Source organism: Streptomyces sp. NPDC091287 (assembly GCF_044768525.1).
In the GTDB taxonomy this organism is placed as follows: domain Bacteria; phylum Actinomycetota; class Actinomycetes; order Streptomycetales; family Streptomycetaceae; genus Streptomyces.
On record NZ_JBIVUV010000024.1, the window covers coordinates 1 to 56,381 of the forward strand.

52 protein-coding genes and 1 pseudogene (1 of these 53 running past the window's edge) are annotated in these 56,381 nt (G+C 71.8%); 25 read left to right on the forward strand and 28 right to left on the reverse strand.

Features of this window, described 5'->3' with window-relative positions:
* Positions 1–91: 91 nt before the first annotated feature.
* From ACIQRW_RS32860 to ACIQRW_RS32885, 6 genes are all read right to left on the reverse strand, one after another.
* The gene (locus ACIQRW_RS32860) at positions 92–526 is read right to left on the reverse strand and encodes a protein-tyrosine phosphatase family protein (protein WP_403767439.1); all 435 of its coding nucleotides are present in this window, start codon (positions 524–526) and stop codon (positions 92–94) included.
* A 61-nt stretch (positions 527–587) separates the two neighbouring features.
* On the reverse strand, positions 588–857 hold the full coding sequence (locus ACIQRW_RS32865; RefSeq protein ID WP_403767442.1) for an HPr family phosphocarrier protein: 270 nt from the start codon (positions 855–857) through the stop codon (positions 588–590).
* A 49-nt stretch (positions 858–906) separates the two neighbouring features.
* On the reverse strand, positions 907–2,940 hold the full coding sequence (locus ACIQRW_RS32870; protein WP_403767445.1) for a fructose-specific PTS transporter subunit EIIC: 2,034 nt from the start codon (positions 2,938–2,940) through the stop codon (positions 907–909).
* Positions 2,941–3,081: 141 nt separating this feature from the next.
* On the reverse strand, positions 3,082–4,029 hold the full coding sequence (gene pfkB / locus ACIQRW_RS32875) for a 1-phosphofructokinase (RefSeq protein ID WP_403767448.1): 948 nt from the start codon (positions 4,027–4,029) through the stop codon (positions 3,082–3,084).
* Complete coding sequence (locus ACIQRW_RS32880) at positions 4,026–4,787, reverse strand: DeoR/GlpR family DNA-binding transcription regulator (RefSeq protein ID WP_403767715.1); 762 nt, start codon at positions 4,785–4,787, stop codon at positions 4,026–4,028. Before ACIQRW_RS32880 ends, pfkB begins: the two co-directional genes overlap by 4 nt.
* A 185-nt stretch (positions 4,788–4,972) precedes the next feature.
* On the reverse strand, positions 4,973–5,221 hold the full coding sequence (locus tag ACIQRW_RS32885; RefSeq protein ID WP_403767718.1) for a DUF6296 family protein: 249 nt from the start codon (positions 5,219–5,221) through the stop codon (positions 4,973–4,975).
* A 197-nt stretch (positions 5,222–5,418) separates the two neighbouring features.
* Here ACIQRW_RS32885 and ACIQRW_RS32890 point away from each other — a divergent pair, with 197 nt between their 5' ends.
* Positions 5,419–6,234: a PepSY domain-containing protein gene (locus ACIQRW_RS32890; RefSeq protein WP_403767450.1), complete on the forward strand. Its 816-nt coding sequence runs from the start codon at positions 5,419–5,421 to the stop codon at positions 6,232–6,234.
* Between the two features lie 278 nt (positions 6,235–6,512).
* Here the strand turns inward: ACIQRW_RS32890 and ACIQRW_RS32895 are convergent, their stop codons facing one another.
* The 3 genes from ACIQRW_RS32895 to ACIQRW_RS32905 form a co-directional block, all read right to left on the reverse strand.
* The gene (locus ACIQRW_RS32895) at positions 6,513–7,817 is read right to left on the reverse strand and encodes a serine hydrolase domain-containing protein (RefSeq protein ID WP_403767452.1); all 1,305 of its coding nucleotides are present in this window, start codon (positions 7,815–7,817) and stop codon (positions 6,513–6,515) included.
* A gap of 120 nt (positions 7,818–7,937) precedes the next feature.
* Positions 7,938–8,441 (reverse strand): GNAT family N-acetyltransferase, encoded by a 504-nt coding sequence (locus tag ACIQRW_RS32900; protein ID WP_361870193.1) that lies wholly within the window; start codon positions 8,439–8,441, stop codon positions 7,938–7,940.
* An 81-nt stretch (positions 8,442–8,522) separates the two neighbouring features.
* Positions 8,523–10,556, reverse strand: coding sequence for an ATP-binding protein (locus ACIQRW_RS32905; RefSeq protein WP_403767720.1), 2,034 nt, complete (start codon positions 10,554–10,556; stop codon positions 8,523–8,525).
* Between the two features lie 243 nt (positions 10,557–10,799).
* Between ACIQRW_RS32905 and ACIQRW_RS32910 the strand changes: the two genes are divergently transcribed.
* The 8 genes from ACIQRW_RS32910 (at position 10,800) to ACIQRW_RS32945 (ending at position 18,484) form a co-directional block, all read left to right on the forward strand.
* On the forward strand, positions 10,800–11,510 hold the full coding sequence (locus ACIQRW_RS32910; RefSeq protein WP_403767455.1) for an alpha/beta fold hydrolase: 711 nt from the start codon (positions 10,800–10,802) through the stop codon (positions 11,508–11,510).
* Positions 11,507–11,722, forward strand: a complete 216-nt coding sequence (locus tag ACIQRW_RS32915; RefSeq protein WP_403767458.1) for a hypothetical protein — start codon at positions 11,507–11,509, stop codon at positions 11,720–11,722. Before ACIQRW_RS32910 ends, ACIQRW_RS32915 begins: the two co-directional genes overlap by 4 nt.
* 103 nt (positions 11,723–11,825) lie before the next feature.
* Positions 11,826–12,365 carry a DUF6630 family protein gene (locus ACIQRW_RS32920; RefSeq protein WP_403767461.1) on the forward strand — a complete coding sequence of 180 codons (540 nt, stop codon included), beginning with the start codon at positions 11,826–11,828 and terminating at the stop codon, positions 12,363–12,365.
* Positions 12,366–12,538: 173 nt separating this feature from the next.
* Positions 12,539–12,694, forward strand: coding sequence for a hypothetical protein (locus ACIQRW_RS32925; protein WP_403767464.1), 156 nt, complete (start codon positions 12,539–12,541; stop codon positions 12,692–12,694).
* Positions 12,695–13,416: 722 nt separating this feature from the next.
* Positions 13,417–14,748: an ABC transporter substrate-binding protein gene (locus ACIQRW_RS32930; protein ID WP_403767467.1), complete on the forward strand. Its 1,332-nt coding sequence runs from the start codon at positions 13,417–13,419 to the stop codon at positions 14,746–14,748.
* Between the two features lie 83 nt (positions 14,749–14,831).
* Positions 14,832–15,767: a carbohydrate ABC transporter permease gene (locus ACIQRW_RS32935; protein ID WP_403767470.1), complete on the forward strand. Its 936-nt coding sequence runs from the start codon at positions 14,832–14,834 to the stop codon at positions 15,765–15,767.
* A 133-nt stretch (positions 15,768–15,900) separates the two neighbouring features.
* The gene (locus tag ACIQRW_RS32940) at positions 15,901–16,761 is read left to right on the forward strand and encodes a carbohydrate ABC transporter permease (RefSeq protein WP_403767722.1); all 861 of its coding nucleotides are present in this window, start codon (positions 15,901–15,903) and stop codon (positions 16,759–16,761) included.
* Between the two features lie 118 nt (positions 16,762–16,879).
* Entirely contained in the window at positions 16,880–18,484 is a 1,605-nt protein-coding gene (locus ACIQRW_RS32945; RefSeq protein WP_403767473.1) for an alpha-amylase family glycosyl hydrolase, read from the forward strand.
* A 374-nt stretch (positions 18,485–18,858) separates the two neighbouring features.
* Here the strand turns inward: ACIQRW_RS32945 and ACIQRW_RS32950 are convergent, their stop codons facing one another.
* The 4 genes from ACIQRW_RS32950 to ACIQRW_RS32965 are packed head-to-tail and all read right to left on the reverse strand — an operon-like array spanning position 18,859 to position 22,977.
* Positions 18,859–19,665 carry an ABC transporter permease gene (locus ACIQRW_RS32950; RefSeq protein ID WP_403767476.1) on the reverse strand — a complete coding sequence of 269 codons (807 nt, stop codon included), beginning with the start codon at positions 19,663–19,665 and terminating at the stop codon, positions 18,859–18,861.
* 43 nt (positions 19,666–19,708) lie between these two features.
* Positions 19,709–20,530 carry an ABC transporter permease gene (locus ACIQRW_RS32955; RefSeq protein ID WP_403767479.1) on the reverse strand — a complete coding sequence of 274 codons (822 nt, stop codon included), beginning with the start codon at positions 20,528–20,530 and terminating at the stop codon, positions 19,709–19,711.
* 52 nt (positions 20,531–20,582) lie between these two features.
* Positions 20,583–21,563 carry an ABC transporter ATP-binding protein gene (locus ACIQRW_RS32960; RefSeq protein WP_403767482.1) on the reverse strand — a complete coding sequence of 327 codons (981 nt, stop codon included), beginning with the start codon at positions 21,561–21,563 and terminating at the stop codon, positions 20,583–20,585.
* Positions 21,556–22,977, reverse strand: coding sequence for a condensation domain-containing protein (locus ACIQRW_RS32965; RefSeq protein WP_403767485.1), 1,422 nt, complete (start codon positions 22,975–22,977; stop codon positions 21,556–21,558). The genes ACIQRW_RS32960 and ACIQRW_RS32965 overlap by 8 nt, the downstream gene beginning before the upstream one ends.
* Positions 22,978–23,346: 369 nt before the next feature.
* On the opposite strand from ACIQRW_RS32965, the gene ACIQRW_RS32970 reads away from it, so the two are divergent.
* The 7 genes from ACIQRW_RS32970 to ACIQRW_RS33000 all read left to right on the forward strand — a co-directional run bounded on the left by ACIQRW_RS32970 (position 23,347) and on the right by ACIQRW_RS33000 (position 29,946).
* Positions 23,347–24,693 carry a nitroreductase family protein gene (locus ACIQRW_RS32970; RefSeq protein ID WP_403767487.1) on the forward strand — a complete coding sequence of 449 codons (1,347 nt, stop codon included), beginning with the start codon at positions 23,347–23,349 and terminating at the stop codon, positions 24,691–24,693.
* The gene (locus ACIQRW_RS32975; protein ID WP_403767490.1) at positions 24,690–26,108 is read left to right on the forward strand and encodes a class I adenylate-forming enzyme family protein; all 1,419 of its coding nucleotides are present in this window, start codon (positions 24,690–24,692) and stop codon (positions 26,106–26,108) included. The genes ACIQRW_RS32970 and ACIQRW_RS32975 overlap by 4 nt, the downstream gene beginning before the upstream one ends.
* Positions 26,109–26,221: 113 nt before the next feature.
* Entirely contained in the window at positions 26,222–26,491 is a 270-nt protein-coding gene (locus tag ACIQRW_RS32980; RefSeq protein WP_403767493.1) for a hypothetical protein, read from the forward strand.
* A 43-nt stretch (positions 26,492–26,534) separates the two neighbouring features.
* A complete protein-coding gene (locus ACIQRW_RS32985; protein ID WP_403767495.1) occupies positions 26,535–27,227 on the forward strand; it encodes a hypothetical protein in 693 nt (230 codons plus the stop codon).
* Positions 27,228–27,240: 13 nt separating this feature from the next.
* Positions 27,241–27,960, forward strand: a complete 720-nt coding sequence (locus ACIQRW_RS32990; RefSeq protein ID WP_403767497.1) for a class II aldolase/adducin family protein — start codon at positions 27,241–27,243, stop codon at positions 27,958–27,960.
* Positions 27,945–28,715: a 4'-phosphopantetheinyl transferase family protein gene (locus tag ACIQRW_RS32995; RefSeq protein ID WP_403767500.1), complete on the forward strand. Its 771-nt coding sequence runs from the start codon at positions 27,945–27,947 to the stop codon at positions 28,713–28,715. Before ACIQRW_RS32990 ends, ACIQRW_RS32995 begins: the two co-directional genes overlap by 16 nt.
* A 64-nt stretch (positions 28,716–28,779) precedes the next feature.
* Positions 28,780–29,946 carry an acyl-CoA dehydrogenase family protein gene (locus tag ACIQRW_RS33000; protein WP_403767503.1) on the forward strand — a complete coding sequence of 389 codons (1,167 nt, stop codon included), beginning with the start codon at positions 28,780–28,782 and terminating at the stop codon, positions 29,944–29,946.
* Here ACIQRW_RS33000 and ACIQRW_RS33005 read toward each other — a convergent pair.
* Positions 29,894–30,505, reverse strand: a pseudogene (locus ACIQRW_RS33005) (hypothetical protein); the annotation flags it as partial. The gene ACIQRW_RS33000 and the pseudogene ACIQRW_RS33005 overlap by 53 nt on opposite strands.
* Before the next feature lie 279 nt (positions 30,506–30,784).
* On the opposite strand from ACIQRW_RS33005, the gene ACIQRW_RS33010 reads away from it, so the two are divergent.
* Positions 30,785–31,450: a lysophospholipid acyltransferase family protein gene (locus tag ACIQRW_RS33010; protein ID WP_403767506.1), complete on the forward strand. Its 666-nt coding sequence runs from the start codon at positions 30,785–30,787 to the stop codon at positions 31,448–31,450.
* 25 nt (positions 31,451–31,475) lie between these two features.
* Here the strand turns inward: ACIQRW_RS33010 and ACIQRW_RS33015 are convergent, their stop codons facing one another.
* Positions 31,476–32,060: a DinB family protein gene (locus tag ACIQRW_RS33015; protein WP_403767509.1), complete on the reverse strand. Its 585-nt coding sequence runs from the start codon at positions 32,058–32,060 to the stop codon at positions 31,476–31,478.
* 257 nt (positions 32,061–32,317) lie between these two features.
* Between ACIQRW_RS33015 and ACIQRW_RS33020 the strand changes: the two genes are divergently transcribed.
* Entirely contained in the window at positions 32,318–33,115 is a 798-nt protein-coding gene (locus ACIQRW_RS33020) for a VOC family protein (RefSeq protein ID WP_403767511.1), read from the forward strand.
* Positions 33,116–33,140: 25 nt separating this feature from the next.
* Here the strand turns inward: ACIQRW_RS33020 and ACIQRW_RS33025 are convergent, their stop codons facing one another.
* The 4 genes from ACIQRW_RS33025 to ACIQRW_RS33040 all read right to left on the reverse strand — a co-directional run bounded on the left by ACIQRW_RS33025 (position 33,141) and on the right by ACIQRW_RS33040 (position 37,106).
* Positions 33,141–33,989, reverse strand: coding sequence for an endo alpha-1,4 polygalactosaminidase (locus tag ACIQRW_RS33025; RefSeq protein WP_403767513.1), 849 nt, complete (start codon positions 33,987–33,989; stop codon positions 33,141–33,143).
* Between the two features lie 54 nt (positions 33,990–34,043).
* Positions 34,044–35,366 carry a sensor histidine kinase gene (locus ACIQRW_RS33030; protein ID WP_403767516.1) on the reverse strand — a complete coding sequence of 441 codons (1,323 nt, stop codon included), beginning with the start codon at positions 35,364–35,366 and terminating at the stop codon, positions 34,044–34,046.
* Positions 35,366–36,040, reverse strand: coding sequence for a response regulator transcription factor (locus ACIQRW_RS33035; RefSeq protein WP_265603570.1), 675 nt, complete (start codon positions 36,038–36,040; stop codon positions 35,366–35,368). Before ACIQRW_RS33035 ends, ACIQRW_RS33030 begins: the two co-directional genes overlap by 1 nt.
* A gap of 145 nt (positions 36,041–36,185) precedes the next feature.
* Positions 36,186–37,106, reverse strand: coding sequence for a LysR family transcriptional regulator ArgP (locus ACIQRW_RS33040; RefSeq protein WP_403767520.1), 921 nt, complete (start codon positions 37,104–37,106; stop codon positions 36,186–36,188).
* Positions 37,107–37,172: 66 nt separating this feature from the next.
* Here ACIQRW_RS33040 and ACIQRW_RS33045 point away from each other — a divergent pair, with 66 nt between their 5' ends.
* The 3 genes from ACIQRW_RS33045 (at position 37,173) to ACIQRW_RS33055 (ending at position 40,000) form a co-directional block, all read left to right on the forward strand.
* Positions 37,173–37,784, forward strand: coding sequence for a LysE/ArgO family amino acid transporter (locus ACIQRW_RS33045; RefSeq protein WP_403767523.1), 612 nt, complete (start codon positions 37,173–37,175; stop codon positions 37,782–37,784).
* A gap of 410 nt (positions 37,785–38,194) precedes the next feature.
* Positions 38,195–39,139: a ScbA/BarX family gamma-butyrolactone biosynthesis protein gene (locus ACIQRW_RS33050; RefSeq protein ID WP_403767526.1), complete on the forward strand. Its 945-nt coding sequence runs from the start codon at positions 38,195–38,197 to the stop codon at positions 39,137–39,139.
* A 12-nt stretch (positions 39,140–39,151) separates the two neighbouring features.
* Positions 39,152–40,000, forward strand: coding sequence for an NAD(P)H-binding protein (locus tag ACIQRW_RS33055; RefSeq protein ID WP_403767528.1), 849 nt, complete (start codon positions 39,152–39,154; stop codon positions 39,998–40,000).
* Positions 40,001–40,229: 229 nt separating this feature from the next.
* Here the strand turns inward: ACIQRW_RS33055 and ACIQRW_RS33060 are convergent, their stop codons facing one another.
* Complete coding sequence (locus tag ACIQRW_RS33060) at positions 40,230–41,159, reverse strand: helix-turn-helix domain-containing protein (protein ID WP_403767531.1); 930 nt, start codon at positions 41,157–41,159, stop codon at positions 40,230–40,232.
* Between the two features lie 162 nt (positions 41,160–41,321).
* On the opposite strand from ACIQRW_RS33060, the gene ACIQRW_RS33065 reads away from it, so the two are divergent.
* Positions 41,322–42,362 carry an NAD(P)-dependent alcohol dehydrogenase gene (locus tag ACIQRW_RS33065; protein WP_403767534.1) on the forward strand — a complete coding sequence of 347 codons (1,041 nt, stop codon included), beginning with the start codon at positions 41,322–41,324 and terminating at the stop codon, positions 42,360–42,362.
* A gap of 76 nt (positions 42,363–42,438) precedes the next feature.
* On the opposite strand, the gene ACIQRW_RS33070 is transcribed toward ACIQRW_RS33065, so the two are convergent.
* The gene (locus ACIQRW_RS33070) at positions 42,439–42,801 is read right to left on the reverse strand and encodes an ArsR/SmtB family transcription factor (RefSeq protein ID WP_403767537.1); all 363 of its coding nucleotides are present in this window, start codon (positions 42,799–42,801) and stop codon (positions 42,439–42,441) included.
* Positions 42,802–42,938: 137 nt separating this feature from the next.
* Between ACIQRW_RS33070 and ACIQRW_RS33075 the strand changes: the two genes are divergently transcribed.
* From ACIQRW_RS33075 to ACIQRW_RS33085, 3 genes are all read left to right on the forward strand, one after another.
* Entirely contained in the window at positions 42,939–44,054 is a 1,116-nt protein-coding gene (locus tag ACIQRW_RS33075; RefSeq protein ID WP_403767540.1) for an NADH:flavin oxidoreductase/NADH oxidase, read from the forward strand.
* Positions 44,055–44,180: 126 nt separating this feature from the next.
* Entirely contained in the window at positions 44,181–45,821 is a 1,641-nt protein-coding gene (locus ACIQRW_RS33080) for an alpha/beta hydrolase (protein ID WP_403767543.1), read from the forward strand.
* A 131-nt stretch (positions 45,822–45,952) separates the two neighbouring features.
* Entirely contained in the window at positions 45,953–46,969 is a 1,017-nt protein-coding gene (locus ACIQRW_RS33085) for an alpha/beta hydrolase (protein ID WP_403767546.1), read from the forward strand.
* A gap of 12 nt (positions 46,970–46,981) precedes the next feature.
* Here the strand turns inward: ACIQRW_RS33085 and ACIQRW_RS33090 are convergent, their stop codons facing one another.
* From ACIQRW_RS33090 to ACIQRW_RS33120, 7 genes are all read right to left on the reverse strand, one after another.
* Entirely contained in the window at positions 46,982–48,106 is a 1,125-nt protein-coding gene (locus tag ACIQRW_RS33090; RefSeq protein ID WP_403767549.1) for an AI-2E family transporter, read from the reverse strand.
* Between the two features lie 90 nt (positions 48,107–48,196).
* Positions 48,197–50,410, reverse strand: a complete 2,214-nt coding sequence (locus ACIQRW_RS33095; RefSeq protein ID WP_403767725.1) for a HelD family protein — start codon at positions 50,408–50,410, stop codon at positions 48,197–48,199.
* Between the two features lie 161 nt (positions 50,411–50,571).
* On the reverse strand, positions 50,572–51,831 hold the full coding sequence (locus ACIQRW_RS33100) for a phosphopentomutase (protein ID WP_403767552.1): 1,260 nt from the start codon (positions 51,829–51,831) through the stop codon (positions 50,572–50,574).
* Positions 51,832–51,842: 11 nt separating this feature from the next.
* Positions 51,843–53,006, reverse strand: a complete 1,164-nt coding sequence (locus tag ACIQRW_RS33105) for a YhfX family PLP-dependent enzyme (RefSeq protein ID WP_403767555.1) — start codon at positions 53,004–53,006, stop codon at positions 51,843–51,845.
* A 2-nt stretch (positions 53,007–53,008) separates the two neighbouring features.
* On the reverse strand, positions 53,009–54,136 hold the full coding sequence (locus tag ACIQRW_RS33110; RefSeq protein WP_403767558.1) for an aminotransferase class V-fold PLP-dependent enzyme: 1,128 nt from the start codon (positions 54,134–54,136) through the stop codon (positions 53,009–53,011).
* A 1-nt stretch (position 54,137) separates the two neighbouring features.
* A complete protein-coding gene (locus ACIQRW_RS33115) occupies positions 54,138–55,094 on the reverse strand; it encodes a phosphotriesterase (protein ID WP_403767561.1) in 957 nt (318 codons plus the stop codon).
* 48 nt (positions 55,095–55,142) lie between these two features.
* On the reverse strand, positions 55,143–56,381 hold the 3' portion of the coding sequence (locus tag ACIQRW_RS33120) for a YhfT family protein (protein ID WP_403767564.1). 96 nt of this gene lie beyond the right edge of the window; 1,239 of the gene's 1,335 nt are visible here — the last part of the coding sequence; its start codon lies off the right edge, out of view — the gene reads right to left on this strand; it ends in the stop codon at positions 55,143–55,145.

A 56,381-nucleotide genomic window follows, 5' to 3' on the forward strand; every position in this document is an offset into this window, starting at 1 on the left:
AGTACGAGGGCCTGGGGCCGGCACGCCGAGAGCGCGCACCTGACGCCGCGCGGCCGCCCTGCGGGCGACGACGGGAATTGTCAGACAGGCCCTAGCGCTGCGCGAAATTCCGTACGTAACGGCGCTGCCAGGGCGTCTCCACCGCCCGCGGGTGATAGCCGTCGCGCACGAACGCCACCGCCTCGTCGGCGGGGACCCCGTCCAGGACGGCCAGGCAGGCCAGCGCCGTGCCGGTGCGGCCCATCCCGCCGCCGCACGCCATCTCGACCCGCATCCCGGCGGACCGGTCCCACACCTCGTGGAGGAGTTCCCGTGCCGTCGCGCGGTCCGCCGGGAGCCGGAAGTCCGGCCACCGCAGCCACCGGGACTCCCAGGCGACCGGGGGCGGGGTACGCCCGAGGAGGTATACGGCGAAGTCCGGTTCGGGGCCTGCCGGCAAGGGCTTGCGCAGTCCCCGGCCGCGTACGAGCCGCCCCGAGGGAAGGGCCAGGACGGCCGGGTCGGCGGCGTTCCACGTCTCGATCACGTGTCCCAATCTAACGGCCCGGCCGTCGCCGGTGGTACGTATCGCACCGGTCGGCCGGAGGTCAGGTGGCGTCGAGATCCCGCGCGAGGAGTGCGGCCAGCTCCTCGACCGCCGCCCGCGCCCCGTCGCCCTCGGCGCTGAGCACCACGCTCTCCCCGTGCGGGGCGGCCAGGGCCAGCACCGCGAGCATGCTGCGGGCATCGACCGGGTCGCGGCCCTCACGGGCGATGGTCACCTTGACCGGCTGACGGGCGGCGGCCTTGACGAACAGCGACGCCGGACGGGCGTGGAGTCCACTGCGGGAGGCTATGGCGACCGTCTGCTGATGCATGGATCACTCCTCGGGAAGGGATGTATGGGAGGGGGCGTGTGCGCGGGGTTCAGGCGGCGACGGTGACCCGGGAGTCCTCGGGGCCCGCGTCCCCGGCCGCCTCCGGCGCCGTCCTGCGGGCGCCCTTGAGCAGGACGACGAGCGCGGTCGCCACCAGCGTCCCGGCGGCGATGGCGAGCAGGTAGAGGAACGGCTCGCCGATCAGGGGGACGACGAAGACGCCGCCGTGCGGAGCGCGCAGGGTCGCGCCGAAGGCCATCGACAGGGCGCCGGTGACCGCGCCGCCCGCCATCACCGACGGAATGACGCGCAGCGGATCGGCGGCGGCGAACGGGATCGCGCCCTCCGTAATGAACGAGGCGCCCAGCACCCAGGCCGCCCGGCCGTTCTCCCGCTCGGTCTTCGTGAACAGCCTCTTGCGCACGGTGGTGGCCAGTGCCATCGCCAGCGGCGGCACCATCCCGGCCGCCATGACCGCGGCCATCACCTTGAGGCTGCCCGGCGTCGGGTCGGCGAGACCGCCGACCGCGAAGGCGTACGCCACCTTGTTCAGCGGGCCACCCATGTCGAAGCACATCATCAGCCCGAGGACGACGCCGAGGATCACCGCGTTGGAGCCCGACAGTCCGTTCAGCCAGTCCGTGAGCGCGTTCTGCAGTGAGGCGATGGGCTTGCCGACCACGATGAACATCAGGAACCCCACGGTCGCCGACGCGATCAGGGGGATCACCAGGACCGGCATGATGCCGCGCAGGGTCGCGTGGACCGGGACCCGCTGGATGGCCATCACCACCGCACCGGCCAGCAGACCGGCGACCAGACCGCCGAGGAATCCGGCGTTCACCGTGAGCGCGATGGCCCCGCCGACGAACCCGGGCACCAGCGCCGGCCGGTCCGCCATCCCGTACGCGATGTACCCGGCCAGCACCGGGACCAGGAACCCGAAGGCCGCCGAGCCGATCTGGTTGAGCAGCGCGGCCCAGCTGTCCGCCTCGCCCCAGACGAAGTGGTCGGCGACCGACTTGGCGCTTGCTATCTCGTAGCCGCCGATGGCGAACGACAAAGCGATCAGAAGACCGCCCGCCGCGACGAACGGCACCATGTAGCTCACGCCGGACATCAGATACGTACGGAGCCGGACGCCGAAGTGCGCGTGATCCGCAGCGGACCCGGCCCCGTCCCCGTCCAGATCTCCGTTCCCGGAGCCGGCCGCCCTGCCGGGTTCGGGCGCGGCGGCGATCTCCCCGCGTTCCGCCTTGCGGCGGGCCTCGGCGATCAGCTCGGCGGGCCGGTTGATACCCGCCTTGACCCCGACGTCGACCAGCGGCTTGCCGCGGAAGCGGGACTTCTCCCGGACCTCCACGTCGTGCGCCCAGATCACGGCATCCGCCGCCGCGACGACGGCGGGGTCCAGCTTCTTGAAGCCGGCCGAACCCTGGGTCTCCACGGTCACCTCGACCCCCTCGGCGCGGCCCGCCGCGGCCAGGGACTCGGCCGCCATGTAGGTGTGGGCGATGCCGGTGGGGCAGGAGGTGACGGCGACGATCCGGAAGGGGGCGCTCCCGGCGGCTACTGCGGCTACTGCGGCTTCCGTCGCCGTCTCTGTCTTCGCCTGTTGCTGCTCCTGGCTCTCCTCCTGCGGCTCCTCGCCCCGGATCAGCGCGGCCACCGCCCGCGGATCCGTTCCGGCGCGCAGGGCGGCGGTGAACTCCGCGTCCATCAGCCTGCGGGCCAGGCCCGACAGGATGGTGAGGTGGTCGTCGTCGGCCCCGGCGGGGGCCGCGATGAGGAAGACCAGATCGGCTGGACCGTCGGCCGCCCCGAAGTCGATGCCCGCCCCGCTGCGCCCGAAGGCCAGCGTCGGGGCGCTCACATGTTCGCTGCGGCAGTGCGGGATGCCGATGCCGCCGTCGAGGCCGGTCGGCATCTGCGCCTCGCGGGCGGCGACGTCGGCCAGGAAGCCTTCGAGATCGGTGACGCGGTGCGCGGCCACCATGCGCTCGGCGAGCGACCTCGCGGCGGCGTCCTTCGTCGTGGCGGACAGATCGAGGTCGACCAGTTCCGCGGTGATCAGCTCACTCATCGCGGTGCTCCTTGCTCGGGGACCGCCGTGCGGCGGCTCGGGGGGACGGGGCGGCGGGCTCGTACGGGTGGGGTCCGTACGGGAGTTGCGGGAATCGCGGCGGCGATGGCGGTACGGGGGTAGGTGATGGCCGTGCGTGGGTCATGGGGCGGGCTCCGTCAGCGCGCGGTCCAGCGGCACGTCGGAGGTCGTCACGACCGACGGCAGATCGAGGTCGGCCGGGGTGGGCATGAGGCTTCCGGCCAACTGCACGGCCGCGGCACCGTGGGCGACGGCCGAGGTGAGAGCTTCCCGGCCCTGCCCGCCCGCTGCCAGGAAGCCGGCGAGAGAGGCGTCCCCGGCGCCGACATTGCTGCGCACGGCGGCGACCGGCGCGGTGGCGAAGTACGCGCCCGACGCCTCGGCCAGCAACTGTCCGTCGGCGCCCAGACTCGCCAGCACCGACCTGGCCCCGCGCTCCCGCAGTTCCTCGGCGGCCTTCAGCGCGTCGCCCACCGTGGCGAGCGGCCGGCCGACGGCCTCGGCGAGCTCCTGGGCATTGGGCTTGATCACGTCGGGCTCCCGGTCCAGGGCGGCGGTCAGCGCCGCTCCGGAGGTGTCCAGCGCGATCCGCGCGCCGGCCCGGTGGCTCCGCTCGACCAGCTCCGCGTACCACTGCGGCGGCAGTCCGCGCGGCAGGCTCCCGCAGCAGGCGACCCAGTCGGCGGCGGCAGAGTGGACCCGTACTGCTTCCAGGACGGCCTCCGCCTCGGCATGACTCAGCTCGGGGCCGGCCGCGTTGACCTTGGTGAGGGTGCCGTCGGGTTCGACGAGCGTGACGTTGATCCGGGTGTTCCCGGCGATGGGTACGCCGACCGCCTCGATGCCCAGGTCGCCGAGCAGCCGGTTGAGCAGGGCGCCCTCCGGGCCGCCCAGCGGGGCGACGGCGAGGGTGCGGTGTCCGGCCGCCGCGACCGCGCGGGAGACGTTGACTCCCTTCCCGCCCGGATCGACGCGGTCCGCCGTGGCACGCAGTACGGTGCCGCGGGTCAGCCCGGGCAGCTCGTAGGTGCGGTCCAGGCTGGGGTTGGGGGTGACGGTGAGGATCATGCGCGTACTACTTCCGTGCCCCGGCTCTCGATGGAGCGGGCGTCGTCGGGGCTGAGGCCCGTGTCGGTGATGAGCAGGTCCACATCGGTGAGATCGCCGAAGCGGGCGAAGTGCTCCTGCCCGAACTTGCCGGAGTCGGCGAGCAGGACGACCCGGCGGGCCGCCTTGATCACGGCCCGCTTCACCGCGGCCTCGGCGAGGTCGGGCGTGGTCAGGCCGCTGTCGGGGGAGAAGCCGTTGGTGGCGAGGAAGACCACGTCGGCGTTGATCTCGGCGTACGAACCCAGCGCCCAGGCGTCGACCGCCGCGCGGGTGCGGTGCCGGACCCGGCCGCCCACCAGATGCAGCGCGATGCCGGGGTGGTCGGCGAGACGGGCGGCCACCGGCAGGGCATGCGTCACCACGGTCAGCGTCGCGTCGACCGGTACGGCGGCGGCGAGCCGTGCGGTCGTCGTCCCGGCGTCCACGATCACATTGCCGTCGGCGGGCAGTTCGGCGAGGGCGGCCTGGGCGATGCGGTCCTTCTCGTCGGCGGCGACGACGTCGCGTTCGGCGAGGTCGGGCTCGAAGTCGAGCCGCCCGACGGGGATCGCCCCACCGTGCACCCGGCGCAGCAGCCCCGCCCGGTCCAGGGTCTTGAGGTCGCGCCGGACGGTCTCGGCAGTCACCTGGAACTCCTCGGCCAGGGACAGCACGTCGACCCGCCCGCTCTCCTGGGCGAGGCGGAGGATCTCCTGCTGACGCTCCGGTGCGTACATGTGGTTTCGTTTCCGTTTCATGCCCGAGTCTGTGGTTTCGCGCTCAGGTTACGTCCGAGGTGCGGGAATGTAAACACAATCGGGCGAAGGGCGGGCATGAACGGAAGGGCGAGCTCGCGTGCGGGCATGCGCGCACAGCAGGGCGGGGCGCACCGTGCGTGGTGCGCCCCGCCCCGCGGGTTCGGTCACGGCGTTCGGGGTGTGTCCTCGCTCAGGGGGCGGGCCAGCAGGGGAGTGCCGGGGACCTGGTGGCCGCCGCTGGCCAGCATGCGGACCTCGCCCCGGTCGCTGATCTCGGCGCGTACGATCCCCGTCTCGTCCTCGTACACCGGGAATCCGCCGGCCCCCAGCCGGTCGGTGAGCCGCACGCGGACCACGTCGTCCGCGGCTCCGGACAGCTGGAAGATGAGCTCGTAACGCTCGGTGTGCACCATGTGATCCATGACGGCCTCCGGGCCGGGCGCGGAGAATACGGCCCTGCCGCCATTGTTTCGCACCCCGGCGTCCACCGCCCGGGGAGCGACGGCCAACGGGCGGACCCGTCCGGTCGATCGGGTGACTCCCCGGTTGGACAACATGACCGATGGCCCGGAGGGCTAGGCATGCGTGCATGAGACTTGAGCCTCGACGAATGAACAGTGCCTCCTCCCGTTCCCGCACCCTCAAGACGGTCGGCGCCCTCGGCATGGCCGCCGCCACGGCCGTTCTGATGACCGGATGCGGTCAGAGCTCGGACAGCGCGACGAGCGCGGCCACCTCCGAAGCCGCGAAGGTCCTCCCGCAGAAGCAGACGACGTCGCCCTCGGCCAGTGCCCAGCTGACCGAGGACCAGCAGGAGCGCAAGAAGGTGCTCGACGCCACGAAGGTCACCTTCGACGACGCCGCCACCACCGCCGCCGGCGAGGTGGCCGGCGGCAAGCTGGTCGACCTGGACCTGGAGGGTGTGGACGACGACGACAACGACCAGAGCCCCAGCCCGACGGGATCCGGCAGCCCCACGGGTTCCGCCAGTCCGACCGGTTCGGCCAGCCCGACCGGCTCCGCGAGCCCGAGCGGAACCGGCACGTCCAGCCCGAGCGCGAGCCCGGGCTCCGAGGGCCCGGTCTGGGTCGCGGAGGTCGCGGAGAAGGACGGCACGGTCCACACCGTCCGGATCAACGCGGTCGACGGCAAGGTGATCGAGGCCCGTGTCGACGCTGATCAGGACGCGGACGACAAGAAGCAGACGGCCGACCGGCTCGCCCAGGCCACCCAGACCCCGCAGCAGGCCGCCAAGGTCGCCACCGACAAGAAGAAGGGGACGGTCACCTCCGTCGGCCTCGACGACAACGAGGGCAACAGTGTCGTCTGGCAGGTCGACGTGGTCGGCTCGGACTGGAAGAAGACGACCTTCGACGTGGACGCCAAGAACGACACCATCGTCCGCGAGGAGACCGACAACGACTGACCGCCGCCCCGCCCGACCCGCGAAGGGGTACGCCGGACGCCCGGCGTACCCCTTCCCGCCTTCTAGGGCGTGTTTCGAAAGTCCCGCCTGCTCGGCGACGCCTGGCACTTCCCCAAGCTCTCGGCTTCGCTCGAGCAGGGGAGACCCCATCCCTCGCCGCGTTGTCGGGATCACCCCGATACATCCAGTATCGGGGCGACCCTCCGCCTTGCGATCGCACGCACCAGACGCCGCCGAGCCCGCCCTCCGGGCGGACGGCGCTACTTTCGAAACACGCCCTAGTACGCTCCGCCAGGCTTCCGGCGGTCGAGCAGCCGGCAGACGAAGTCTTCCTGGAGCTCGCGTAGCCTGGCCAGCAGCCGGGGGTTCGTCGAGCTGTTCACCTGGGAGGTGAGGGAGACGGTCAGCGACCGCTTGCCGTCCTTGGTCCCCGCGGCGAACTGCGTGTAGCCGGGGAAGTTGCCGGTGTGGCCGTACACGGTGCCGCAGCGCGTCGTGTACGAGAACACCGCGAGACCGGCCCTGTTGCGCCCCGGGCCGGCCGGTTCGGAGCTGCCTTCCACGAAGGACAGCTGCTGCCGTCGGACCTCGGGGCCGAGGCCCAGCCCCCCGGCGTAGCCGCGGATGAAGGCTCCCAGATCCCGGGGTGTGGAGACGATGCCGCCCGACGCCCACACGCCCGACGCGCCGAGCACCGTGCTGACGTCCTCGGGTGCGTCCGGCGGGTCCACCGCGTAGCCGTGCAGATAGGGCTCGGGCAGCCGGTAGCCCTGCGGGAGGCTGGTGTCGCGCAGGCCGAGCGGCCGGTACACGAGCTCGGCGAGGAGCTTCTCGTACCGCTGTCCCGTAGCCGCCTCGGCCATCAGCGCCACGGCGATGTTGTCGGAGTTGGAGTAGTGGTACGCCGAGCCCGGCCGGAACCGCAGGGGGTCCCCGGCGACGTAGTCCAGCAGCCGACGGGAGTCGAAGCGCCGACGGGGGTCGGCCGTCAGCTCGGCGATGAAGGCCGGGGCCTCGGTGTAGTCGGGCAGCCCGCTGGTGTGGTTCAGGAGCTGGCGCAGCGTCACCCGGTGCCAGGCGGCGGGGAGCCGGGGCAACCGTCGACCGAGGGTGTCGTCCAGGCCGAGCGCGCCCCGCTCGGCCAGCTGCAGGGCGACCGAGCCGCTGAAGGCCTTCGCCGTGCTGGCGATCCGCATGTGGTCGGTGGTCCTGGGCGGACGCCCGGTGCCGAGCTGCGACGTACCCGCCCGGTACACCTCGCTCCGGCCGCCCGCCGTGAGGACGGCGATGGCGCCGGGCGGCCCTCCCGGAGTGTCCACGAGCGCCTGGAGCCCCCGCCGCAGCTCGGGGTCGACCGGCCCGTGCGGGCCGTCGCCCCCGTCCCCACCCGCATGGGCCGGGCCGGACATCAGCCCGGCGAGCGATGCGGCCGCCAGGGCCGCGACGACGGCTCTTCGCCGCCGGGACCGACTACGGGGGCGGGGGAGCGGGGCGTCAGGACGAGAACGTACGGGCACGGGGGCCTCCTGAAGGCGATGGGAGTCGGGCGGAGCGGTGGCGTCCGCTCCCGCGAGCCCCAGCATCGGGCGGCCGGACGGGGCTTGCCCCCGAGGTGGACCATCCGGCCGATCCCCGCCACACCGCCGGCACCGCGCATCGGTCACCCGACCGCTCCCCGCCCCCGTCTCCTTCAGCCGTGCCGCTCAGTGGGCCGGGGGAGCGCCCCCGCTCAGGTCCAGGACGTACCGCCGCCCGGGACGGTCGCCGAACATGACGTCCTCCAGCGGCTCGAACCCTGAGCGCGCCAGCACCGCGCGCGATCCCGTGTTGTCCAGCGTCGTCTCCGCCCGCAGCGCGGTGAGGCCGTACTCCCGGACCGCCAGGACGCAGACCTGCTGGACCGCCCAGGTGGCCAGCCCCCGCCCCGCGGCCTTCTCCGCTATTCGATAGCCCAGCTCGGCCGAACCCTCCCGCACCTCGACGAGGTTGATCCGGCCCAGGACGCCGCCGTCGTCGTCCTCGATGACGTGGAAGTGGAGCAGCCCCGCGTCCTGCTCGGCGAGCAGCTCACGGTGCCGTTCGGCGAACGCGGCGAAGTAGTCGTCGCCCCGGTCGGGAATGGACGCGGCGAAGTAGGCCCGGTTCTCGCGCTCGAAGGCGAGCAGAGCCTCGGCGTGATCGGGACGGAGCCTGTTGATGGACGTCATACGGGGATGCTAAGTGGTGTCCCGTCGGGGTGTTCGGTGTCCAGCGGCCGCATCCGGTGCCCGGCGTCCGGGCGGCTCGGGCTATCCGGGATGTCCGCGCTCCAGCGCGTGGGCCAGGCCGCGTTCGGCGTCGTCGGCCGAGGCGCGCCGGTAGGCCCGCTCGTACGCCGAGTCGCCCGCGGCCTGCCGGGCCCGGAGCTCCCACTGCTCGCGGATCGCCCCGAGCTCCGGGGTGCCCCGGTGCGGGTGGCCGAGCATGCGCCAGTACGCGTGTCCGGTACCGGAGGCACGGGCCGCGGCCACTCCGTTCCCCTGCGCGGCGATGGATCCGGCGAGCAGATCGAGGCCGAGCGCTATGCCGAGGCTGTCGTGGAGCTCGTGCTTGCTGGCGAGCATCGCGCGCGCGTGGCTCTCGGCATGACGGGGGCGGCCCTGGAGTAGGTGGATGAGGGCGAGTTGGTGATCGGCGTACGCCCGTGCCCAGTGCTCGCCGAACCGCAGGCTGATCCGCTGGAGCCGCATGGCCTCCTCGTACGCCTCGTCGAGCCGGCCGAGCGCGGACAGGGCGAACAGGCGTATCACCCGGCAACGCAGCTGCGAGGGGGCGTCGGCGGGGTCGCCGTCGTGGTGGCTCAGCGCGCGGTCACTGACGGCGTACGCGGTGAGCGGCCGGCCCATCATCAGATACGTGAAGCTCATGGAGTGGGCCGCGAGCAGCACCGCCTCCGGGTCCTCGTCGCGGTGTGCGGCCTGCCGGCACTCCTCGCCGGTGCGGCGGGCCGCCTCGTGGTCGCCCTGCAGGGTCAGCGTGATGCCCAGGGCCCACAGCGCCCGGGTGCGGTGAGGACCGGCGGAGAGCGGCAGGGCCAGCACCCGCTCCAGATACGTACGGGCCTGGTGCAGATGGCCGCAGCAGCTCCAGAAGAGGCCCGCGCACCCGGCCATCTCCATCGCCATCTCAGGATCCTCGGCCAGCAGATGGTCCAGGGCCGCGCACAGGTCCGCGTGGGTGTCGGCGATCCGGTGGTACCAGAGGACCTGCGACGGCCCGAGCCAGCCCGCGTACGCCTGGACGGCGACATGGGCGAAGTGCCGGGCGTGCCGGTCCGCGAGGAGCGCGTCCTCCGCCAGCTCGGCCAGCCACATCGCCCCGTACTCACGCAGCGTGTCCAGCATGCGGTAGCCGTCGCCCGTCCGCCGGAGCACGGACTGGTCGGCCAGACGTTCCAGGGCCGGGGCGATGGCCCCGGCGTCCAGCGGCCCGCCCGCGCACACCGCCTCTGCGTCCGGCGTGGTGATGACGCCGCGGAAGACGGAGAGCCTCGCCCACAACAGCCGCTCCAGAGGTGCGCAGAGCTCGTGGCTCCAGCCGATGGTGGTGCGCAGGGCCCGGTGGCGGCGGGGCCAGACGGTGTCGTCGGTGAGCTCCTCCATCCGGGAGGCCAGCCGTCCGGTGATCTCCTGCGCGCTGCTCTCGCGGAGCTGGGCGCAGGCAAGTTCGACGGCGAGCGGTATGCCGTCGAGCCGACGGCAGATCTCGGCGACGGCGGCCGCGCTCCCGGGGTCGTCGAGGGAGAGGGCCGGGGCGACGGCGGCCGCGCGCTCGTGGAAGAGCCGGACGGCCTCGTCACCGTCGTCGCCCGCGGAGAGCGGGGGCACCTCGACGCACTTCTCGTCCGCCGCGCCCAACGGCTCCCTGCTGGTGGTCAGGACCGTCAGCCCCGGGGCCGAGGCGAGCAGTTCGGTCACGAGCTGCCCGCAGGGGCCGACGATCCGCTCGCAGCAGTCGAGAACGAGGAGCAGCCGCCGACCGGACAGCCATTCACCGAGCGCGGCCACGGGCCGGCGGGGGCTGTGGTCCAGAAGTCCGACGCCGTCGCAGACCGTGGTGGCGAGCAGTTGCTCGTCGTGCAGATGGGAGAGGTCGGCCCACCAGACGCCGTCGGCGTAGCGGTCCCGGGCACGCTCGGCGGTGCGCAGGGCGAGCCGGCTCTTGCCGACCCCGCCGGGGCCGGTGAGCGTGACCAGCCGATGCTCTCGAAGTGCCCGTTCGACGCTGACCAGTTCGTTGTCGCGTCCGACGAAGCTGGTCGTCACGACGGGGAGGTTGCCCATCACGGGGACATCCTGCCTCGCCGCGGCCCACCGCCTCCGTTCATAGCGAAAAGCAGTCAGAAACGGCCGACAACACATCCTGTTCGATCGGTAAGTGGCCCAGATCGAAAGGGGTGGTGTGCCTGCGCTCCGACGCCCCGTTCCGGTGCTGCGAAGACAGCGAAGCGCCGACGGCTGACGGAACGGCGGCTGACGGAACGGCGGCCGGGAGGCTCTGTCGTACCCCTGCGCTACGTTGCTGGCATGACGCAATTCGTACTGGTGGCAGGGGCCTGGCTCGGCTCGTGGGCGTGGCGCGACGTGGAGCCCGGCCTGCGCGCGGCCGGTCACGGGGTCCACCCGCTGACCCTTTCGGGCCTCGCGGACAGACAGGAAACGGCGGCCGGGCAGTCGACCCACGTCCAGGACATCGTCGACGCGGTCGAGCGTCTGGACCTGCGTGACGTGGTGCTGGTCGGCCACAGCTACGCGGGCATTCCGGTCGGGCAGGCCGCCGAGCGGATCGGCGACCGGCTCGCCCGCGTCGTGTTCGTCGACTCCAACGTACCGGCCGACGGCGAGTCCTTCGTCTCCGGCTGGCCGGACGGCCGGGCCGGCGTCGAGGCCGCCATCGCCGCCAACGGGGGCTTCTGGCCGCCGCCGGCCGCCGCCGACTGCGCGGACCAGGGCCTCACCGAGGAACAGCTCGCCCGGTTCCTCGACGGCTCGACACCCCACCCCGGCGCCACGCTCACCGATCCCGCCGTTCTGGCCCGCCCCCTGGGCCTGCTGCCCGCGACGTACATCAAGTGCCTGCTGGACTGGCCCGAGCCGAGCCCCGAGGTGGCCGAGCTCCTGGCGGGCGAGCGGTGGCGGCTGGTCACGATGGACACTGGCCACTGGCCGATGTTCTCGCAGCCGGCCGAGCTCGCCCGCATTCTGCTGGCCGCCGCGGGAACGGACACCCGACGATGACGGCCGCACCCCGCCCCGAGCGGCGCTCCCCGGACGAGGCGGCCACGGAGCACCCGGAGATCACCTACATCGGGTGCGCGCGCTGCGGCACCCTGATCGCGGGTCTCGACGGGCGGTACGCCTGTTCGGGCTGCGGCTGGGTCAACGAGTGGACCGAGGGCCACCGGCCCCTGCCGGAGGCCCGGCGGCGGCGCTCGGCGGACACGGCGTAGAGCACGTCCCAGCCCCCTGGAGCACGTGCCGGCCCCGCGCCCCGCCTCCCGTCCCACCCCGCGCCTTCCGGCGCTCTCTCACCCCTTTTGAGGAGTGCACGACATGCCCGACCCGCACGACGCCGACGCGATCCGCACGGCCCTGGCCGGGATCGCCTCACTGCTCGCCCCCGCGCACCCGGCCGTGGCCGAGGAGGCGCTGCGTGCCCACGACAGCCCGCACGCGTACGTGAGCGCCTTCGGGGACCGTCTGGCGGGGCGAGGGATCGACGAGCCGGTGGACAACCTCGCCTGGATCGCGCTCATCGACGCGCTCGACGCACACGGTCTGCTCGCGGAGTTCGACTGGAAGGAGGACGCGCAGGAGATCCGGGCCCGGCTGCGGAAGCTGGAATCGAGGCCCTCGGTGGATCCGTGGGTGCTCTTCGAGGCCGAGGAGACGCTCCTGCCGACCGAGAAGTTCCTGCACGCCTGCGGCCGCCGTTACCGGGAGATCGGCGCGGCGCTGGCCGTCCTCGACATCGAGTCCGACTGCTATCCGGTGGTGGGCCTGCGGGCGGCCCGTGCCGACGAGCTGACCTTGCTCGCCGCCCGCGCGGGCTTTCCCGTGCGGCACCTCGGCGCCGGCCGTCGCAGGCGATGACGGAGCCGTTGCCCGCGCCCTTCGGCGACGGGGCGATGCGCTGTTCCAGCAGGTGCGGCGGGGTCCCCGCGCCGGAATGGAATCGCGACCGCCGCCGCCCAGCACGTACACTCGCCCCCGCCTCCGCCGACCGGCAGGGGCTTTTCGCACCAGACCGCCGGGGAAAGAACCGTATGAGTTTCGCAGACAGCACCGAAGCACCGATCTACGCCGGCCTCGTGGAGGAGCACGGCGACGTGCCCGCCGAGGTACGCAGAGTGGCCGAGGAGGTCCTGCGCGAGGCCGACCGCGCCATCGACTTCGGCACGGTGCGGCCGGCCGCCCGCTAGCGCCACTGTGGCGGGCGAGCCGGAACCCGGGTCGCAGCCGCCCCGAGGCGGACACGCCCATCGCGGGACGATAAACGTCCTGCAACTATTGCCATGTTCTTGCGTACGTGACGCGATGGCTTGCTGAAGAGCCTTCGTCAGCGGAAGCGGGTGAGGCCGCGGTAGGCCGGGCGTCCGACAGCGCGCCCGAGGTCACCGCGGCCCCCTGGGCCATCCGTCGCATTCGCCCCGGCGGCCGTGCTCCGGTGAGCGGTCCACGCAGCTGCGTGGAGAGCGCTCCCAGTCGGCCGCCGAGGGTGGCCCCCTTCTGTGCTCTGTCCGCGGTTCCGTCGGTCGCCGGAAGCCCCCGACAGGGCAAGAACTGTTAGTAATTTACAGCAACATCAAGGATAGTTGCGCGTACGTGCCGGTAAATGCACTCGGTCTGCCCGTTCGGCCCGAGGCCCGCCAGGACGCCGTCTCCGGCTGATCTCGGGTCTGCGGGCGTGCCGGTCGCGCTCGCGAGGCAGGAACCTGCCCATCTTCCCCCGCCAGGCCTGAAACGCGCCAGGGGTGTCTGGAATCCGGCCGGGCGCAGCTCTTGCTGGCTCAGCAGGGCCAGAAGGGCGTGATGCAGTCGTAATCTTGCAAATTTGGATCGGAATATTGCGTACCTCTGCTTGCCGTTCTATCGTGACGCTCCGATCAAGGCAGTGCTTGGGCGTCACCCCAGAGGAGCCGTAATGAAGTCCCGCAATCTTGCGATCTTCCTGACCACAGGTCTCGTCATGAGCCTCGCTGCCTGCGGCGGCGACTCGGAGCCCGATGCGGCAGGAGGCGTATCCATCACCGTGGCGTGTCAGCCACCGAAGACCGCACCGAAGCAGCGTGAGGCGTGGAACGACGACGTCGCCGCGTTCGAGAAGGCGCATCCGGGTGTCAAGGTCAAGAGCACCGACCAGCAGCCGTGCTTCGACCCCAAGACCTTTGCGGCGAAGCTGGCCGGCGGGCAGATGGAGACGGTGTTCATGGTGCCGGTCACCAACTACGCCGACGTGATCTCCAAGAAGCAGGCGAAGGACATCACGAACGTCACCGAGCTCGTGAAGAACTACGGCGACATCAAGCAGGACGTCAAGGACATGGTCACCAAGGACGGCAAGAGCTACGGCGTCCCCAACGTGAGCTACAGCGTCGGCCTGGTCTACAACCGCAAGCTGTTCAAGGACGCCGGTCTCGACCCCGACACCCCGCCGAAGACGTGGGACGAGGTCAGGGCGGCGGCGAAGAAGATCGCCGCCCTCGGCGACGGCTACGTCGGTTACGGCGAGTACGGCGGCGGCAACGTCGGCGGCTGGCACTTCGCGCAGTCCATCTTCAGCCGTGGCGGAGAGATGACCGTCGACGGCAGGGCCGCGTTCAACAGCCCGGAGGGCAAGGCCGTGCTGCAGACGCTGCACGACATGCGCTGGAAGGACGACAGCGTCGGCAAGAAGGTGCTGATCGGCTGGGAGACGCTGATGCAGCAGATGGCCGCCGGCAAGACGGGCATGATGCTCGGAGCCCCGGACGTCGTCACCGACGTGGTCCAGAAGTTCCAGGGGAAGAAGGACGACTACGGCATCACCGGCATCCCCGAGGGGTCGGCGTCGCTGACCGGCGGCGAGGCCTACATGGTCAATCCGAAGGCGAACGCCGCCGAGACCGAGGCGGCCATGCAGTGGATCGACTTCCAGTTCAACACCCCGGGCAAGGGCCGGCACGACTACGCCCGCGGCAAGGCCAACGGCGAGGCCGTCGGCGTGCCCAACAACGACTACATGGGTGACTCCCCGACCGGTCAGAGAATCGCGGACGACCGGGAGGCGAACGCCGTCCTGCCGGTCGAGTACTACGAGCCCTACGTGAACACCTCCAAGGGCGTCGAGCTCAAGCTGGAGCCGGCGAAGGCCCAGGAGCTCTACGCGGTGCTCGACGTGCCCATGTCCGCGGTCCTCACCCGGGAGAACGCGGACATAGACAAGCTGCTCAAGGACGCCGAGTCCAAGGCCAACGGAATTCTGGCCAGGGGCTGACGGCAACTGTCCCGGGTGCCGCCCAGGAGGGGAGGGCGGCACCCGAGCAGGGTCGGCGGGAGAGGCGGGAACGGGAGATCACCATGGAAACACTCACCATCGAACCGAAGCGGCCGTCGAAGCCGCGTCGCAGGCCTGCGACGAAGCGGAAACGGAAAGTTCAGGCCAACATCACCGCGTACGGCTTCCTGTGTGCCGCGCTGTTCTGCTTCGCCATGTTCGCCTGGTGGCCGATCATCAGGCAGGTCGTCCTCTCCTTCCAGGAGACCAACCTCGTCGACGAGCCCACCTGGGTGGGCCTGGACAACTTCCGCACGGTGGTGGACGACCCGGCCTTCGGACAGGCCTGGAAGAACACCATCGTCTTCACCCTGCTCGCCCTGGTCTGCGGTTATGTGATCCCCTTCGCGGTGGCGATCGTGCTCAACGAACTGCGGCACGCCCGCGGCTACTTGCGCTTCGTGGTCTATCTGCCGGTGATGCTGCCGCCGATCGTCTCGGTGCTGCTCTTCCGCTGGTTCTACGATCCCGGACCGGGCCTCTTCAACCAGATCCTGGACTTCGCCGGGCTGCCGGCCCTGTCCTGGCTCGACTCGTCGAGCACCGCACTGATCTCCCTCGTGATCGTCTCCACCTGGATGAACATGGGGTCCGGCGTCCTGATCTACCTCGCCGCCCTGCAGAACATCCCCGGCGATCTGTACGAGGCCGCGGAGCTGGACGGAGCCGGGATCTTCCAGCGGATCCGGAACGTCACCGTCCCACAGACCCGCCTGATCCTGCTCCTGATGCTGATGCTGCAGATCGTCGCCACGATGCAGGTGTTCATCGAGCCGTACATGCTCACCGGCGGCGGACCGGAGAACGCGACGGTCACCGTCGCGTACCTCATGTACCAGTACGCCTTCGTGTACGGCGGCAACTACGGGGCCGGCAGCGCGCTCGGCCTGATGCTCATGCTCGTTCTCCTGGCGGTCGCCGCGGTGCAGCTCCGGCTGACCCGTGACGAGAAGAGGTAGTCCCGTGGCCAACACAGTCCACACAGCAGCCCACTCCGGTACGACGGGAGAGACCCGGAAGGTGACACCGCCGCCGACCCCCGGCAGACCCGAGCGGCGCCGCGCCGCCTGGGCCGACGGTCACGCCCGGACCATCGTCTCGCCCCTGGAGCTCAAGACCCGCTGGGGCAGCCGCATTTACTGGGCGGTCCTCGTGGCCATCCTGCTCGTCTTCACCCTGGTCTTCGTCTTTCCGCTGTACTGGATGGTCACCGGGGCGATGAAGTCGGGCGAGGAGATAGCCCAGATGCCGCCCACGCTCTGGCCCGAGAACCCCGACTTCTCGGTGTTCTCGGACGCCTGGGAGCTCTTCGACATCGGGCTGCTCCTGAAGAACACCCTCTTCTACGCGGTCGGCGCCTGGCTCTTCGCCCTCGCCGTCGATGTCACCGCCGCCTACGCGCTGTCCAAGCTGCGCCCGATGTTCGGCAATGTGATCCTCGGTGCGATGCTGGCCACCTTGATGATCCCGCCGATCGTCGTGATGATTCCGGCCTACATCACGGTCACCGATGTGCCGATCTTCGGCTGGCAACTGCTCAACACGCCCTGGGCGATCTGGTTCCCGGTGGCCGCCAACGGCTTCAACATCTTCCTGCTCAAACGGTTCTTCGACTCGATACCCGATGAGATCCTCGAAGCGGCCGAGATCGACGGCGTACCCCCGTGGCGAGTCCTGGTCTCGATCATCCTGCCGATCTCGCGGCCCATCCTCGGTGTGGTCTCCATCTTCACCGTCGTCCTGGTCTTCAAGGACTTCGTCTGGCCGCTGCTCGTCCTGCCGGACAGCGAGAAGATGACGATCAGCGTGGGGCTTTCGCAGACCGCGGGAGCCGTCACACAGAACCAGATCATGGCGGGTCTGGTGATCGCGAGCATCCCGATGATCATCGTGTTCTTCTTCTTCCAGCGAAGCATCATGGCAGGCCTGACCGCCGGGAGTCTCAAGGGCTGATCCGCACCCCGCACCGCCTTTTCGCTCCACCATCGACATGCTCTCCGCCGCCGGTCACTTCATCCATGCCCCGCTGCGACCGGCGGCGGAGTCCCCACCTGCCCGAAAGGACCCTGACGTGGCAGCCGTGCCCCCCTCCCGAACCGATACATGGTGGCGAGACGCCGTCATCTACCAGATCTACCCCCGCAGCTTCGCGGACGGGGACGGCGACGGCACCGGGGACCTCGCGGGGGTCCGCGCGAATCTGCCGTATCTCGCCGCACTCGGCGTGGACGCCGTCTGGTTCACCCCGTGGTATGCGTCGCCGCTCGTCGACGGCGGGTACGACGTGGCCGACTACCGCACCATCGACCCGGCCTTCGGCACCCTGGAGGAGGCCGAGAAGCTGATCGTGGAAGCCGCCGAGTGCGGTATCAGGGCCATCGTCGACATCGTCCCCAACCACATCTCCGACCAGCACGTCTGGTTCCGGGCCGCCCTCGAAGCCGGCCCCGGCAGCCCGGAGCGCGAGCTCTTCCACTTCCGTCCGGGGCGCGGCGAGAACGGTGAACTCCCCCCGAACAACTGGCCCTCCCAGTTCTCCGGCGACACCTGGACCCGGGTCCCCGACGGCGAGTGGTATCTGCACCTGTTCGCCCCCGAACAGCCCGACCTCAACTGGTCCCACCCCACCGTCCGTCGCGAACACGAGGACGTCCTGCGGTTCTGGTTCGAGCGCGGCGTCGCCGGCGTCCGTATCGACTCCGCGGCCCTGCTCACCAAACACCCCGACCTGCCGGACTTCACCGAGGGCGTCGACCCGCACCCGTACCTCGACCAGGACGAGATCCACGACATCTACCGCTCCTGGCGGGTGATAGCCGACGAGTACAACGCCGTGTTCGTCGGCGAGGTCTGGCTCCCCGACTCCGAGCGCTTCGCCCGCTATCTGCGCCCCGACGAACTGCACACCGCCTTCAACTTCAACTTCCTCGCCTGCCCCTGGGACCCCGAGCGCCTGCGCCGTGCCATCGACGACACCCTCGCCGAGCACGCCCCCGTCCAGGCCCCGGCCACCTGGGTCCTGTGCAACCACGACGTGACCCGCACGGTCACCCGCTACGGCCGAGCGGACACCGCCTTCGACTTCGCCACGAAGACCTTCGGCACCCCCGCCGACCTGGAGCTCGGGACCCGCCGCGCCCGCGCCGCAGCGCTGCTGACGCTCGCCCTGCCCGGCTCGGTCTACCTCTACCAGGGGGAGGAGTTGGGCCTGCCCGAGGCGGACATCCCCCTCGACCGCATCGAGGACCCGATGCACTTCCGCTCCGGCGGCACCGACCCCGGCCGCGACGGCTGCCGCGTCCCGCTGCCCTGGGCGGCGGCCGAACCGTACGGCGGCTTCGGCTCCACCACCGAGCCCTGGCTGCCCCAGCCCGCCGACTGGCCGTCGTACGCCGTCGACCGGCAGGACGCCGACCCCGCCTCGATGCTCAGCCTGTACCGCGCGTCCCTGCGGCTGCGCCGCGAGACCTCGGGCTTCGGCGACGGCCCGATGAGCTGGCTGCCCGCCGAGGACGGTGTGCTCGCCTTCGCCCGTACCGACGGCCTGGTGTGCGTGGTGAACCTACGCGGCAGCAGCGTCGAACTGCCCGTGCACGAAGAGATGTTGCTGGCGAGTGGGCCGTTGGAGGCCGATGGCCGGCTGCCGTCCGACACGGCGGTGTGGCTGCGGCGCTGACCACAAGCGTTGGTACGGGAGGGGGCGGCACGGATTGAATTCCGGGCCGCCCCCGACCGCGTACCAGGCACTCCCGCGAGGGAAACCGGAGCACCCCGGCACCACGGCACCCGCCACGCAGGGGGACAGGCGCGAGCCCGCGCCGTCGCGCTGAGAGAGCCGGGAGAAGTGGGCAGGACGCACGGCGATTGGCCAGGCCGGCGTCCCCGCGGACGATCGCATCGAGGACATCAGCGGGGGCGAGCTGTTTCCCGGCGGCGAGCCCGCCGACGACAGCGGGCCGGAGCGCGATCCGCCGGTCAGGACGGTGGCGGCCATCCGCTGCATCTCGCGGTTGGCCGCCACCGTCCTGACCGGCTTTTCTGCCCGCGCACTCAGCTGCGCAGCGTCCGGTCCAGCCGGCGGAAGGCGAGCGCGAGGGCGAGACCGCCCAGCACGAGCAGATAGACGACCGGGATCAGCAGCCCGGTGTCGAAGTGGCCCAGCGAGGGCTGCCGGATCAGCTCGATGCTCTGGTAGAGGGGCAGGCACTGAACCAGCAGCTGGACCGGCCGGGGGTACACGTCCAGCGGGTAGAAAGTGGTGGCGAACAGGAACATCGGCAGCATGGCCAACTGGATGTACTGGAAGTCCTGCCAGTCCCGCAGATAGGTCACCACCGCCAGGCCCAGCGCCGCGAAGGCGAAGCCGACCAGCAGTGCGCCTGGTATCACCAAGAGCACCAGCGGACTGTGCACCAGGCCGAAGACGGTCACGGCGATGAGGAAACCGGCCGTCACCAGGGCACCGCGCAGCAGCGCCCAGCACACCTCGCCCAGCGCCACGCTGCGCACCGTCATCGGCGTCGTCAGGATCGACTCGTACGTATGGTTCGTCTTGAGCTTGTTGAACAGGTTGAACGTCGTCTCGTTCATCGCGCCGTTCATCGCAGTGGTGGCGAGCAGCGCCGGAGCGACGAACTCCGCGTAAGGAACATCGGAGTCGGCGAGCCCCGGCACGTTGCCGACCAACCCGCCGATGCCGACGCCGAAGGCGAGAAGGTAGAGCACCGGCTCGAAGATCTCGGCCACCAGGAGCAGCCAGGTATGCCGGTAGATCATGAGGTTCCGCTCGACCATCGCCAGGGCGCCCCCGGGCCGCAGGGCCGGGGCGGGGCGAGCGGAGACATGCGGTCCTAGCACGGCCGACATGAAATCCCTGCCTTTCAGGGGTGGGTGCTGACGGTCAGGAGTGCAGGTGCCGCCGGTAGGTGCGCCGCCCGGCCAGCAGGCCGACGGCGGTCAGCACCGCCAGGTAGCCGACGTGGACGACGGTGCCGACTCCGGTGCCGGTGCCGAGCGCTGCCGTACGACACAGCTCGACCCCGTGCCAGAGCGGTGTCACCTGGACCACCCACTGGAGCCAGCCGGGCAGTTGCGCGAGAGGGAAGAACGTGCCGGAGAACATGAACATCGGCATCACACCGAACCGCAGCACCGCGAGCACCGTGGACTGACGCCGAGCGGTCACCGCCCAGGCGGCGGACGGCGCGGCGAACGCGGCCCCGACCAGCAGCGTCGCGAGCACCACCAGAGGGGCCCGCGACGCGTCGACGGCGCCGAAGGCCACCGCCACCGCTGTGAAGGCCGCGGCGGAGAGCGCCACCTTGAAGAGATTGAACAGCAGGTGACCGTGGAAGATGTCGACCGGCGACACGGGTGTGGCGCTCGCCGCCCAGTAGTGCCCCTTGGACTGCACCGACTGGTGGACGGGGTGGGCCGAGTCGATGTAGGCGGTCTGCATGGCCGAGGCGGCCAGCAGACCGGGAGTGAGGAAGGCCAGGTATGACAGGCCGTGCAGGGCGGCACTGTTGTTGTGGTTGACGAGGGTGCCGAGTCCCGCGCCGATACCGGTCAGGAACAGCAGCGGGTTGGCCACGTTCAGCACCACTGTGCCCCGCCAGGTGCGGCGGTAGCGGTGCAGCCAGTAGGCGCACTCACGCAGGGCGGGCGGGACGGTGCGGGCACGGCCGGGTGGGACGAGAGGGCGGGACGCATGCGTGGTCATCGGGAACTCTCCGTTGCGACGCCTGGATGGTGGGCGGGGGCGGCGCGACGCCTCAGTCGATCAGGCTGCGACCCGTCAGGGTGAGGAAGACGTCCTCCAGGCTTGCCCGGCGTGTCAGGGCGGTCAGCGGGACGATGCCGCGCGCATGGGCGGCCGCCAAGGTGGCCTCCCCCTCGTCGGTGTACAGCAGGATGCGGTCCGGTAGCTCCTCGATCCGCTCCACCAGGCCCCGGGCCTTGTCCGTCATCGCCTCGCGCTCACCCGGGCCGAAGCGCAGTTCGAGCACCTCGCGGGTGCAGTACCGCTCGATCAGGTGGCCGGGTGAGCCCTCGGTGACGATCAGCCCGCCGTCCATCACCACCAGCCGGTCGCACAGCTGCTCGGCCTCGTCCATGTAATGGGTGGTGAGGATGAGCGTGATGCCGTCCTCCTTGAGCCGGAACAGCCGTTCCCAGAGCAGGTGGCGGGCCTGCGGGTCGAGACCGGTGGTCGGCTCGTCCAGCAGGACGATCTCGGGCTCGTTGATGAGGGCCCTGGCTATCGTCAGCCGCCGCCGCATGCCGCCGGACAGCGCCTCGACCCGCTCGTCCGCCTTGTCGGTCAGCCGCGCGAAGTCGAGGAGTTCCGCGGCGCGCCGGCGGATCTCGGGCTTCGGCAGCCCGAAGTAGCGCCCGTAGATCAACAGGTTCTCCCTGACCGTCAGTTCGACGTCCACGGTGTCGTCCTGCGGGACCACGCCGATCCGGGCGCGGATTCGGGCGCCCTCGGTCCGCGTGTCGAGCCCGAGCACCTCCAGGCTCCCGCCGGTCGCGGGCGAGGTACAAGCGATCATGCGCATGGTCGAGGACTTGCCGGCGCCGTTGGCGCCCAGGATGCCGAAGGCCTCCCCGGGGCGGACCTCGAAGTCGATGCCCGCGACAGCGGTGAGCCCCGCGCCGCGCGTGCCCTCGTAGCGCTTCTCCAGCGCCCGCGCACGGATCATGGGGGTCTGGCCGGGCACCGCGCTCCGCGATGGTGCCGTGGTCTCAGTCATGGCAGGTTCCTCGTGGCTGGCGTCGGATCCGGTCGACGAGTTCGCCCACCGGGGTGTCGGGGCTCTGGGCCGCCCGCACCATCACGTGCTCCAGCTCCCGCAGGAAATCGCCGGCTGAGGCAGGCAGGAAGCGGGGGTCGGTACAGAGGGTGAGGGTGCAGGAGTCGCGCAGCCCGTCGAGGAAGAGGAAGAACTTGGCGCCGGACTGCCGTTCCTCGCTGTCCGGACGGGTCAGACGGGTACGGGCCATGGCCTCCTCCAACTGGGCGGGCAGCTTCAGCGGGTCGATCGCGGGGGCCGGGATGTTGCGCTCCTCGGCGCTGAACCGGATGTCGTTGAAGAAGCAGTAGCCGCCGGGCGCGATACCGCGCCTGCGGGCGATCTCCTCCAGCTGCTCCTCCAGCTTGACCGGGCAGGCCTCCGCGTGCCGGTACGCGTTGAGCGCCGTACGGGCCGTGCGGGTGAGGAGCTGCTCGGCGGACTCGTCCGCGAGTCGCAGGCGCACGATGGCGTTCTGGTTGAAAGCCCCGACGAGCTCCTCGTCCTCGGGTTTGAAGCGGGTCGCCACGATGACTCGCAGGGCCGCCCCGGGCTCACCGAGGTAGGAGGCCAGCAGCAGCGCGGTCGAGCCGAGCAGCGCCGTGGCCGTGTTGCCGCCACTGCGTCCGGCCAGTGCGTGGGCGGCCAGCGCCAAGGCGGGGGAGTCGATATGAGCCCAGTCCCGGTCGAGCTGGTCCGGCGTCGAGGTGGTCGCCAGCATGCTCGCGGGGACCGCGTCCGCCTGGCGGGCCCAGTAGTCCAGCGTGCGCTTCTCGCGCCTGGCGCCGGCCTCCGAAGCCTCGAACCGGGCCCGCTCCACGGGTTGTCGAGAGCGCTCGCGCAGGCCGGCCGCACGGTCCGGTCCGGCGGTGAGCACGGTGCGCAGTTCGTCCATGACGATCTGGAAGCTCCAGCCGTCGACCGCCAGGTGGCTCGCGGCGATCGCGACGGCCGCCGGTACGCCCGCGCGCAGCCCGATCGCCGCGCGGACCGGCAGTCCGGCGGCGTTGTCGAAGGCACCGGCCCTGATCCGTTCGCCGAGTGGGGCGACGGCCTCGGACAGGTCGCCCGGCCCTAGTTCGGCGATCAGGAACGGGATCTCGCCGGAGGCCGCGACGTGCTGCGTCAGGCAGTCGTCATCTTCGGTGTAGGTCGTGCGCAGCGACTCGTGCCGCTCGACGAGCAGGCGGACCATGTCGCACACCTGCTCCACGGTGGCGGAGCCGACCGGCGCCCAGCCGAGCTGGTTGAGGGAGTCGTCGTCGGGCGGCAGCCAGCGAATCACCTCCCAGATCGCGCGCTGGCCCCAAGTCATCGGCCCGGTACGGGAGGAACCCTCGTGGAACCGCACACGGGCGGTCGTCGGGTCTGTCACCTGTCCTCTTCCTGCTCGGTTGTTCACCGGAGTGGTCGTGCGTGGGCGGGCTAAAGAATGACGTGGAGTATGGCAAGTTCTCAACAGTTTTAGCTAATTTTTTTGACACAAGAGGGCGGATTGAGGGGTCACGTGAGCCGGGTGTTCGTTCTCGCGCTCCCGTTTAGGCGATTTGAACCGAAATTGCGAGAAAGATCTGACTTAGCCGGGAGGGGGTGGTTGAAGGACGTCGGCAAGACTCGTGAAAACAGGCATCTTGATTTTGCTCATTTCTGTAAATCATTTGCGCTCGCTTCCCCCCGGCGCTAACTTCTGGTCCGTACTCCACGCCGCAGGCTGCATCCCCAAGGAACCGAGGAGCAGATCACGATGGACGTCCGTGGAAAACCGCTCTGGAAACGGATGGCGGTCGACTCCGGAGGGACCGGACGACCGCCCGCGCTCAGCCCGGCCGCAGGACTGCGCACCGCCCTGGCCGTACTCGACCTGGGCATGGTCGGCACCGACAGCTCACGCCGGGCCGTGCCCTCCGCCGGCGCCACCCACCCCTACGAGTGCTACGTCCTGACCAGGGACGACGCCAGCGAGACCGGTCTCTACCAGGCCGATCCGGGCCGACGGACCTGTCAACTCGTCAGCCGCGGCCCCCAGGTCGCCGAGGCGCTCTGCCAGGCGGCACTCGCCCTCCCCGACGGCGGCGCGGTCATCGTGCTGGCCACCAGGCCCTGGCTGTCGATGCGGAAGTACGGAGATCGGGGCTACCTCTACACCCAGCTGGACACCGCGCACCTGCACATGAACCTCGTGCTGGCCGCCGACAGCCTCGGCGGGCGGGTCGTGCTGCGCCGGCGCCCGCCGGGTCTCGAACCCCTGGTCAGGGAGCACGGCGAGTGCGCGGAGGTCCACTCCGCGCTGGCCGTCACCGCGCTGTCGGCCGGCCACAGCCCCGATCCCGGACCGCCCGGCTGGGTGGTCCGCGACGCCCGGCGGCACTCGCCGCGCCAGCAGCCGCACTGGCTGGAGCGGATCTGCTGGGAGTCGCTCGTCACCCATCCCGAGGGGGCCGCGGCCGGTCACCCCGGAGCCTTCCTCCACCTGCCGATGACGGTCCGGAGCACCGGCAGGGCTCCCCTGGTGCCACAGACGGCGTTCAGCCGCCGCCGCTCAGCCACCGCCTTCGCGCCCGGCACCGTCGAAACGCGGGACGTGCACGGCACCGTCGACCGCGCGATATCCGTCCTCGACGCCGTGCTGCCCGGCGAAGCGCCGCCGTACGCCACGCTGGTCATGCGCCAGGACGACGACGGGGGAGACGATCCGGCCTGGCCGGCCGGCCTGACGATCCGCTGGAGACCCGGCCTGCCCGACGACTCGGTCACCGAGGCCTTCATGGCTCAGCCCCATCTGGCCGGGACATCGGCCGTGCTGCTCCTGCACGCACCCACGGCCTCGCTCATCGACGAGGCCGGCGGCTCAGGGCTGTGGACGGTCCTCTTCCGCGCCGGAGCGCTGGCTCAAGCCGTCTACCTGGAGGCGGCCCAGCGCGGCCTTTCGGTCACCGGCGTCGGCGGCTTCGACAGCGAGCGGTGGAAGCGGCTGGCCGGCCTGCCGGCCGATCACGACGTCGTGTACGCGGTGGCGATGGGCGTCGACACACCTGACGTCCCCAAGCTCGACCGCCTCGCGGTCGCCTACGCACAGAATGAGCGCTCATGATTCTCGCCGCCGAGTTCGAGCGGTGCGCCGACCGGTACGCGGACCGTGCGGCGCTCTTCGGCCCCGACGCTTCGGTCGACTACCGCGCGCTGCACCGGGGGAGTCTGCGGGCCGCCGAGTGGCTCGGCGGCACCCGGGCCGTGGACGACCGCCTCCGGATCGGCCTGGCCGCGCGGAACAGCACCGCTTGGGTGACCGCCTACCTGGGCATCCTGCACGCCGGGGCGGTCCCGTTCCTGATCGACGCATCGGCAGGCGACAGCGAACTGGACCGAATCCGCGACGACTGCTCACTCGACCTCCTCCTGCACGACCGCGACACGGCGGGCGACGCGGTCACCGCGCTGCCCGGTCTGACCGCCACGCACCACCGCAGCGGCGGGCGCCGCCACCCGCTGCACCCCGACACCGAAGTGTGCCGCTTCACCTCCGGTACCACTGGCAAGCCCAACTGCCTGGAGTTCTCGGGCCGGGCGGTCCGGGCGGCGGCGGAGAACTGGGCGGTGGGCACCGCCATGACAGCCGACGACCGCATCCTCTGCTGCGCGGGCCTGTCCAACGGACTCGCCTTCAACACCTCCCTCCTGTCCGCCTTCCTGGTCGGCGCTCAACTGCACCTGTCCCACGGGCTGCCGACGAGCGGCCGGATCCGCCGACTTGTCGCCGGCACCCGAGCCACCCGGCTGGTCGCTTTCCCCGCCCTCTACGACTCCTTCGTCCGCACCGGCGGCGACCGCGCGGACTTTGCCTCCGTACGCGTCGCCATCTCCTCCGGGGCTCCGCTGCGCGCCGACACCAAGGAGCGGTTCACCGAACTGACCGGGGTCCCGATGGGCAACTACTACGGTGTCGCCGAGGCCGGACCGCTGACGTACTCCACCGCCTCCGCGGCGGAGAGCCTGGGGCGCCCGCTGCCGGGCGTGCACATCGAGACCCGGGGACCCGACGCCCGGGACGGAGCCGTACACGTGCGCAGCGCCTCGATGGCCACCCGTTACCTCAACGTCCCCGGGCTGCTGGAGAGCCGGATCGGCGGCGGCCATTACGGCACGGGTGACCGCGGGCGCCTGGTGGACGGTGAGCTGGTGCTGACCGGGCGCTCCAACCGGATGATCAACGTGGGCGGCCGCAAGGTCGACCCGGTCGAAGTCGGCGACGCCGTCAGCGCCGTGCCCGGCGTTGAGCAGGCTGTGGTCCTGGAAGTGCCCGACCAGCACGGCGAGCCCGCAGTGGCCGCCGTGCTCGTGCTGCGCGAAGGACTCGGCGTCGGCGAGGTGCGCCTGCGGGTCCGCGACAGCCTGGCCGCCCACAAGGTCCCCACGTTGATCCGGGTGGTCGACTCCATCCCCGCCACGGTGATCGGCAAGCCGGTGCTCCACGAACTCCGGAGCCTGTTCGACGCCGGTCCCTCCTGACCCCGCCGCACCCGCCCCGACCTCGCTACCCCCCGCGCGCGCCCCGGGCACTTCTGTCCGGGCGCCCGCGGCCGACGGCGAAGCCCGTCGGCCTCCATCCTGAGGAGTCAGTCATGCCTGCCGGCCCGCAGCTCATACGTGACGGCGTGATCCGCCTGATCATCTCGTCGCACGAGGGCGACATCAGCATCTTGGACATCGAGGCGCACGGAGGCGTACTGGAAGCCGTCAACTACACCTCGCTCTCCTACATCCGGCTGCTCGACGCCATCGAGAACGAGTTCGGCGTCTACCTGGACGCCGACGAGGGGGCCGAGGCGCTCGGCACCGTGGACGGTATCGTCGCCGCAGTCCTGGCCGAGATGGGCTCCGATGTTGCCTAGCGCGACGGCAGCCACCCCCGTACCCGATGGTCCACCGCTCACTGTGGGCATCGTCGGCGCGGGACGGCTGGGCGGCGCACTGCTCCAGGCCTGCGCGGACGACCGCGTCCCGGTGAGCCTGCGGGCCCGGGGGAGCACCGGCTGGACCGTCGCCTCCGTGCCCGACGTCCTCATCGACGCCAGCACCCCCGGCGCCTTCCCCGAGGTCGCCGCGTACTGCCTGCGACACACCGTCCCGTTGCTCGAGTGCGTCTCCCACCTGCGCGAAGAACACGCGGGTCTGCTCGCCGATGTCGCAGCCGTCGTGCCCGTTCTCGAGGCCGTCAACCTCTCGTTCGGCAGCTACCTGCAACGCAGGCTGGCCGGCCTGGTCGCAGCCGCCCACCACCCCGCCGTCCCCGCGGTGGACGTACTGGACCGTCACCCCGCGCGCAAGGCCGCGCGGGTGAGCGCGACAGCCGAACGGCTCGCCACCGCCTGGACGGACGCGGGCGGGCACCCGGAGGCGGAGCTGGGACTGCGGCGCGGAGGCCCCGAGGTCAGTGAGCACGCGATCACCTGGACCTGGGGTGCCGATGAAGCCCTCACCGTCCACCACCAGGTGACCTCCCTGCGGGCCGTGGCCCGCACCGCCCTGGCCCTGGCCCACCATCTGCCGCGCCGCCCACCCGGCGCGGTGTCCGTGGACGAGGTCTTCCCCACCCTGTCGGCCGGCCCCCGGCCGACCACTTCATGAGAGAGGTCCTTCGATGACACGTCGGCTGGCCAACCAGCTCGCTCTGGGTGGGCGGATGCTCTCCCTGGACGGACACGACGACTTCAACCAGGGCCAGATATCCGCCAGGATGCCCGGCTCGGACACCTTCCTGATCAAGAACGCGCTCTGCGGGTTCGACGAGGTGTCGCCCGAGGAGACCGTGACCGCTGCGGTGGACCACAGGCAGCGGGCCCCGCGCATGGCGCCGCCCGAACTCCCTCTCCACCAAGCGATCTACCGGGCCAGACCGGACGTCAACGGCATCGTGCACAGTCACGCCCCGCATACCCTGCTGTTCGGCGCCTTCGACCTCCACCTGCGCCCCCTCTCCCACGAGGGCGCCTACTTCGTGGACGCGACCGGCGTCTTCACCACCACGAGCAACACCGTGCTGGACATCGCCACCGGAGACCAGATCGCGAAGGAACTCGGAGACACCGGCCGCGCCGTCTTCCTGCGCAACCACGGTGGCGTGATCGTCGGAAAGAGCGTGCGGCACGCGGCCGTCTTCGCCCAGGTCCTGGAACGCGCCTGCCGCCTCCAGCTCGCCGCGCTCTCCACCGGACGGGACTTCCACTACTCGAGTGCCCAGGACGTCCGGCTCAAAGAGGACTTCATCTATGCCGACCTCTCCGTGCGCTCCTACTGGGACTACGCGGTGCGTCGAGCCGTACGGCGCTGGCCCGAGGCCGAGCAGTGGCTGCCGGCCTGATCCCCGCAGGCTTCACCGGCCGACCGGTCCTGGTGCACATCGCCCGTGGTGAGGCCAGGACGGTGACGCTGCTCGGACGGGTGGACGAGACGGCGCCCCCGGCCGCCGCCGAGGACCTTGAGGCCGCGTCCACCCTGACCGGTCCGCGGCGCCGGGAATTCCTCGGAGGCCGCGCCCTGCTGCGCCGGGCCGTCGCCGAGCTGAGCGGCGCCCCGGCCGAGGCGGTGCGGATCGGCACCCGGGACGGCAGCCGACCGGTCTGCTTGAGCACCCGCGAGGTGGACGTGAGCATCTCGCACAGCGCGGGCCGGATCGCGGCGACGGCGGCCCGCGGCTGCGAGGTGGGCGTCGACATCCAGATCCCCGTACCGGTGAGCGCCCGACTGCTGCGCCGCTACAACGTGGCCGGAACCGAACCCGCCACCCGCGCCGGGCCCCGGCCGGGCGGCCGCACGCCCACCGCGGCCCCCGCCGAACGCGGCGACAGCCCTTCCCAAGTCGACGACTCCCATTATGAGTTCGCCGATGCCTGGACGGTGCGCGAGGCCTGCGCCAAGTCGCTCGGCCTGCGGGTCGGCGCGGACCTCTGGCGGATCCGTGTCCCGCCAGGGGCACACCACGGCCACTGGGCCGCCGCGCACTGGTACCGGCTGCCGCCCTTCCAGGACTGCCCCGTGGCACTCGCGATGCGCCCCCGGGGCCGCTCCCGCAGGAGATCGACGTCTCCGTCCCGTCCCGCCGGGAGCCCGCCGTGACGCCCCTTCTCCAGCGCCGAACAACCGCCCGCAGCACTCACCGGCCACAACTGAGGACGCCGCTATGCCCACCACCACCGCGTCAACCCATCGTTCCCAGCCCACCGGGCCCGCCTGGACAGAGGAGGCGCTCGACCTGTTGAACCTCGTCCGGCAGCTGGCCGCCGCCGAACTCGCGCCCCGGGTGGACGAACACGAGTCCCGCGCCACCTTCCCGCGTGAGCTGCTGCGCACGCTCGGCCGGGCCGGACTGCTCGGGCTGCCCTACCCGCAGCAGTACGGCGGGGGCGGTCAGCCCTACGAGGTGTACCTCACCGTCCTGGAGACACTGGCCCAGCACTGGCTGGGGGTCGCCCAGTCGGTCAACATCCACGTGCTCTCCTGTTACGGCCTGGCCGCCTTCGGCACCGAGGAGCAGCGGGCCGCCTGGCTCCCGGACATGCTCGGGGGCGAACTCCTCGGCGCGAACTGCATATCCGAGGCGGAGGCCGGCTCCGACATCTCGGCCCTACGGACCACCGCGACCCCCAACGAGAACGGCTACGCCGTGAACGGCGTCAAGTCCTGGGTCAGCCACGCGGGCGCCGCCGACTACTACAACGTGTTCTGCCGCACGGGACGCGACGGGGTGCGCGGCCTGTCGTTGCTGCTGGCGCCCGCGGACACTCCGGGAATCCATCCGGGGACCCAGGAACGCAAGATGGGCGTTCGCTCCTCGCCGACCGCCCAAGTCGTTTTCGACGAGGCGGAGATCGCCGAGGACCGACGGATCGGCAGGCCGGGCAAGGGTTTCCTGATCGCGATGGGGCTCTTCGACCGAGGGCGCCTCGGCATCGCCGCCTGCGCCGTGGGGCTGGCCCAGGCGGCCCTCGACTATGCCGTCGCCTACGCGAAGACCAGAAAGCAGTTTGGGAAACCGATCATCTCCTTCCAGGGAATCGGCTTCATGCTCGCCGACATGGCCACCCAGGTCGCCGCCGCCCGCTCGCTGCTGCTGGACGCCGCTCGCCGGCTCGACGCCGGGCAGCCCTCATCGGCCGCCGCCGCGCAGGCCAAGCTCTTCGCCACGGACACGGCGATGAGGGTGACCACGGACGCCGTCCAGGTCCTGGGCGGCTACGGATACGTGGCCGACCACCCTGCGGAGCGCTGGATGCGCGAGGCCAAGCTGCTCCAGCTCATCGAGGGCACCAACCAGATCCAGCGTCTGGTGATCTCGACCTCACTGTGACCCCGGGGGCCGCACCTCGGGCCACCCGCCCCGTACTCCGCGCCACCGGGTGCGGCGTCGCGTACTCCAGGGGCGCCGACGGGTCGACCGACACGTCCAGCGGTGCGGGCCCGGCCCCGGCCCGCACCAACAGATCGCCGACCGCCGCGATCATCGCCCCGTTGTCCGTGCACAGCTTCAGCGGCGGCACCCGCGGTGTCATCCCGGCCGCCCGGCACCGCCGCTCCGCCAGCTCCCGCAGCCGGGAGTCGGCCGCCACCCGCCGACCATCCCCAGCGTCCCCACCCCGTGATCCCGGCACGCCGCCACGGCCTTGGGGGCCAGCACGTCGGCGACGGCCCCCTGGAGTGACGCGGCCCCGTCCGGCGGCGGCAGCTCCCGGCCCGCGATCCGATGCTGGTCGGCCCACCGGGCGGCCGCCGTCTTGAGACCGGAGAAGGAGAAGGCGTAGGGGGCGTCTTTCGCGCCCGTCATCGGGGGCGGGAACGCCACCGCACGCCGATCGTCCTCCCGCGCCGCCCGGATAGGGGAGACCGAAGACCCAGGCGACCTTGTCGAAGCCCACGTGAGCCTCGTTGCCGTAGACCCACGTGAGCCTCCTTGCCGTAGATGAGTAGTTGCGAATGCCTCCGACCAAGCAGTCCACGGTGCGCGGACGGTTCACAGCCCGGGGGAGTCCCGGTCCGGGCGATCGACCCAGGGGGCCTGAGTACCCGCACTCAGGCCCCGCCCCCGGGCCGCCACGACGATGAGGGCGTGCCGGGCGAAGCCGAGGAAGGCGGGACCCGACCGCACGGCCGTCAAAAAACGGCCCCGCCCGCCGAACCCCGGGAGAACCGTGCTCAGCCGCATCGCCGCCACCGTCGTCCCCTCGCTCGGACGCCTCACGGTCACGTCCGACCACGCCACGGCCCCGGCCGCCGGCAGCATCATCGTCGCCAACCACACCTCCCTGGCCGACCCGGGCATCGTCCTCGCCGCACTACTGCGCCTCGGCGTCGAACCCGTCGTCATGGCCACCGCGGGACTGTGGCGCATACCGGTCCTCGGCCGTCTCCTGGAGCGCGGGGGCCACGTGCCCGTGCACCGGAACACCGACCGGGCCGCGGCCGCCCTCGACGCGGCGGCCGTCGCGCTCAGGGACGGCCGTCAGCTGCTCATCTACGGCGAAGGACGGCTGCCCTGCCGCACGGATGCGGCGGAGGCTCCGCCCGAGAGCTTCCGCAGCGGCCTCGCCCGCCTCGCGCACGCGTCCGGCGCGCCCGTCGTGCCGCTTGGCCAGGCGGGAGCCCGCCGGGTCACCTCGGGTCCCCGCGTCAAGCAGATCTCCGGGCTCCTCACCGCCCCGGCCCGCCGCCCCCGGCTCCACGTCCACGTCGGCGCCCCGCTGCGTCTCCCGCCGGATGTCGAGGCGGCGACCGCCACGGCCCGCGAAGCCGTCACCGCGGCCTGGCGCACCGCCGCGCACCACCTCGGCGAACCCGCGGCGCTCACCGGACGCTGAACGCCCCGCACGACAGGGGGGCGGGCTACCCCGCGTCCCGGGCCGCCTGCTCCACGCGCTGCCGGTAGCTCTCCCACCACGCGCGGTCGCCCGGCGGCATGTTGTCGGTGCCGGACCGCAGCCCCACCGTCCCGTCGACGAGCTCCCGGACGATGTCGGCGTGGCCGGCGTGCCGCTGGAGGTCGGCGATCACATGGATCAGGATCTGGTGCAGCGTCACGCGGCTCCGCTCGCCGGGCCACCACCGGACGTTCCCGATGGCGTCGAGCGGCAGCTCGGCGATCGTGGCGTCCGCGTGCTCCGCCACCCGGCGGTAGAGGGCGAGGATGTCCTCGCGCGACTCGTCGGGGGTCGCCCACATGTCCTGGTTCGCCTCGGCGTCGTCCCCGTAGGCGGGCGGTATCTCGCCGAACGGCCGACGGAACGTCTCGCCGAAGTAGCCCAGCTCCACCCCGGCGGCGTGCTTGACCAGCCCGATGAGATTGGTGCCGGTCGGCGTCAGAGGGCGCCGGACGTCGTACTCGGAGAGCCCATCGAGCTTCCAGAGCAGGGCGTCGCGAGCGGACTGGAGATAGTGCTGGAGGTCAGCCTTCGGCCGCGAGTCGGTCATGTGGGCAGTCTGTCACCGGGCACTGACACGCGATCCCCGCCCGGGAGCGGACGGGGTGTGCGCACCGCACCGTTCCGGAACGCGGCCCGGGTGGCGGCGGCGACCCCGGCGGCGTAGGTATGGAGGCGTGCCGCTCCGGAGGACGCCCGACGCCACGGAGCGCACCGGCCTGCGACGGCCGGTGACCAGCAGGCCCACCCGCCGGACCGGTGTCCGCGTCCGGCGGCTCACCACCGGGGACGAGGAGACGGATCCCGATGACCGCGGCAGAGCAGAGCACCCCGGTGCACGGGGTTCCGTGCTGGGTCAGTCTCATGACCCGGGACCTGCGGGCCACCCAGGACTTCTACGGGACCGTCCTCGGGTGGACCTTCCGCTCCGGCACCCTCGGCGAGGGCTTCACCGTCGCCCACCTCGACGCCCTGCCGGTCGCGGGGATCGCCCGGATCGCCCCCGGTCTGCCCACCGCCGTCTCCTGGACCCCGTACTTCGCCGTCGATGACGTGGACGCCACAGCGGCCCGGGTCCGGGAACGGGGCGGCACCATCGCCGTCGGGCCGATCCGGCTGGGCCCCGGGCGGGGGGGCGTCGCCGCCGACCGGGAAGGGGCCGGATTCGGCTTCTGGGAAGGCCGGACCCCGCCCTGGTCGTTCGGCCGTGACAACCCGCCCGCCTCCCTCGAACTGCGGACGAGCCACGCCTTCGACTGCGCGATCTTCTATGCCGAGGTGTTCGGCTGGGCCTCCGAGCAACCCGGCGGCTGCGAGGTCGGCTACGCGTACCAACAGGACGCGGTCGTCGTACGGCAGGGCGGCCGCACCGTGGCCACCCTGCGCGGAGGCGGCGACGCCTCGTCTCCCGACCCCCGGCTGCGCCCGCGCTGGCACGTCCGTTTCCCGGTCGCGGACCTGGAAGCGGCCATCGAGGCGGCCCGCGCGGCGGGCGGTACGGCGGGACCGCCGGTGGACTCGCCCGCCGACGGAACCGAAGCGGTGATCAGGGACCCCGACGGCGGCATCTTCACCGTCTGCGCCCACCCGCCGGACGCCCCCTGAGCCCACTCACCCCCGAAAGCGCCCTTCAGCAGGTGCGGAACACGTACCCCGGCTGTCCGGCCGGCCGGACGTCGAGATCCCGGCGCACCACCGAGACCTTCGCCCCCACGGACGAACACGCCTTCGCGAGGTCTTCGTCGGTGTACTCGACGACGAACACCCTGTCGCCGTAAGCGGTGGCGTAGTCGTCGCACTCGTCGTACCGGCCGCACTCCTCGGCGACGGCGAAGTCGAACCCGATCGTCCCCCGCTGTTCCAGCAGATCGGTGGTGTTCTTCTGGCCGATCGCCAGCCCGGCGGCGTGCGCCCGGTCGGCCAGGAGCTTCGCGAACGCCGCGTTGTGCGCCCGGGTCAGCAGGCCTTTCGATCGCTCGTAGGAGTCCAGGTTGTCCGGCTCCACCGCCTGGAAACCGGACTTCGCGCAGCCGTCGACCCAGCCCCCGACGATGTCCGCCAGCCGGGTGCGCTTGTCCGCGGTCGAGGTGTCGAGCAGCGCCTCGCCCCACTCCTCGTCATTGACCAGGTCGCCGTCGCCGTCGCGCAGCAGTAGATCGGGGTTGTCCTTCTCCCACCGGTCCAGCGCGTCGGGCTGGGTCTGGAAGGCGTTGACGTAACAGACGTTGTACAGGCCATCGGCCGGCTCGTCGCCACGGTCGCGGGAGACCGCCCCGACCCCGGCGGGCGGGGTGTACGCGCCGCCGATCTGGTAGTCGAAGGACACATTGGCCTCGGGCGGCACGACCTCGGGCGCCGGCCCCGAGGCGAAGGCGTGGGACAGGAGCAGTCCGGCTCCCGTCGCGACCGCGACACCGCCGGCCAGACCGGCGAGCGTGCTTCCGCGGCGGAGGAACGGACGGACGGCGTGCTGGGACATACCTGACTCCCGTGCGTGGGCTTCGGAACCTGCCCCCACATCATGGACGGCCGATCATGAGCGAATCGTGAGCGCCCGGCCGACGCCGCGCCGCGACCGGGCGGGCGCGAGACGCAGGACGAACTCCGCGCCGCCGCCGGGGCGCGCCCGGACGGTCAGTGACCCCCGGTGGGCCTCCGCGATACGCCGTACCAGCGAGAGGCCGATCCCCGTTCCCCCGCCCGGCGAGCTGAACCGCTCCATCAGCTCCGGCAGCCGGGCCGGAGCCACTCCCGGGCCCCGGTCGGCGACCCACACCTCCGGTCCGCACACGGTCACCAGCAGATCGGCCCCGTCCGGCGCGCCGGGGGCCCGGCCGTGTCGCACGGCGTTGTCCAGGAGGTTGCGCACAGCGACCCGCACCAGCGCGGCATCCGCCTCGACCACCGACTCCTCCAGCCGCGACTCCAGCCCGTGCCGGCCCTCCGGCAACTCCGCGCACACCTCCTCGACGAGTTGGTCCAGGCGCAGCGGCTCCGCCCGCACGACGTCCACGGCCGCCTCCAGCCGCCCCCGGGTCAGCAGGTTCTCCACAACATCGGCCATCCGGTCCGCCGCCCGCCGGATCCGGGGCAGCTGCGCCTCCAGTCCGCCCGGAGCCCCGGCGGCGACCTCCACCGATCCGCGCATCACCGCGACCGGGGTCCGCAACTCGTGCGCCGCGTCGGCCAGCAGCCGTTCCTGCTGCTCCAGCGCCTCCCAGGCCGGCCGCATGCTCCGCCCGGAGAGGACATGCCCGGTCAGCGCGGCCAGCGCCGTCAGCGCACCGGCCCCGATGACGAGGGAGAGGACCAGACTGCGGTGCTCGGCCGCCCCGCGCTCCGGATCGCCGACCGCGACAGCCGCGCCCGCCACCTCGTCGGTGGCGTCGTGGTAGAAGGGCACGGCCAGCAGACGGACGGGCTCTCCCGTGCGGTCGTGCGCCTCGGCCCGTACCACCCCGTCCTCGTCCATCGCCGAACGGGTCACCGCCCGGATCGTCCCGCCCTCCACGGCGAACTGCGCCGTACGCCCTTGGAACACGGTGACCGGTTCACCGCCGGGGCGACCCTCCACCACCAGGACCTGCGGGGTTCCCGAGGTCGCCTCGTCGTCCGCGAGCCCGTCCAGCCGGATCCGGTCGTCCTCGTAGTAGACGAGCGAGGCCGCGACGGACGCCCGGCGGCGCATCTCGTCGTACTCGGCGTCCAGCCGCGCCCGGTCGTCGGTACGGATCACCAGCCAGGACAGGCAGGCCAGCCCGACGACGGTGATCAGGGTGTACGCGGCGGTCAGCCGCAGCCGCAGCCGGTGCAGCCGCCTCCGGGCCGGCGAGCGGCGCCGTACGGGCCGCGCCATCAGGACGGCCCCGGCTCCGCCGACAACAGGAACCCCTGTCCCCGCACGGTGTGCACCAGGCCGGGCGAGCCGAGCTTGCGCCGCAGCCCCGCGACGACGGCGTCGACCACGTTGGAGACCGGGTCGGCCATCTCGTCCCAGCAGTGCTCCAGCAGCCCGGTACGGGTGACGACGGTGTCCCGGTGGACGAGGAGCTGCTGGAGCACGGCGTACTCCTTCGGGCTCAGTGACAGCAGCACACCACCGCGCCGCACCTCGTGCCGTGCCACGTCCATGACCACGTCCGCACAGCTCAGGAAAGAGGGGAGCCGGGCCGACGCCCGCCGGCTCAGGCCCCGGACGCGCAGGACGAGTTCGCGCATCGAGAACGGCTTGGCCAGATAGTCGTCCGCCCCGCTCTCCAGCCCCCGCAGCCGCTCGTGCAGCGAGTCCAGGGCGGTGAGGCACAGCACGGGCACCGACCAGCCGGCCCGGCGCCTGCCCTCCAGCGGCGCGAGGGTGTCGCCGGAGGGCACCATCCGGTCCAGCACCACACAGTCGTACGCGGTCGTGTGCAGCAGCACGTCCGCCTCCGGCCAGTCCGACGCGCAGTCCACGGCGAAGCCGCCGTCCCGCAGGCCGGCCGCGATCACGTCCCGCAGGTCGTCGTCGTCCTCCACCAGCAGCACACGCATGGGGAGGATGCCTCCGAGTCTTTTCCGGGGGAGAGACCCGCCATCCTAAGGCGTCCCGCGCAACCGCACCGCCGTGCCCAGCGCTTGGGTGGCCACCACCCAGGAGTGTGGCGAGCGGGTCTCGGTGCCGGGACGGGAGCGCCGGTCAGTCCGGCCAGTCGCCGTCGAGCGCCTCGGCGGCCTCCGCCGCCACCGCCTCGGCGACGGCCGCCAGGGCAGGTGATTCCAGCTTCCACTGCTGCCAGTACAGCGGGACGTCCACGGTGTGGTCCGGGGTGAGCCGCACCAGCCGGCCGTCGCTCAGCAACGGCTCCGACTGGACCTCGGGCACCATGCCCCAGCCCATGCCCGACGCCACGGCGTTCGCGAACCCCTCCGAGGTGGGTACCAGGTGGCGCCGGGTGCTCGGCCGGGGGCCGGGGCCGAGCCGGCGCACGAAGGCGTCCTGAAGATCGTCGCGCCGGTCGAAGCCGATCACCGGGGCGTCGCCGATCAGCTCGCGCAACGCGGTGCCCTCCCGCCGCCCCAGCCACCGGTCGGCGAAACCGGGACTGGCCACCGGCAGGTAGCGCATGCGGCCCAGCCGACGGACCGAGCAGCCCGTCACCGCCTCCGGCGACGAGGTCACCGCGGCCATCGCCAGCCCCTCCCGCAGCAGGGCGGCCGTATGGTCCTGGTCCTCCCGGCGCAGCTCGTAACAGAGTCCCAGCTCCTCCGGCACGCGCCGCAGGGCGGGCAGGAACCAGGTCGCCAGCGAATCGGAGTTCACCGCGATCGGCAGGAGCGTCGGCTCGCCCGGCCCGGACATCCCGAGCGCCGCCTGCGCGTCGTGCTCCAGCCTGGCCAGCTGGCGGGCGAAGCGCACCACCACCTCACCGGACTCGGTGGGCCGCACCGGCTTCGTGCGCATCAGCAGTACCCGGCCCGTGCGCTGCTCCAGCGCCTTCACCCGCTGGCTGACCGCCGACGGCGTCAGGCGCAGGGCGTTCGCCGCCGAGTCGAAGGTGCCTTCGTCGACCACGGCCAGCAGGGTCCGCACCTGATCGAGAGGAAGCTCGGACATCATGACCACTAATGATACGTAAGAATCTTTAGCTGGACACCAGGATTGCTCGCTCCGTAGCGTCGCCGCATGACGAACGCCCTGACCACCGCAGCCGCCGGTTTCGGCACCGGCCTCTCGCTCATCGTCGCCATCGGAGCCCAGAACGCCCTGGTGCTGCGCCAGGGCGTCCGCCGCGACGGCGTGCTCGCGGTGGTCGGGATCTGCGCCCTGTCCGACGCGGTGCTCATCGCGCTGGGGGTCGCCGGCGTCGGCGCTCTCGTCGTGGCCTGGCCGTCGGCGCTGACGGTGGTGGGGCTGCTCGGCGGCGTGTTCCTGATCGGCTACGGTCTGCTCGCCGCGCGCCGGGTTTTGCGGCCGTCGGCCCTGCACGCGGGGGACGCTCCCGCTGCCTCGCGCCGGGGTGTGGTGCTGACCTGCCTGGCGATGACCTGGCTCAACCCGCACGTGTACCTCGACACCGTGTTCCTGCTCGGGTCCGTCGCCGCCGACCGAGGGCCGTTGCGCTGGACCTTCGGTCTCGGCGCGATCCTCGCCAGCGTGTGCTGGTTCGCCGCGCTCGGGTTCGGCGCCCGGCTGCTGAGCGGAGTCCTCGCGCGGCCCTCCGCGTGGCGGGTGCTGGACGGTCTGGTCGCCGTCACGATGATCGGCCTCGGCGCGAAGCTGGCGCTGGGCGCCTGAGCGCCTCCCGTGCCCAAGGGCCTCCCTGGACGCTCCACGGGTCCGGGGTCGAGTGCGCTCGCCCGGCGTACCATGCCATGATCGCCATCTTTCGACAGGATCGGTGCCATGGGAAGCGTGCGACGGGCCGTCGTTCTCGCCCTGGACGGGGTGCGTCCGTTCGAGCTCGGCATCCCGGGCCGAGTGCGGACAGGCGCGCGGAAAAGGGGAGCGGATATCGCCCTTTTGTGCAGTGGGCGCCTTTGGAATTCCGGTAATCGTCACGCCCCGGCAGATGCGTTTCCCGGAGGCCCGCGGCGGTGTGCGACCTCGTCCGGACATGAAGAAAAAAACCGATTATTCTGTATCTTGTCCTATCAGTACGCGCATCGCAGGAACGGCTCGCCACTACATGACCCCTGGGGGGAGTTATGCCCGAAGCAGCAGTCTTGATCGATCCGGTGCCGACTATGGACGCGGAGGCCGAGGTGGTGCATCCCGTGGGGATCGACATGGTGCACCGGACCAGGCCGGAGGACGCCTTTCCGCGGAACTGGGTACGCCTGGGGCGCGACCGGTTCGCGGTGGAAGCGGTTCTTCCGCACGACCATCCCTTCTTCGCTCCGGTGGGTGACGACCGGCACGATCCCCTGCTGGTCGCGGAGGCGATGCGACAGGCGGCCATGCTCGCCTTCCATGCCGGGTACGGGATCCCGCTCGGCTACCACTTCCTCCTGACGGAACTGGACTACGTCTGTCATCCCGAGCACCTTGCCGTGGGGGGCGAGCCCACCGAAATCGGCCTGGAGGTGTTCTGCTCCGACCTGAAGTGGCGGGGCGGGCTCCCGGCGCAGGGGCGCGTCGGCTGGGCGGTGCACCGGGGCGATCGGCTCGCCGCCACGGGGGTGGCGGCGACCAGGTTCAGCACGCCCAAGGCGTACCGGCGGATGCGCGGCGACGTCCCGATCGAGGGAGTATCCATACCGGAGACCGCGCCGGTCCCGGCCGTCCTGGCGGGCCGTGCCCGCGTCGAGGACGTGGTGCTCTCCGAGACGGGGCAGGACGGAGTCTGGGAGCTGCGCGTGGACACCCGGCACCCCACCCTCTTCCAGCGCCCCAATGACCATGTCCCGGGCATGTTGCTGCTGGAGGCGGCCCGCCAGGCGGCGTGCCTGGTGGCAGGGCCCGCCGGAATCGTTCCGGTGGAGGCGAGCACCCGGTTCCACCGGTACTCCGAGTTCGGCAGCCCGTGCCGGATAGGGGCGGTGGTCCTGCCGGGGAAGGACGAGGATACGGTGACGGTCCAGGTGACAGGTCATCAGGACGGCGAGACGGTCTTCTCCACGGTCCTGTCCGGCCCCCGGGCCGACGGCTGAGAGGTTCCTCGAGTGATTCTCGTGACGGGTGCGACCGGAGCGGTGGGCCGTGAGGTCGCCGGACAGCTGGCGGAGGCCGGTCCCGTGCGGATTCTCGCGCGCCGCCCCGAGCGGCTCACGGTGCGGGGAGCAGGGGTCGAGGTCGTCGAGGGGGAGTACGGGGACCGCGCCGCTCTCGACCGGGCACTGCGGGGCGTCGCCTCGGTGTTCCTGGTGACGAACAGCCCGACGGAGCCCGACGACGAGCGGGTCGCCGCGGCGGCGGCCGCGGCGGGCGTACGCCACCTGGTCAAGCTGTCCATGATGGCGGTGGAGGAGCCGGGCGCCGACGACTTCATCACCCGGCGTCAGCGGGAGAACGAACAGGCGGTCAGGGACTCGGGGGTCCCGTGGACGTTCGTGCGCCCCAGGACGTTCATGTCCAACACCCTTTCCTGGGCCCCCGGCATTCGGTCGGCGGGAGTGGTGCGCGCCCTGTACGGCGACGCTCCCGTAGCGTGCGTCGACCCGCGCGACGTCGCCGCGGTGGCCGTCGCCGTTCTCACCGGCACGGGGCACGAGAACAGGGCGTACGCCCTGTCCGGCCCGGAGGCGATCACCGCGCGGGAACAGACCGCCCAGCTCTCCCGGGTGCTGGGGCGGCCTTTGCGCTTCGAGGAACTGGGGGTGGACGCCGCGCGTACGGCTCTGCTGGCGAAGTATCCGCCGCCCGTCGCGGAGGCCTTCCTGGAGAGCGCGGAGCGGCAGCGGGCGGGAGCGAAGGCGTCCGTGGTGCCCACGATCCAGGAACTGACGGGTCGTCCGGCGAGGCCGTTCCGCAGCTGGTCGGCCGAGCATACGGGGGCTTTCGCGCCGGAATAGGGCCGCTTCGCGGGTGACTGGAGAGCCTTTGTTCCTTGCGGACGGGAAAAAGCGCGACGGCGCGTGCATTCCCTTTACCGGTCCGCTTTCACGGATCGCGGTGGAGGCGGACCGGAAAAGGCCCGGGAGTCACCGCCGTATTTATCCGTACTCCGAAAAGAAAACCGGTGAGTTGGATTAGGCGACTCCCGATCTCCGGGTACGCGGGTCCGGCTCCGCGCGCTCGTCCTCATCGCTCGCCGACGCGGCCCCGCCTCGCGTCGCCGATGACGTCGACCCGGCCCGCGTCCGCTCCCCAGCTCGCCAGCAGGCGCAGGGCCTGGGCCGACTCCGAGCCCGGCTCCGCGTGGTAGGTCACCAGATGCTGCTCCTCGTCGTCCGGGAGGTTCAGCGTCTCGTACGACAGGGTCAGCTCCCCGACGAGCGGATGCCGCAGCAACTTGATGCCGTGGCCCTTCTCCTTGACGTTGTGCGTGGCCCACAACCGCCGGAACTCGTCGCTCTTGACCGAGAGTTCGCCCACCAGCGCCGAAAGCTCCGGATCGTCGGGATGGCAGCCCGCGTACAGCCGCAGATAGCTGACCATGTCCGAGGCCTTGGAGTCCCAGTTCACGAACAGGTCCCGGTAGGCGGGGGAGAGGAACACCAGCCGCGCCCAGTTACGCTCAGCCGACGGCAGCGCACCCCAGTCACCGAACACCGCCGCCGCCATCGGATTCCAGGCGAGGACGTCGGACCGCGCCCCGGTCACGTACGCGGGGATGCCGTCCATGCTGTCGAGCAGGTACAGCACGCCCTTCCGTACCCGCTGCACCCGGGCCGGGCGGCGCTTCTTCCTGTGCTGGGCGGGCTTGGCCAGGTGGGTCAGATGTGCGCTCTCGGCGTCCGTGAGACGCAGCGCACGCGCGATCGCGTCCAGCACCTCGGCCGACACATTGCGCCCGTTGCCCTGCTCCAGGCGCGTGTAGTACGCCACCGACACCCCGGCCAGCTGCGCCAGCTCCTCCCGGCGCAGACCGGGCACCCGGCGGTGCCGGCCGAACTCCGGAAGGCCCACGTCCCCCGGCTGGAGCTTGGCCCTCCGGGTGCGCAGGAACTCGCTGAGCTCGGCGCGCCCGTCCAGCGGCTCGGGGGCGGCGGCCTCTGGTTGATCGTCCATGGCTTCCATTATTCCTGTGATTCCTGGTCGTACGAGCCGGAGCCTGTCCCCGTCAGTAGTAGGACCGCTGGACGTAGGCAGAGCGGTGACCTGGGTAAACATCCGTCACGGCGTGATGCTGGGAGACGTTCCTATCGCATCACCCAGAGGAGAACCTCCGGCATGACCACCGTTGCCGCCTATGCCGCTCCCCGTGCCAAGGCCCCGCTGGAGCGCACCACGATCGAACGCCGCCCGGTGGGAGAGTTCGACGTCCTGATCGACATCAAGTTCGCCGGGATCTGCCACTCCGACATCCATCAGGCCCGCGACGGCTGGGGAGAGGGCATCTTCCCGATGGTGCCCGGCCACGAGATCGCCGGGATCGTCGCCGAGACCGGCCCCGGGGTCACCCGGTTCAAGGTCGGCGACCGCGTCGGCGTCGGCTGCATGGTCGACTCCTGCGGAGCGTGCGACGCGTGCCTGATGGGCCGCGAGCAGCACTGCGCCGAGGGGAACACCCAGACGTACAACGCCCTCGACCGCAGCGGCGAGCCCACGTACGGCGGCTACTCGACGCACATCGTCGTGGCCGAGAAGTTCGCCCTCTCCATCCCCGAGGGCATCGCCCTGGACGAGGCCGCGCCGCTCCTGTGCGCGGGCATCACCACCTACTCCCCGCTCAAGCGCTGGGGCGCGGGCCCCGGCAAGAAGGTCGCCGTCGTCGGTCTCGGCGGTCTCGGCCACATGGCCGTCAAGATCGCGCACGCGCTCGGCGCCGAGGTCACCGTCCTCTCCCAGTCGCTGCGGAAGAAGGACGACGGGCTCAAGCTGGGCGCCGACCACTACTACGCGACCAGCGATCCGCGGACCTTCGAGGAACTGGCCGGCACGTTCGACGTCATCCTCTCCACGGTCTCGGCCCCGCTGGACTTCGGCGCCTACCTGGCTCTGCTGCGGACCGACGGCACCCTGGTCAACGTGGGCGCCCCCGAGGAGCCGATCTCGCTGAACCTGTTCTCCCTGATCCTGGGCAACAAGTCGATCGCGGGTTCGGCGATCGGCGGGATCAAGGAGACCCAGGAGATGCTGGACTTCTGCGCCGTGCACGGGCTCGGCGCCGAGATCGAGGTGATCGGCGCGGGGCAGGTCAACGAGGCGTACGAGCGGGTTCTCGCCAGTGACGTCCGCTACCGCTTCGTGATCGACACGGCGACGATCTGAGGCGTCGGCCGCGCGGCCGCCCCCACCACGCGAACGTCCGCCCCGAGCGCCTGAGGTGCTCGGGGCGGACCCGTACTCATGCCGGGTCCGGTGCTCCCGCCGACCGGCGCGCTCCTTCCAGGACGGCCGGCAGCAGCCCCGGGAAGAGCGCCTCCAGGTCGTCCTCGCGCAGCCGGCTCAGGCGGGAGGTCCCCTCGTAGTGCTGGCGGATGACGCCCGCCTCGCGCAGCACCTTGAAGTGGTGTGTGCTGGTGGACTTGCTCACCGGGAGGTCGAACGCGATACAGGCCATGTCGATGTGCCCGTCCGCCAGCTCACGCGCGATGCGCAGCCTGATGGGGTCGGCCAGGGCGTGCAGGATCGCCTCCAGGCGGATCTCTTCCCTGAGCGGATGGGCGAGCTGCCGCCCTGACGTGGCTCCGCGTGCTGCGGTGGACATGGGTTGCCAGCCTCCTCGAAGTCTCCATCAAAGTACGAGGAATATCGTAGTTTGACAATTGACGTACTACGATGCCTATCGTACTTACCTTGGTGTCGCTGCCCGGCGGCGACACCCCAACCTGAGGAGACCTACCGGTGAGTGCCTTGTTCACGCCCCTGACCCTGAGGTCCCTGGAGATCCCCAACCGTGTGTGGATGTCTCCGATGTGCATGTACTCCGCGGCCCCCGACGGGCCGGAGGCGGGCGTTCCGACGGACTTCCACCTCACCCATCTCGCGGGCCGGGCCGCCGGAGGCGCCGGCCTCGTGATGACGGAGGCCACCGGTGTGCGCCCGGACGGCCGGATCAGCCCCTGGGACCTGGGCCTGTGGAACGACCGCCAGCAGGAGGCCTTCGCCCGGATCGCCGCCGCGATCACCTCACACGGATCGGTGCCCGCGATCCAACTCGCCCACGCCGGGCGCAAGGCCTCGACCGACCGGCCCTGGCTCGCCGACCGCTACGTGCCCGAGGAAGAGGGCGGCTGGACGGCCGTCGCCCCCAGCGCCGTCGCGTTCGAGGGCCTGCCCGTGCCGCACGAGCTGACCGAGGACGAGATCCAGCAGCTGGTGCGTGACTTCGCCGCGGCCGCCGAGCGGGCCATCGCCGCCGGCTTCCGGGTCGTCGACATCCACGGTGCACATGGCTACCTGATCAACTCCTTCCTGTCCCCGGCCACCAACCGTCGCACCGACGCCTACGGCGGAAGCTGGGAGAACCGGCTGCGCTTCCCGCTCCAGGTGGTCGACGCCGTCCGCGCGGTATGGCCGGACGACCTGCCGGTCCTCTTCCGCACCTCGGCCACCGACTGGCTGACCGAGAACCCCGAGGACCCGCGCGAGGGCTGGACCGGCGACGACACCGCCCGCCTCGCCCGGGAACTGGCCGCACACGGCGTCGATCTGCTCGACGTCTCCACCGGCGGCATCGTCCGCGACGCCGCGATCTCCGCACACCCCGGCTACCAGGTCCCCTTCGCCGACCAGGTCCGGCGGACGGCCGGCATCGCCACCTCCGCCGTGGGCCTGATCCTCGACGCCGACCAGGCCGAGGAGATCGTCGCGACGGGTCGGGCGGACGCGGTCATGATCGGCCGCGAGATGCTGCGCGATCCGCACTGGGCCCACCACGCCGCCGACGCCCTGGCGGCCGCACCCCGCTGGCCCGACCAGTACGGCTACGCCCTGGCGCGCCGCCCCGCCAAGGTCTGACCGCCCCCGGGCCACCCGGCCGGACCGGGTGGCCCGCGCTCCTCTCCCGAGGGGGAGGTGACCCCCGCCGAGCTGGGGTGCCAGCCCCAGTGATCCCCAACGGTCCTTCTCCTAGCGTCTATTGATGTGAGTTACGCAGAGGACGCAGAGAAGACCACCCGAACCCCGGCGGCCGCCCGCACCACCAAGGCCGCCCGGACGACCGCCAGGACCGCCGCCGCGGGCCTGGCCCTGGCCCTCGCGGCGGGCGTCACGGCGTCACCGGCCCTGGCCACCGCACGGCCCGGCCCGGAACCCCGTACCGTCGCACCGCCGACGGTCGCCGGAGCGCTCGACCGCTACTACCACCAACCCCTGGACTGGGGCACCTGTATGAGCTCCCCGCAGGACGAGACAGGCAGAGACCTGGACAAGGCGGGCGTGCAGTGTGCCGACGTCACGGTCCCGCTGGACTACACAGCCCCGGGGGGACGGACGATCACGGTCGCGATATCCCGTCTGAAGGCCACCGACACCCGCCGCCGCATCGGCGCGATCCTCCTCAACAACGGCGGCCCCGGCGGCCCGGCCGTGGATTCCCCGCCGATCGTCCGCACGGCGATGAAGGAGGTCGGCCCGCGCTACGACATCGTCGGCTTCGACCCGCGCTTCGTCGGCCGGAGCACCCCGCTGGACTGCGGCTGGCCCGTCAGCTTCACCTGGTTCTCGGCCGGAGCGAGCCGGGCGGGCTTCGACCGCCAGGTGGCGCTGAGCAAGAGCCTGGCCACCAAGTGCCGCGCCACTGACGCCTCGGTGCTCCCGCACATCAGCACCCGCAACACGGCCAGGGACATGGACGTGATCCGGGGCGCACTGGGCGAGCGGAAGATCTCCTATCTGGGCTATTCGTACGGCACCTACCTGGGCACGGTCTACACCCAGATGTTCCCCGGCCGCTACGACCGGATGGTCCTGGACGGAGCGGTGGGTCCGGACGACTACAACCCGCGCCTGCTGAAGCACACGGTGCGCGAGAACGAGCAGGCGCTCTCCGACTGGGCCGCCTGGGCGGCCGCCCGCCACACGACGTACGGCCTGGGCCGCTCCCGTACGGCGGTGCTCGCCACCATCGACCACATCATGGCGAAGGCGGCCCGCGCCCCGCTGACCCTCGGCACCGCCCCCGAGGTCTTCCGGGTCGACGACACCCACATACCGACGCTGCTCTTCATCGGCTTGGCCGACGACGGCGACGGCTCGCGGGACCTCCTGGCCCAGCAGGTGGCGGCACTGTCCCAGGCGTCGAAGGGCCGCGAGGCTCCGTTGCCCCCGGAGTTCGCGGAGACGCTGCGTCTCCTGCTCTCCGGCACGGACTCCTCCTTCGGCAGCTCCCAGACGGCAATCATCTGCGGTGACGTACCGGCCCCGCGCGAGACCGAGCGCTACTGGCGCGACATCCAACGGAGCCGTGCCGCACACCCCCTGTTCGGTCCCCTCACCGAGAACATCGGCCCCTGCGCCTTCTGGGACGCGCCACGGGAAGCCCCCACCCGTATCAGCCACGACGCCCCCGTCCTCCTGGTCGCGGCCACGGGCGACCCCCGCACCACCTACCGGAGCACCACCACCCTGCACAGCAGGCTTCCCGGCTCCAGGCTCCTCACCCTGGAGAACGCCAACCGCCACGCCCTGTACGGGGAGTACGGGAACGCCTGCGTGGACACCGAGGTCAACCGCTACCTGGCGACGGGCCGGCTCCCGAAGAGGGACGAGACCTGCGTGAAGTGACCCGGGAGCGGGAGACCGCCTCCCGTCGGTGTACGGGCGGCCTCCCGTCGGAGGATGCCGGCACCCGTCCCGCTCCGTACCGTCCGAAGCGTCGGGCGAAGTCCGGCCGACGATGTCGGGAGGTCACGGTGATGAGCATTCCGCGCAAGGTGATCGCATGGGGCGCTGCCCTGCTGCTGCTCGTGCCCGGAACAGCGGCGGCAGCGGCCCCGCCCGGGGACCGGCCCCCGGGGATACGGGTGACGGGGGAGCGGTGGATCGGCGACCGGCTCCTCGAACTGACCATGCGGTCGGCGGCGTTGGAAGGCGCCGGCACGGTCCGCCTGCTCACCCCGGACGGCTGGGAGGATCGCGGGCGCGGCGAGCGATGGCCGGTCCTGTATCTGCTGGCGGGTGGCCACGGCGACCCCGAGGCCTGGACCGAGGACTACGCGGTGGAGCGGCTCCCGCAACTGCGCGACGTGCTCGTGGTCATGCCGTCGATGCCGCTCTTCGGGTTCTACAGCGACTGGTGGAACGGCGGCGCCGGCGGCGCGCCGCGCGTGGAGACCTTCCACCTCGACGAGGTGCGCCCGCTGCTGGAGCGTCTTTACGGCGCGGGGGACCGGCGGGTCGCGGCGGGGGAGTCGCAGGGCGGCTTCGGCGTGCTGACCTACGCGGCACGCCACCCCGGCCTGTTCCGCGCGGTGGCGGGCCTCAGCGGCTACGTCCATCCGCTCCAGCACCCCCGGGCGGTCCGGGCCGGACTCGACTATCTGGGCCTGGACCGGTTGGCGCTGTGGGGCGACCCGGTGGCCCAGCGGCAGATCTGGCAGGACCACGACCCGTACTACCGGCCGGAGCGACTGCGCGGCGTCGAGGTCCACCTCTCCAGCGGCGACGGCCGGGCGGGCGCGCTCGACCCGCCCGGCACGGAGCCGGACCCGCACGTCCCCGGCCTGGAGGACCCCGACGACCCCTTCCCCGAGGACGTCCTGTCCCCGACCGAGGCCATCATGGGGGCGGAGAACCGGGCGATGGCCTCCCGGCTGCGGGCCCACGGGGTGGCGGTCACCACGCACTTCTACCGGGGCACCCACTCCCCGCCCTACTGGGAGCGAGAGTTGCGCGGGGCGCTGCCGGCGCTGCTGCGCTCCCTCGGGCGGTGAGGGGGCAGGGCCCTACGCCGACGGGACCGGTGAGCCGGTCCCGTCGGCCGGATCCGCCGCCTCGGGCTGACGCGGCTCCTCCACGAGCTGCTCGCGGAGGTAGTTCCAGACCACCCCGAGCAGCGCCGCCACCGGCACGGCGAGCAGGCTACCCACCACGCCGGCCAGGCTGCCGCCCAGGGTCACGGCGAGCAGGACCGTGGCCGCGTGCAGCCCCAGCCCACGGCTCTGGATCATGGGCTGGAACACATTGCCCTCCAACTGCTGCACCACGACGATGATCGCCAGCACGATCAGGGCGTCCATCGGTCCGTTCGAGACCAAGGCGATGACCACCGCCACGAATCCGGCGAACAGCGCCCCCACGATCGGCACGAACGCGCAGACGAAGGTCAGCACCGCCAGCGGCAGCACCAGCGGCACCCCCAGGATCCACAGGCCGAGCCCGATGAAGACCGCGTCCAGCAGACCGACGAACGCCTGCGACCGCACGAACGCGCCCAGGGTGTCCCAACAGCGGGAGGCCACCTCGGGGACGTCGGTGGCGAGCCGGCCGGGAAGCTGACGGGTGAGCCACGGCAGGAAGCGCGGGCCGTCCTTGAGGAAGAAGAACATCAGGAAGATCGCCAGAACCGCCGTGACCAGCCCGTTGACCACGGTGCTCACCCCGGTGACGGCGGTGGTGACCACGCTGCCGACACTGTCCTGGAGTTGAGCGGTCGCGGTGTCCAGGGCGCCGGTGATCTGGTCGTCGCCGATGTTCAGCGGCGGACCCGCCGCCCACTCGCGGAGCTTGTCGATGCCCTCGATCACCCCGTCGGCCAGCTCCCCGGACTCACCTGCCACCGGCACCGCGATCAGCGCCACGATGCCCGCCCCCACGAGCAGGGCGAACACCGTCACCACCGAAGCGGCGAGCGAGGGCCACCAGCCGAGCCGGCGCAGGAAACGGGCGAGCGGCCAGGTCAGCGTGGTGAGGAACAGGCCGACTATCAGCGGCCATACGACCGACCACATCCGGCCCAGCACCCACAGCGCGACCGCCGCCGCCACGAGGACCAGCAGCACCTCTGCGGAGACCCGTGCCGACGTGCGGAGAGCAGCCGCGGTCTTTGTCGAACTCAATGGCGAAGACATGGCGTTACCCTATGGCTTCGCCAACCGTGTTCCGGCCACGTCCGCGGCCCGCCGACGCCGAGCGCCACGAAGGCGGGCCGCCCGGCCCCGTCAGCGCAACGCCGGGGGCAGCTCCTCCCGATGGACGATGCCCAGGCGCTGGGTGGCACGGGTGAGCGCCACGTACAGATCGCTCGTGCCGAACCGGGCGGGCTCCACGACCAGCACATGGTCGAACTCCAGCCCCTTGGCCTGGCGCGGATCCAGCAGCACCACCGGGCGCGTGAGGTCGGGGGCCTCGCCCGCCGCGACACCGTCCAGCGGGGCGGCGATCTCCTCGTGCAGCGCACGCGGCGCGATCACCGCGAGGCGCCCCTCCCGGGGCGTCAACTCCACGACCGCCCTGGCCACCTCGCCCGCCAGATCCTCTCCGGCATCCCGCGTCCACGGCTTCTCGCCGGTCGACCGCACCGAGACGGGGGCGGTGAACGAGGGGTCCCTCTCCCGCAGGACCCCGGCCGCCAGCTCCACGATCTCCGCGGGCGTACGGTAGTTGACCTCCAGCGTGACGTGCTCGAAGCGGTCGCCGACGTACGGCTGGAGGATCTCCTCCCACGACCCGACCCCGGCCTCCTCGGACGTCTGGGCCGGGTCGCCGACCAGCGTCAGCGAGCGGCTCGGCGCCCGGCGCATCAGCAGCCGCCACGCCATGGGCGACAGCTCCTGCGCCTCGTCGACGATGATGTGCCCGAACGCCCAGGTGCGGTCGGCGGCGGCCCGCTCGGCGGCGGTGCGGTGGTCGGCCTCCTCGTGCCGGTCCGCCATCCGCTCGGCGTCGATGATGTCGTGGGCGGCGAGGACCTCGGACTCCTCGTCCTCGAACTCGTAGCTCTCCGAGCCGCGCGACAGCTCCAGCACACCCTGGGCGTACCCGACCCGCTCCTGACGGGCGGCCTCGGCAGCCGCCCTCTCCGCGCTGTCGTCGACGCCGAGCAGCTCGGCGGCCTCGTCGAGCAGCGGTACGTCGGCGGGCGTCCACGCCGAGCCGACGGACGGACGCCGGATCGCGTCGGCGTCCTCGTCCGGTACGTACACCGGATCGGCCAGATAGTCGGCGAGGAAGCCCTCGGGGGTCAGCGGCGGCCACAGCTCGTCCACCGCCGCGTGCACCTCCTTGCTCAGCGCGACGTCCCGGCCGAGCTGGGCCATGTCGTCGGGGCCGAGGAAGTTGGGCCCGCCGTAGGGGTCCGCGCCGATGCGTTCGACGAGTTGCGCGGTGAGTGCGTCGATGACCCGGAAGACGAAGTGGGGGCGGGCGAGATTGTGCGGCAGACGGGTGTCCCTGGCCGCCTGCCGGGCCTCGTACGCGATCTCCCAGTCCAGGACCAGATCCCCGCCGTCCTCGTGCGGGATGATCATCGCCGCCCCGGGCTCGGGCAGCCGCTGCCGGTCGCGTACGGCCAGGGCGAGCGCCTCGGCCATCGGCTCGCCGCCCTTGACGGCCGCGGCGCGCGGGGAGTCCGTACCGGTGGCGTGCACCCCGGGGAACAGCTCCGCCTGCGTCGCCAGCAGCACCCCGGTCTCGCCGAGCGCGGGCAGCACCTCCGCGATGTAGCGCAGGAACGCCGGGTTGGGCCCCACGATGAGCACGGCCCGCTTGGCGAGCAGCTCGCGGTGCTCGTACAGCAGGAAGGCGGCCCGGTGCAGCGCGACGGCCGTCTTGCCGGTGCCGGGTCCGCCCTCGACGACGAGAACGCCCCGGTGAGGGGCCCGGATGATGCCGTCCTGCTCGGCCTGGATGGTCCGCACGATGTCGCCCATGCGTCCCGTGCGCGCGGAATCGAGCGCCGCGAGCAGCACGGCGTCGCCGTTCGGATCCTCGAAGCCGGTGCGGTCGCGGTCCCCGAGATCGAGGATCTCGTCATGGAGCTCGGTGACCGTGCGGCCCTCGGTGGTGATGTGCCGGCGCCGGCGCAGACCCATCGGCGTATGCCCCGTGGCGAGATAGAAAGGACGCGCCACCGGCGCACGCCAGTCGATCAGCACAGGGGTGTGCTCGGCGTCGTCCTCACGGATCCCGATACGGCCGATATGGTGCGCGAGCCCGTCGGAGCGGTCGATGCGGCCGAAACACAGCGAGCCGTCCACCGCGTTGAGCGCGGCGAGCAGACCCGAGCGCTCCGCGACGAGGATGTCGCGCTCCAGCCGCGCCTGCTGGCCCGTCCCGACCGGCGTCAGCGCGTGCTCGATGCCATCGGCGGCCACCCCGCGCAGGGCGTCGACCCGGGCATGGAGCCGGTCGATGAATTCCTGCTCTTCCCGCAATTCGTCGCTTTCCCGGTTTGACAAAACGGCTCCCCGCCAGATATATTCGTACTCATAAGGCCCCCGAGCGGGGCCTTTCTGCATGAGCGCAGAAGAATCCAATATACCCGCGATAATCCCCGGACCGCAATTACGGTCCGGGGATTGTTCGTGCCCGTCGACTACGTGCGGAGTGCGGCGGCCCGCGCCTCCCCGTCCGTGCCGATCGGCGTTCCCGCCGCCAGGTCCCGCGGGGAAAGTGCCAGCGACCGGGCGGCCGTCGCGCCCACATCGGCGAGACTCCGCGCGTCCGGCAGCAGCTCCACCCCGGCCCCGTCGGGGCGGTAAATCAGCACCGGCACATACTCCCGGGTGTGGTGCGCGTGCCCGATCGAGGGGTCGTTGCCGTGGTCGCCGGTGACGATCAGCCGGTCCCCGGAGTCCGTGAGCAGTGCCAGGAGCCCGGCGAGCCCCGAGTCCACCTGTTCCAGCACCTGCCCGTAGCGCCCGGTGTCCTGCTGGTGCCCCGCCAGATCCGTCTCCTGGACGTTCGCGACCACCAGGGCGTCGCCCCCGGCGCGTACCGCGTCCAGGGTGTACGCCAGGACATCGGCGGTGGCCACGGCCGGCCGCCGGTCGGCCTGTTCGCACACCAGGATGTCGGCGGCCTTCCCCACCAGGGTGACCGGGATGCCGGCCCGTGCCGCGAGACCGGGGAGCTGACGGGTGTGGTCGAGCGGGGCGCCCAGGTGCTGAACCTCCAGGCCGCCGTTGCGGTAGAAGCCGGTGGCCGGGGTGTCAAGACCGACGGTGCCCCCGTCCCCGCCCCGTACGTAGGAGTCGAGCGGACCGTCCGCGTGTCCGCCCACCGCGATGACCCGGGCGACCGGGGCGACCGTCCGCACCGTACGGGCGACGGCGAGAATCCCGCCCGGACCGTCGAACGGCAGATCCTCCAGGCGCCCCGAGGCGTTCCAGTTGATCCCGGGGTCGGCCTCCAGGTTGTCGTGGACCAGCACCGCCCCGTCGACCAGCAGCAGCGGCTTTCCGTCGAGCCGCTCCGCCCGGTGACCGGCCGCCGTGAGCGCCTCGGTCACCTCGTCGAGGTGGTCGGCGAGCCGGGCCACGGTCACCCGGCTGAAGTCCGCGCCCATCATGGTCTGGTGGCCCGCGAAGGTGTCCGCGCCCGGATAGCCGAGGGCGGCACGGCCCGCCGACACGGGCAGCCGGGTGCTCCGCGCCAGGTCCCGGTGCGGGTGGACCAGACCGAGGCCCAGCGCCCCGAGCACCGGGAGCCGCAGCGGCCGCCCGAACGCGGCGCGGGCGTGGTCGAGTACGTGCCCGCAGGTGTCGGCGGCGAGGTCGCCGGGGCGCAGGGCGCCCGCGTCGGGCATGGCGCCGACGCCGAATCCGTCGATGACGACGATGACGGTCCTGGCCATGGAACAGCTCCTTACAGGGCTCGGCCGTGGGCGTCGTAGAGCCCGTTCAGCCGGGGCCTGCCGGAGGCGAGTCCGGAGACGACGGCGACGGTCGAGCGGGTGACGAAGATCTGGGTGCGGAAGGCGAGCAGCGCGGTGTCGCCCAGCCGGAGGTCCGAGCCGGACGGGGGCGCGTCGAGCAGCCGGTAGTAGTCGATGTTCTCGGCGGGGGCGTCCTGCACGCCCAGACGCGCGCCGGTGCGTGGCAGGAGGGCGCCGCGGATGTGGGAGCGCGCGTAGAAGCCGCCGCCGAACAGGGCCGGGCGCCCGTCGTCGAGGGTGTGGGCGACCTCGCTGACGTACACGTACGCCGGTTTCTCGGGCTGGGCCGGGTCCAGGGCGTGCAGCGGGGTGGTGCCGGTGAGGGCGTGGCCCGGCTCCCCGTGCGTGGCCCCGCGCTCGGCGAGCAGCGGGAGGGACGCCACCGAGGTGGCGCTGGGCGCGCTGAGCCTCAGGTCCAGGTGGCCGCGCGCGGCGAGGAGTTCGCGGGCCTTGAGCGCCAGGTCGAAGGTGGCCGTGGCGGCGGGCTGCCCTGACTCCGGGTCGCAGAGCACGCACGGGAAGGCGGTGACGCCCGCGATCCGGATGCCCGGAAGCGCCTCGGCGGCCTCGGCGAAGACGTCCAGCCGCTCCAGCGGAACACCGCCCTCCTGGCCGGGGTAGACGGTGCCCTCGGCCCCTTCGAGCCGGATCAGGACGTCCTGGACGAAGCCCAGCTCCCGGGCCGCGTCCGAGACGGCACGGGCGTTGGCCAGATCAAAGACCGTGACGTTCTCCGGCCGCCACGCCAGCATGCCGGGCAGGGCCCGCCGGGGGATCTGGACGAGGTGGCCGAGGTTGCCCGGCCTGGCCCCGGCCGCGTGCAGGGTCCGGGCCTCGGCCGGGTCGATGGCGGCGGAGCGGGGGATGTGCCGGGCGACGGCCCGGATCAGTTCGGGGTTGCGGCCGATCTGCTTGACGACGAACCACAGCCCGATACCGAGGCGTTCGGCCTCGGCCGCCAGAGCTGCGGCGTTGGCCTCGACGGCGTCGAGGTCCATCACATAGGTGTCGGGCGGGATCTCGCCCCGCCGGTGCAGGGCGGCCGCGGCGTCGACGAGCTCGGGGTTACGGGTGAGCACGGTGTCGAGAAACACGGTCAGCGGTCCTTCGGGTCGGCCATCGCGGCGAGCGAGCGGCGCAGGATGTCGATGACGAGGTCCGCGCCGGCCCGCATCGGGTTGACGCGCACGGTCCAGTCGGCCAGCTCCGGGGCGTCGTCCAGGGCGGAGCTGGACATCCGGTAGAAGAGCGGCGCGATCTCGTAGCGCGAGTTGGACCCGACGGGATACGGCGCGGCACCGAACCGTGCGGCGACGGACGGCAGTTCCGCGGCGACGGGCCGGTCCAGGCGGATCAGCAGGCAGCGGTCCTGGGCGTTGGCGACACGCACCTCCGCCACCCCGTCCACCTCTCCGGCCGCGAGCCGTTCGGCGACCTCGGCCCCCACCCGGGACTGCACGGCCCACAGGAGCGGTACGTGGGTGAGGGCGCGCAGCGCGTCCAGCGCCTGGTGGCCCTGGACCTGCCCGCCGCCGGAGTAGTTGGCACGCCGGACACCCTCGACCAGGTCGCGGGCGCCCACGACCAGGCCGACGCCCTCGGGCCCGTGGAGTTTGAACAGCGAGAAGCAGGAGGCGTCGGCACCCAGTTCGACCCCGGCGGCGGGGGTGCGCATGACGGCGTAGTTGTCGTCCACGATCGTGCGGACCCCGGCCGCCCGGCAGGCGCCGATGACCTCGGCCGGATCGTAGGAGTCGGCCAGCCGCTGCCGGGTGTGCTGGACGTACGCCCACCGGAACCGCCCGGACGCCAGGGCGGCGTCGAGCGCCGCCCGGTCGTTGAAGTCCGCCTCCGTGGTGCGCACGCCGATGCCCCGGAAAGTGACCTCGGTGGTGCGGTAGACCGGGGCCCGGTGGATCAGCAGATCGTCGCCCGCCCGAACGACGGCGTTGAGGGCGGCCCGGATCGCCCCGGTGCCCGCGCCCTGTACGAGGGCGGCGTCCTCGGCGCCGAAGAAGTCGGCCAGGACCGCCTCGACGCGGGCGGTGGTGCGGGGCCGGCCGAGGCCGGGGACGACTCCCGCGTCGGCGGAGAACAACTGCTCGCCCTCGAAGTGCGCGGCGGTGGCCTCCAGCAGCCGGAACTGCCTTGCCGCGGCGTCCTCCAGAGCCACGGTCGGCAGCGGAAAGGTCGCGGGGAGCGCGGGCGGGGGTGCGGGGCTCATGTCAGTTCTCCTCCACGGTCGCGCCGGTCAGGAAGCGCACCGGATTGCGGCGGGTCAGCAGGTCGATCAGGTCGTCGTCGGCCCCGGCCGCCCGCAGCCGGGGCAGGAAGCTCGCGAAGAGGTGCCCGTACCCCTGGCCGCCCTCGTCGCGCAGATAGCCGTGGCGGGAGATGTCGCAGCTGAGCAGGGCCCGGTCCGCGTGGCCCGCCTCCAGCAGCGCGAGCAGCAGCCGCAGCCGGGTCTCGTCGCTCTGGTACGCGGTCTTGCCCACGGTGTCGAACGCGACGTACGCCCCGCTCGCCGCCAGCTCCCGGTGGACGCCGGGGTCGTCCAGGAGGTCCTGGTGCCCGATGCTCACGCGGTGGGCGGGCAGGCACTCACCGGTGAGCAGCTCCAGCTGGGCGAGGCCGCCCCGGCCGAGCTGGGCGTGGGTGGCGACGGAGAGGCCGGTGGCGAGCGCGGCGCGTGCGCCGGCCCGCAGAACCTTGGCCTCGGCGGCGGTCGGTACGTCGCCGTGGCTGCCGATCTCCCCGAGGACGCCGGGCCGGACGCCGCTTCCGTCGATGCCGTCCTCGATCTCCCGGACGAGGATGCCGGTGAGCGCCGCCACGTCGAGGGCGTCGATCTCCGGCGTGTGGAACGGCTCGTAGTACCAGCCGGTCGCCGCGACGACGGCGACACCGGTCTCCCGGGCGATCCGGGACAGCGCGCGGATGTCGCGCCCCATGCCCCGGCAGGTCAGCTCGACGACCAGGGCGAGGCCGTACTTTTCGCGCAGTGCGAGGAGCTCGGCGGTCACGGCCGCCGCGTGGCGTTCCGGTCCGAGGACGGCCGCGCCGTCGCCCACGCGGTCCAGATCGAGGACGAGGTGCTCGTGGGCGAGGGCGGGGCCGCGTACCGAAGCGGCCAGGAGCCCACCGGTGACGGTGCGCAGGGTGTGCGGTGCGGGGTGGTTCATCGTGGGGCTTCCTTCTCCGTGTACGGCGCGGCCGGATCCGTTCGGGCCTCAGCCCTTGACCGGCGTGAACAGGTCGAGCCAGTACAGGATGTTGAGGAGGACACCGCCGATGATCACGGCCGCCGGGGCCGCGGCCATCCTCACGACGGGCCGGCCCATCGACTCGTTCAGCAGGTAGAGCCCGCCGACGACGAGGATGCCGAGCCCACCCCCCATGGCGTTGGCGGCCATGAGCGAACCGAACAGGATCGCGAGCTGGAGAGTGTCCCCGATGGCGCTGCGCAGGTGCTCCGAGGAGTCCCGGACGCTCGGCAGCTTGCCGAGCACCTTGCCGATCCAGGAGAGGGCCAGCACCTCGACGGCGAACACGAGCGCACCGACGACGGCGGCCAGGAAGGGGTTCGGCATGAGGTACCCGATGGGGTACACCAGGGTGAAGCCCGCGATGCCGTACGCGCCGGACGCCAGGGCGGTGGTCGCGATCAGCGGGATGAAGCCGAAGACGCGGTAGAAGTCGACCTGTGCCGCCTCGGCGTACTGCCCCTTCGCGATCAGGAAGCTGGTCGCCTCGCCGCCGCCGAATATGTGCATCTGGGCGAGGACGCACACCCCCGCGCCGAGCAGCATGAACAGCGGCAGGTACTTCCGCAGCCGGGTCGCGCTGGCGCTGAAGAGGGACGCCATCGGGTCGTCCCCGGTCACCTCCTCCACGACGCCCGCCGCCCGGTCGGCCCGGCGCTGCCGCAGGTCCTTGGAGACGGCGAGGCCGATGAGCATCAGCACGCCCACCGCCATGGCCAGCGCCCCGGCGAACATGGTGGGCCACAGCTTCATCGTCATGACGACCAGGGCCAGTTCGAGGACGCCCGCGATGCCGCCCCACTTGCGGCCGAACTGCTTGGTGATGGCGAGCACGGGGAAGAGCGTGAACAGGAACAGGATCGGCGTGGACATCTGCTGCATCGCGGTCAGGAAGTCGACCGGGAGGTCATGGGCGATGTTGTTGGCGCCGTTCAGTCCGAAGACGACCACCGCGCCCCACGCGCCGCCGAGGATCGGGGCTAGCCACTTCTTCGGTGACAGCATCCCGAGGATGTCCGTGGGCAGGAAGAGCAGCCACGGGTTCAGCACACCGGTGGACAGGGCCATCGGCGCGCCGAGCCCGAAGATGAACCCGGCGGAGAGCCCGAAGGAGACGGCCGTGGTCGCGCTGCGGGTGGTGCGCCCCTGGATGAAGTCCAGCAGGAAGGGACGCACGCCGTCGTTGAAGACGGCCAGCGCCATGTG

Coding starts and splice junctions, on each gene's coding strand:
- ACIQRW_RS32925 (WP_403767464.1), top strand. CDS start 12,539: ATGAGTTTCGCAGACAGCACCGAAGCACCGATCTACGCCGGCCTCGTG.
- ACIQRW_RS33015 (WP_403767509.1), bottom strand. CDS start 32,060: ATGACCGACTCGCGGCCGAAGGCTGACCTCCAGCACTATCTCCAGTCC.
- ACIQRW_RS32935 (WP_403767470.1), top strand. CDS start 14,832: ATGGAAACACTCACCATCGAACCGAAGCGGCCGTCGAAGCCGCGTCGC.
- ACIQRW_RS32905 (WP_403767720.1), bottom strand. CDS start 10,556: ATGGGCAACCTCCCCGTCGTGACGACCAGCTTCGTCGGACGCGACAAC.
- ACIQRW_RS33020 (WP_403767511.1), top strand. CDS start 32,318: ATGACCGCGGCAGAGCAGAGCACCCCGGTGCACGGGGTTCCGTGCTGG.
- ACIQRW_RS32865 (WP_403767442.1), bottom strand. CDS start 857: ATGCATCAGCAGACGGTCGCCATAGCCTCCCGCAGTGGACTCCACGCC.
- ACIQRW_RS33100 (WP_403767552.1), bottom strand. CDS start 51,831: ATGGCCAGGACCGTCATCGTCGTCATCGACGGATTCGGCGTCGGCGCC.
- ACIQRW_RS32990 (WP_403767497.1), top strand. CDS start 27,241: ATGACACGTCGGCTGGCCAACCAGCTCGCTCTGGGTGGGCGGATGCTC.
- ACIQRW_RS32955 (WP_403767479.1), bottom strand. CDS start 20,530: ATGACCACGCATGCGTCCCGCCCTCTCGTCCCACCCGGCCGTGCCCGC.
- ACIQRW_RS33030 (WP_403767516.1), bottom strand. CDS start 35,366: ATGGCGCGGCCCGTACGGCGCCGCTCGCCGGCCCGGAGGCGGCTGCAC.
- ACIQRW_RS33035 (WP_265603570.1), bottom strand. CDS start 36,040: ATGCGTGTGCTGCTGGTGGAGGACGACGACGACCTGCGGGACGTGATC.
- ACIQRW_RS33060 (WP_403767531.1), bottom strand. CDS start 41,159: ATGGACGATCAACCAGAGGCCGCCGCCCCCGAGCCGCTGGACGGGCGC.
- ACIQRW_RS32890 (WP_403767450.1), top strand. CDS start 5,419: ATGAACAGTGCCTCCTCCCGTTCCCGCACCCTCAAGACGGTCGGCGCC.
- ACIQRW_RS32900 (WP_361870193.1), bottom strand. CDS start 8,441: ATGACGTCCATCAACAGGCTCCGTCCCGATCACGCCGAGGCTCTGCTC.
- ACIQRW_RS33115 (WP_403767561.1), bottom strand. CDS start 55,094: ATGAACCACCCCGCACCGCACACCCTGCGCACCGTCACCGGTGGGCTC.
- ACIQRW_RS33045 (WP_403767523.1), top strand. CDS start 37,173: ATGACGAACGCCCTGACCACCGCAGCCGCCGGTTTCGGCACCGGCCTC.
- ACIQRW_RS32910 (WP_403767455.1), top strand. CDS start 10,800: ATGACGCAATTCGTACTGGTGGCAGGGGCCTGGCTCGGCTCGTGGGCG.
- ACIQRW_RS33090 (WP_403767549.1), bottom strand. CDS start 48,106: ATGTCTTCGCCATTGAGTTCGACAAAGACCGCGGCTGCTCTCCGCACG.
- ACIQRW_RS33070 (WP_403767537.1), bottom strand. CDS start 42,801: ATGTCCACCGCAGCACGCGGAGCCACGTCAGGGCGGCAGCTCGCCCAT.
- ACIQRW_RS33085 (WP_403767546.1), top strand. CDS start 45,953: ATGAGCATTCCGCGCAAGGTGATCGCATGGGGCGCTGCCCTGCTGCTG.
- ACIQRW_RS33000 (WP_403767503.1), top strand. CDS start 28,780: ATGCCCACCACCACCGCGTCAACCCATCGTTCCCAGCCCACCGGGCCC.
- ACIQRW_RS33050 (WP_403767526.1), top strand. CDS start 38,195: ATGCCCGAAGCAGCAGTCTTGATCGATCCGGTGCCGACTATGGACGCG.
- ACIQRW_RS33065 (WP_403767534.1), top strand. CDS start 41,322: ATGACCACCGTTGCCGCCTATGCCGCTCCCCGTGCCAAGGCCCCGCTG.
- ACIQRW_RS32915 (WP_403767458.1), top strand. CDS start 11,507: ATGACGGCCGCACCCCGCCCCGAGCGGCGCTCCCCGGACGAGGCGGCC.
- ACIQRW_RS32920 (WP_403767461.1), top strand. CDS start 11,826: ATGCCCGACCCGCACGACGCCGACGCGATCCGCACGGCCCTGGCCGGG.
- ACIQRW_RS33110 (WP_403767558.1), bottom strand. CDS start 54,136: ATGAGCCCCGCACCCCCGCCCGCGCTCCCCGCGACCTTTCCGCTGCCG.
- ACIQRW_RS33025 (WP_403767513.1), bottom strand. CDS start 33,989: ATGTCCCAGCACGCCGTCCGTCCGTTCCTCCGCCGCGGAAGCACGCTC.
- ACIQRW_RS32870 (WP_403767445.1), bottom strand. CDS start 2,940: ATGAGTGAGCTGATCACCGCGGAACTGGTCGACCTCGATCTGTCCGCC.
- pfkB (WP_403767448.1), bottom strand. CDS start 4,029: ATGATCCTCACCGTCACCCCCAACCCCAGCCTGGACCGCACCTACGAG.
- ACIQRW_RS32885 (WP_403767718.1), bottom strand. CDS start 5,221: ATGGTGCACACCGAGCGTTACGAGCTCATCTTCCAGCTGTCCGGAGCC.
- ACIQRW_RS32975 (WP_403767490.1), top strand. CDS start 24,690: ATGATTCTCGCCGCCGAGTTCGAGCGGTGCGCCGACCGGTACGCGGAC.
- ACIQRW_RS32970 (WP_403767487.1), top strand. CDS start 23,347: ATGGACGTCCGTGGAAAACCGCTCTGGAAACGGATGGCGGTCGACTCC.
- ACIQRW_RS32960 (WP_403767482.1), bottom strand. CDS start 21,563: ATGACTGAGACCACGGCACCATCGCGGAGCGCGGTGCCCGGCCAGACC.
- ACIQRW_RS32895 (WP_403767452.1), bottom strand. CDS start 7,817: ATGCTGGGGCTCGCGGGAGCGGACGCCACCGCTCCGCCCGACTCCCAT.
- ACIQRW_RS32880 (WP_403767715.1), bottom strand. CDS start 4,787: ATGTACGCACCGGAGCGTCAGCAGGAGATCCTCCGCCTCGCCCAGGAG.
- ACIQRW_RS32980 (WP_403767493.1), top strand. CDS start 26,222: ATGCCTGCCGGCCCGCAGCTCATACGTGACGGCGTGATCCGCCTGATC.
- ACIQRW_RS32930 (WP_403767467.1), top strand. CDS start 13,417: ATGAAGTCCCGCAATCTTGCGATCTTCCTGACCACAGGTCTCGTCATG.
- ACIQRW_RS33040 (WP_403767520.1), bottom strand. CDS start 37,106: ATGATGTCCGAGCTTCCTCTCGATCAGGTGCGGACCCTGCTGGCCGTG.